The 57671-nt window shown below is 34.9% G+C and carries 63 protein-coding genes, 1 tRNA gene and 1 pseudogene; 52 read left to right on the top strand and 13 right to left on the bottom strand.

Translation table 11 applies throughout. From position 1 onward, the window contains the following. The first annotated feature begins 22 nt into the window (after positions 1-22). Positions 23-1177, top strand: a complete 1155-nt coding sequence (thiI, locus tag IJI93_RS04125) for a tRNA uracil 4-sulfurtransferase ThiI (protein WP_292820314.1) — start codon at positions 23-25, stop codon at positions 1175-1177. Between the two features lie 68 nt (positions 1178-1245). On the opposite strand, the gene IJI93_RS04120 is transcribed toward thiI, so the two are convergent. Then, positions 1246-2094, bottom strand: a complete 849-nt coding sequence (locus IJI93_RS04120) for a methanogenesis marker 8 protein (RefSeq protein ID WP_292820311.1) — start codon at positions 2092-2094, stop codon at positions 1246-1248. A 410-nt stretch (positions 2095-2504) separates the two neighbouring features. Here IJI93_RS04120 and IJI93_RS04115 point away from each other — a divergent pair, with 410 nt between their 5' ends. Next, positions 2505-2642 carry a hypothetical protein gene (locus tag IJI93_RS04115; RefSeq protein ID WP_292820308.1) on the top strand — a complete coding sequence of 46 codons (138 nt, stop codon included), beginning with the start codon at positions 2505-2507 and terminating at the stop codon, positions 2640-2642. A 245-nt stretch (positions 2643-2887) separates the two neighbouring features. Here the strand turns inward: IJI93_RS04115 and IJI93_RS04110 are convergent, their stop codons facing one another. Next, positions 2888-3304, bottom strand: a complete 417-nt coding sequence (locus IJI93_RS04110; protein WP_292820305.1) for a hypothetical protein — start codon at positions 3302-3304, stop codon at positions 2888-2890. A 167-nt stretch (positions 3305-3471) separates the two neighbouring features. Beyond that, positions 3472-3714, bottom strand: coding sequence for a hypothetical protein (locus tag IJI93_RS04105; protein WP_292820303.1), 243 nt, complete (start codon positions 3712-3714; stop codon positions 3472-3474). 92 nt (positions 3715-3806) lie between these two features. Here IJI93_RS04105 and IJI93_RS04100 point away from each other — a divergent pair, with 92 nt between their 5' ends. Next, the gene (locus IJI93_RS04100; protein WP_292820301.1) at positions 3807-4847 is read left to right on the top strand and encodes an aldo/keto reductase; all 1041 of its coding nucleotides are present in this window, start codon (positions 3807-3809) and stop codon (positions 4845-4847) included. Here IJI93_RS04100 and IJI93_RS04095 read toward each other — a convergent pair. Together IJI93_RS04095 and cobQ are read right to left on the bottom strand one after the other, a co-directional pair. Continuing rightward, positions 4844-5410 (bottom strand): DUF6434 domain-containing protein, encoded by a 567-nt coding sequence (locus IJI93_RS04095; protein WP_292820299.1) that lies wholly within the window; start codon positions 5408-5410, stop codon positions 4844-4846. The genes IJI93_RS04100 and IJI93_RS04095 overlap by 4 nt on opposite strands. A 1-nt stretch (position 5411) precedes the next feature. Continuing rightward, positions 5412-6938, bottom strand: coding sequence for a cobyric acid synthase CobQ (gene cobQ / locus IJI93_RS04090; RefSeq protein WP_292820297.1), 1527 nt, complete (start codon positions 6936-6938; stop codon positions 5412-5414). 330 nt (positions 6939-7268) lie between these two features. On the opposite strand from cobQ, the gene lonB reads away from it, so the two are divergent. Next, positions 7269-9149 carry an ATP-dependent protease LonB gene (gene lonB / locus IJI93_RS04085; RefSeq protein WP_292820661.1) on the top strand — a complete coding sequence of 627 codons (1881 nt, stop codon included), beginning with the start codon at positions 7269-7271 and terminating at the stop codon, positions 9147-9149. Between the two features lie 75 nt (positions 9150-9224). Beyond that, positions 9225-10643, top strand: a complete 1419-nt coding sequence (locus IJI93_RS04080) for a Mur ligase family protein (RefSeq protein ID WP_292820294.1) — start codon at positions 9225-9227, stop codon at positions 10641-10643. On the opposite strand, the gene IJI93_RS04075 is transcribed toward IJI93_RS04080, so the two are convergent. Both IJI93_RS04075 and IJI93_RS04070 read right to left on the bottom strand, forming a co-directional pair. Continuing rightward, positions 10629-11111, bottom strand: coding sequence for a hypothetical protein (locus IJI93_RS04075; protein WP_292820291.1), 483 nt, complete (start codon positions 11109-11111; stop codon positions 10629-10631). The genes IJI93_RS04080 and IJI93_RS04075 overlap by 15 nt on opposite strands. After that, a complete protein-coding gene (locus tag IJI93_RS04070) occupies positions 11101-12012 on the bottom strand; it encodes an ADP-ribosylglycohydrolase family protein (protein ID WP_292820288.1) in 912 nt (303 codons plus the stop codon). Before IJI93_RS04070 ends, IJI93_RS04075 begins: the two co-directional genes overlap by 11 nt. A gap of 107 nt (positions 12013-12119) precedes the next feature. Between IJI93_RS04070 and IJI93_RS04065 the strand changes: the two genes are divergently transcribed. From IJI93_RS04065 to IJI93_RS04050, 4 genes are read left to right on the top strand one after another with little or no spacing between them, the layout of a single operon-like run. Further along, the gene (locus tag IJI93_RS04065) at positions 12120-12812 is read left to right on the top strand and encodes an iron-sulfur cluster assembly scaffold protein (protein ID WP_292820285.1); all 693 of its coding nucleotides are present in this window, start codon (positions 12120-12122) and stop codon (positions 12810-12812) included. Between the two features lie 4 nt (positions 12813-12816). Further along, positions 12817-13818 carry a GGGtGRT protein gene (locus IJI93_RS04060; RefSeq protein ID WP_292820282.1) on the top strand — a complete coding sequence of 334 codons (1002 nt, stop codon included), beginning with the start codon at positions 12817-12819 and terminating at the stop codon, positions 13816-13818. 29 nt (positions 13819-13847) lie between these two features. Further along, the gene (locus tag IJI93_RS04055) at positions 13848-14357 is read left to right on the top strand and encodes a GNAT family N-acetyltransferase (RefSeq protein ID WP_292820279.1); all 510 of its coding nucleotides are present in this window, start codon (positions 13848-13850) and stop codon (positions 14355-14357) included. Positions 14358-14389: 32 nt separating this feature from the next. Beyond that, positions 14390-14755, top strand: coding sequence for a zinc ribbon domain-containing protein (locus tag IJI93_RS04050; RefSeq protein WP_292820276.1), 366 nt, complete (start codon positions 14390-14392; stop codon positions 14753-14755). 17 nt (positions 14756-14772) lie between these two features. Here the strand turns inward: IJI93_RS04050 and IJI93_RS04045 are convergent, their stop codons facing one another. Continuing rightward, complete coding sequence (locus IJI93_RS04045; RefSeq protein ID WP_292820273.1) at positions 14773-15279, bottom strand: hypothetical protein; 507 nt, start codon at positions 15277-15279, stop codon at positions 14773-14775. Between the two features lie 90 nt (positions 15280-15369). On the opposite strand from IJI93_RS04045, the gene IJI93_RS04040 reads away from it, so the two are divergent. The 10 genes from IJI93_RS04040 to IJI93_RS03995 all read left to right on the top strand — a co-directional run bounded on the left by IJI93_RS04040 (position 15370) and on the right by IJI93_RS03995 (position 29790). Further along, entirely contained in the window at positions 15370-16284 is a 915-nt protein-coding gene (locus tag IJI93_RS04040; protein ID WP_292820270.1) for a ribose-phosphate diphosphokinase, read from the top strand. A gap of 1 nt (position 16285) precedes the next feature. Beyond that, entirely contained in the window at positions 16286-16576 is a 291-nt protein-coding gene (locus IJI93_RS04035; RefSeq protein ID WP_292820267.1) for a hypothetical protein, read from the top strand. Positions 16577-16581: 5 nt separating this feature from the next. Next, positions 16582-18546 (top strand): excinuclease ABC subunit UvrB, encoded by a 1965-nt coding sequence (gene uvrB / locus IJI93_RS04030; protein ID WP_292820264.1) that lies wholly within the window; start codon positions 16582-16584, stop codon positions 18544-18546. 88 nt (positions 18547-18634) lie between these two features. Beyond that, positions 18635-21523 carry an excinuclease ABC subunit UvrA gene (gene uvrA, locus IJI93_RS04025; protein WP_292820261.1) on the top strand — a complete coding sequence of 963 codons (2889 nt, stop codon included), beginning with the start codon at positions 18635-18637 and terminating at the stop codon, positions 21521-21523. Positions 21524-21768: 245 nt separating this feature from the next. After that, complete coding sequence (locus IJI93_RS04020) at positions 21769-23268, top strand: DUF2193 domain-containing protein (RefSeq protein WP_292820258.1); 1500 nt, start codon at positions 21769-21771, stop codon at positions 23266-23268. Between the two features lie 10 nt (positions 23269-23278). Beyond that, the gene (locus IJI93_RS04015) at positions 23279-24046 is read left to right on the top strand and encodes an MIP/aquaporin family protein (protein WP_292820255.1); all 768 of its coding nucleotides are present in this window, start codon (positions 23279-23281) and stop codon (positions 24044-24046) included. Between the two features lie 143 nt (positions 24047-24189). Beyond that, on the top strand, positions 24190-25008 hold the full coding sequence (locus IJI93_RS04010; RefSeq protein ID WP_292820659.1) for a DUF368 domain-containing protein: 819 nt from the start codon (positions 24190-24192) through the stop codon (positions 25006-25008). A 68-nt stretch (positions 25009-25076) separates the two neighbouring features. Continuing rightward, positions 25077-27668 carry a DEAD/DEAH box helicase gene (locus tag IJI93_RS04005; RefSeq protein ID WP_292820252.1) on the top strand — a complete coding sequence of 864 codons (2592 nt, stop codon included), beginning with the start codon at positions 25077-25079 and terminating at the stop codon, positions 27666-27668. Positions 27669-27673: 5 nt separating this feature from the next. Beyond that, a complete protein-coding gene (locus tag IJI93_RS04000; RefSeq protein WP_292820249.1) occupies positions 27674-29278 on the top strand; it encodes a helicase HerA-like domain-containing protein in 1605 nt (534 codons plus the stop codon). A gap of 8 nt (positions 29279-29286) precedes the next feature. Next, positions 29287-29790 carry a hypothetical protein gene (locus tag IJI93_RS03995; RefSeq protein ID WP_292820246.1) on the top strand — a complete coding sequence of 168 codons (504 nt, stop codon included), beginning with the start codon at positions 29287-29289 and terminating at the stop codon, positions 29788-29790. On the opposite strand, the gene IJI93_RS03990 is transcribed toward IJI93_RS03995, so the two are convergent. After that, positions 29769-30194, bottom strand: a complete 426-nt coding sequence (locus tag IJI93_RS03990; protein WP_292820243.1) for a DUF123 domain-containing protein — start codon at positions 30192-30194, stop codon at positions 29769-29771. The genes IJI93_RS03995 and IJI93_RS03990 overlap by 22 nt on opposite strands. Positions 30195-30346: 152 nt before the next feature. On the opposite strand from IJI93_RS03990, the gene IJI93_RS03985 reads away from it, so the two are divergent. The 11 genes from IJI93_RS03985 to IJI93_RS03935 all read left to right on the top strand — a co-directional run bounded on the left by IJI93_RS03985 (position 30347) and on the right by IJI93_RS03935 (position 39891). Continuing rightward, positions 30347-30760 carry a DUF371 domain-containing protein gene (locus IJI93_RS03985; RefSeq protein ID WP_292820240.1) on the top strand — a complete coding sequence of 138 codons (414 nt, stop codon included), beginning with the start codon at positions 30347-30349 and terminating at the stop codon, positions 30758-30760. Positions 30761-30819: 59 nt separating this feature from the next. After that, positions 30820-30906, top strand: a tRNA-Leu gene (locus IJI93_RS03980). 98 nt (positions 30907-31004) lie between these two features. After that, entirely contained in the window at positions 31005-31856 is an 852-nt protein-coding gene (gene galU / locus IJI93_RS03975; RefSeq protein ID WP_292820238.1) for a UTP--glucose-1-phosphate uridylyltransferase GalU, read from the top strand. Position 31857: 1 nt separating this feature from the next. Further along, complete coding sequence (locus IJI93_RS03970; RefSeq protein ID WP_292820235.1) at positions 31858-32826, top strand: NAD(P)-dependent oxidoreductase; 969 nt, start codon at positions 31858-31860, stop codon at positions 32824-32826. A 2-nt stretch (positions 32827-32828) separates the two neighbouring features. Then, positions 32829-33509, top strand: coding sequence for a glycosyltransferase family 2 protein (locus IJI93_RS03965; RefSeq protein ID WP_292820232.1), 681 nt, complete (start codon positions 32829-32831; stop codon positions 33507-33509). A gap of 1 nt (position 33510) precedes the next feature. Beyond that, a complete protein-coding gene (locus IJI93_RS03960; RefSeq protein ID WP_292820229.1) occupies positions 33511-34734 on the top strand; it encodes an aldo/keto reductase in 1224 nt (407 codons plus the stop codon). Positions 34735-35058: 324 nt separating this feature from the next. Continuing rightward, on the top strand, positions 35059-35268 hold the full coding sequence (locus tag IJI93_RS03955) for a TIGR04165 family Cys-rich peptide (protein WP_292820226.1): 210 nt from the start codon (positions 35059-35061) through the stop codon (positions 35266-35268). Between the two features lies 1 nt (position 35269). Continuing rightward, positions 35270-36397, top strand: a complete 1128-nt coding sequence (locus IJI93_RS03950) for a TIGR04083 family peptide-modifying radical SAM enzyme (RefSeq protein WP_366513277.1) — start codon at positions 35270-35272, stop codon at positions 36395-36397. Positions 36398-36409: 12 nt separating this feature from the next. Next, positions 36410-36535 carry a hypothetical protein gene (locus IJI93_RS03945; RefSeq protein ID WP_292820220.1) on the top strand — a complete coding sequence of 42 codons (126 nt, stop codon included), beginning with the start codon at positions 36410-36412 and terminating at the stop codon, positions 36533-36535. Between the two features lie 255 nt (positions 36536-36790). Continuing rightward, positions 36791-38836, top strand: a complete 2046-nt coding sequence (locus IJI93_RS03940) for a cation-translocating P-type ATPase (RefSeq protein ID WP_292820217.1) — start codon at positions 36791-36793, stop codon at positions 38834-38836. A gap of 65 nt (positions 38837-38901) precedes the next feature. Further along, positions 38902-39891: an ATP phosphoribosyltransferase gene (locus IJI93_RS03935; RefSeq protein WP_292820214.1), complete on the top strand. Its 990-nt coding sequence runs from the start codon at positions 38902-38904 to the stop codon at positions 39889-39891. 97 nt (positions 39892-39988) lie between these two features. Here IJI93_RS03935 and IJI93_RS03930 read toward each other — a convergent pair whose 3' ends face one another. Then, positions 39989-41224 (bottom strand): RNA-guided endonuclease TnpB family protein, encoded by a 1236-nt coding sequence (locus tag IJI93_RS03930; RefSeq protein ID WP_292820211.1) that lies wholly within the window; start codon positions 41222-41224, stop codon positions 39989-39991. A 213-nt stretch (positions 41225-41437) separates the two neighbouring features. Here IJI93_RS03930 and IJI93_RS03925 point away from each other — a divergent pair, with 213 nt between their 5' ends. Genes IJI93_RS03925 through IJI93_RS03915 form a run of 3 tightly spaced genes read left to right on the top strand, consistent with a single transcriptional unit; the run spans position 41438 to position 43811 of the window. Further along, positions 41438-42340, top strand: coding sequence for a CBS domain-containing protein (locus IJI93_RS03925; protein WP_292820208.1), 903 nt, complete (start codon positions 41438-41440; stop codon positions 42338-42340). A gap of 19 nt (positions 42341-42359) precedes the next feature. Beyond that, positions 42360-43283, top strand: coding sequence for a deoxyhypusine synthase (locus tag IJI93_RS03920; protein WP_292820205.1), 924 nt, complete (start codon positions 42360-42362; stop codon positions 43281-43283). Beyond that, positions 43284-43811, top strand: coding sequence for a hypothetical protein (locus IJI93_RS03915; RefSeq protein ID WP_292820202.1), 528 nt, complete (start codon positions 43284-43286; stop codon positions 43809-43811). It begins immediately after the preceding gene. A gap of 39 nt (positions 43812-43850) precedes the next feature. Here IJI93_RS03915 and IJI93_RS03910 read toward each other — a convergent pair whose 3' ends face one another. Continuing rightward, positions 43851-44093, bottom strand: a complete 243-nt coding sequence (locus tag IJI93_RS03910; protein WP_292820199.1) for a DUF5654 family protein — start codon at positions 44091-44093, stop codon at positions 43851-43853. Between the two features lie 87 nt (positions 44094-44180). Further along, a complete protein-coding gene (pyrF, locus tag IJI93_RS03905) occupies positions 44181-44828 on the bottom strand; it encodes an orotidine-5'-phosphate decarboxylase (protein ID WP_292820196.1) in 648 nt (215 codons plus the stop codon). 197 nt (positions 44829-45025) lie between these two features. Between pyrF and cbiM the strand changes: the two genes are divergently transcribed. From cbiM to IJI93_RS03815, 18 genes are all read left to right on the top strand, one after another. Continuing rightward, positions 45026-45691: a cobalt ECF transporter S component CbiM gene (gene cbiM / locus IJI93_RS03900; protein WP_292820193.1), complete on the top strand. Its 666-nt coding sequence runs from the start codon at positions 45026-45028 to the stop codon at positions 45689-45691. 10 nt (positions 45692-45701) lie between these two features. Next, entirely contained in the window at positions 45702-45986 is a 285-nt protein-coding gene (locus tag IJI93_RS03895) for an energy-coupling factor ABC transporter substrate-binding protein (RefSeq protein ID WP_394355673.1), read from the top strand. Positions 45987-46038: 52 nt separating this feature from the next. Further along, positions 46039-46734 (top strand): cobalt ECF transporter T component CbiQ, encoded by a 696-nt coding sequence (gene cbiQ, locus IJI93_RS03890; RefSeq protein WP_292820189.1) that lies wholly within the window; start codon positions 46039-46041, stop codon positions 46732-46734. Next, the gene (locus IJI93_RS03885; protein WP_292820186.1) at positions 46734-47567 is read left to right on the top strand and encodes an ATP-binding cassette domain-containing protein; all 834 of its coding nucleotides are present in this window, start codon (positions 46734-46736) and stop codon (positions 47565-47567) included. Before cbiQ ends, IJI93_RS03885 begins: the two co-directional genes overlap by 1 nt. A gap of 133 nt (positions 47568-47700) precedes the next feature. Continuing rightward, positions 47701-48159, top strand: coding sequence for a riboflavin synthase (ribC, locus tag IJI93_RS03880; RefSeq protein ID WP_067041664.1), 459 nt, complete (start codon positions 47701-47703; stop codon positions 48157-48159). Positions 48160-48174: 15 nt separating this feature from the next. After that, positions 48175-48870, top strand: a complete 696-nt coding sequence (locus IJI93_RS03875) for a glycosyltransferase family 2 protein (protein WP_292820183.1) — start codon at positions 48175-48177, stop codon at positions 48868-48870. 12 nt (positions 48871-48882) lie between these two features. Next, positions 48883-49248, top strand: a complete 366-nt coding sequence (locus tag IJI93_RS03870; RefSeq protein WP_292820180.1) for a DUF2304 domain-containing protein — start codon at positions 48883-48885, stop codon at positions 49246-49248. Positions 49249-49253: 5 nt separating this feature from the next. Beyond that, positions 49254-49925, top strand: a complete 672-nt coding sequence (locus tag IJI93_RS03865) for a (Fe-S)-binding protein (RefSeq protein ID WP_292820177.1) — start codon at positions 49254-49256, stop codon at positions 49923-49925. Then, positions 49912-51114, top strand: a complete 1203-nt coding sequence (locus tag IJI93_RS03860) for an LUD domain-containing protein (protein ID WP_292820174.1) — start codon at positions 49912-49914, stop codon at positions 51112-51114. Before IJI93_RS03865 ends, IJI93_RS03860 begins: the two co-directional genes overlap by 14 nt. A gap of 91 nt (positions 51115-51205) precedes the next feature. Next, complete coding sequence (locus IJI93_RS03855) at positions 51206-51919, top strand: (5-formylfuran-3-yl)methyl phosphate synthase (protein WP_292820171.1); 714 nt, start codon at positions 51206-51208, stop codon at positions 51917-51919. A 12-nt stretch (positions 51920-51931) separates the two neighbouring features. Continuing rightward, the gene (gene guaB / locus IJI93_RS03850) at positions 51932-53416 is read left to right on the top strand and encodes an IMP dehydrogenase (RefSeq protein WP_292820168.1); all 1485 of its coding nucleotides are present in this window, start codon (positions 51932-51934) and stop codon (positions 53414-53416) included. Between the two features lie 231 nt (positions 53417-53647). Then, on the top strand, positions 53648-53917 hold the full coding sequence (gene rpl37A / locus IJI93_RS03845; protein WP_292820165.1) for a 50S ribosomal protein L37Ae: 270 nt from the start codon (positions 53648-53650) through the stop codon (positions 53915-53917). A 3-nt stretch (positions 53918-53920) separates the two neighbouring features. Further along, positions 53921-54052 (top strand): DNA-directed RNA polymerase subunit P, encoded by a 132-nt coding sequence (locus IJI93_RS03840; RefSeq protein WP_292608962.1) that lies wholly within the window; start codon positions 53921-53923, stop codon positions 54050-54052. Positions 54053-54094: 42 nt separating this feature from the next. Next, positions 54095-54580 carry a Brix domain-containing protein gene (locus IJI93_RS03835; protein WP_292820162.1) on the top strand — a complete coding sequence of 162 codons (486 nt, stop codon included), beginning with the start codon at positions 54095-54097 and terminating at the stop codon, positions 54578-54580. Further along, positions 54573-54839, top strand: coding sequence for a KEOPS complex subunit Pcc1 (locus IJI93_RS03830; RefSeq protein ID WP_292820159.1), 267 nt, complete (start codon positions 54573-54575; stop codon positions 54837-54839). Before IJI93_RS03835 ends, IJI93_RS03830 begins: the two co-directional genes overlap by 8 nt. A gap of 41 nt (positions 54840-54880) precedes the next feature. Then, positions 54881-55228, top strand: coding sequence for a prefoldin subunit beta (locus tag IJI93_RS03825; RefSeq protein ID WP_292820156.1), 348 nt, complete (start codon positions 54881-54883; stop codon positions 55226-55228). 36 nt (positions 55229-55264) lie between these two features. After that, positions 55265-55549 (top strand): DUF3194 domain-containing protein, encoded by a 285-nt coding sequence (locus IJI93_RS03820; RefSeq protein WP_292820153.1) that lies wholly within the window; start codon positions 55265-55267, stop codon positions 55547-55549. Positions 55550-55959: 410 nt separating this feature from the next. After that, positions 55960-56649 carry a HisA/HisF family protein gene (locus IJI93_RS03815; protein ID WP_292820151.1) on the top strand — a complete coding sequence of 230 codons (690 nt, stop codon included), beginning with the start codon at positions 55960-55962 and terminating at the stop codon, positions 56647-56649. A 332-nt stretch (positions 56650-56981) separates the two neighbouring features. Here the strand turns inward: IJI93_RS03815 and IJI93_RS03810 are convergent, their stop codons facing one another. After that, complete coding sequence (locus IJI93_RS03810; RefSeq protein ID WP_292820148.1) at positions 56982-57161, bottom strand: hypothetical protein; 180 nt, start codon at positions 57159-57161, stop codon at positions 56982-56984. A gap of 270 nt (positions 57162-57431) precedes the next feature. Here IJI93_RS03810 and IJI93_RS03805 point away from each other — a divergent pair. Continuing rightward, positions 57432-57671 (top strand): annotated as a pseudogene (locus tag IJI93_RS03805) (site-specific integrase); the annotation flags it as partial.

Raw genomic sequence — 57671 nt, 5'->3', positions numbered from 1 at the left:
TTAAAATAAAGAGAGTGTTTGAATGAATTATGATTTAATACTAGCAAGATATGGTGAAATAGGAGTAAAAAGTTCTAAAATAAGAGCACGTTTTGAAAGAAGACTTGTTAAAAACATTAAAGCAACTATTGACTGTAAAGTTGAAAGAAACCAGGGTAGAATATATATTCGTCCAAAAGATTACACTCAGGCAATAGAAAAATTAAATCATGTGTTTGGTGTAGTTTCATATTCTCCTGCAGTATCAACTAAAACAACTTACGAAGATATTGAAAAAACTTTAGCTGAATATGTCAAGGATTTAATTAAAGAAAATCTCATTGATGAGAACACCAAATTTGCAATTAAATGCAGGCGTGTTGGAAAACATGACTTTAGTTCACAGGAAATGGCAGCATTTTGTGGAAATGTTGTAAGAAATGTCGTATCAGCACCGGTTGATTTGACAAATCCTGAATTGACTATTTTTGTTGAAGTCAGGGAAGATGATACATATATTTTTCATGAAAAAATCAGGGGTCCGGGAGGTTTGCCTCTTGGAACACAGGGAAAGGTTGTTGCATTAATTTCAAGCGGAATTGACTCACCAGTGGCTGCATATCTGATGATGAAAAGAGGCTGTGAGGTCATAGCGCTTCACTTTAACAATGATCCGTTTTCAGGTCCAAAAGTAACTGAAAATTTTAATCTGTTGGTCAATCAATTGAACACATATGCAAAAGGATCACCTATCAAAAAAAGAGTTGTAGACTATGGTGAATATCTTCAAAATGCCAAAACTAAAGCTCCTGAGAGAATGACTTGTGTGTTATGCAAATCTGGAATGTATAAAATAGCAGAAAAGCTAGCAACAGAATTGGGCGCCAATGCTATAGTTGACGGAAGCAGTGTTGGTCAGGTTGCATCACAAACATTGCCAAATATTCTAGTAACAAGATATGGTGTGGACATGCCAATATTGTCACCGTTAATTGGTTTGGATAAAGAAGAAATCACAGCTATTGCAAAGGATATTGGAACATTTAAAATATCTGAAATTGATGATGGAGGGTGCAGTGCAGTTCCAAGATATCCGCAAACACATGCTGACTTGGATTTATCAAAAAAAGCATGTGAAGACATGAACCAGGAGGAATATATTCAAAAAGCATATGTAAATATTAGGAGACTCGATTGAATATCCAAAATATTTATTTTGAAAATATTAAATAGAGAATATTCAATCAATTCCTCTTTCACTTTTTTCTATATTAATGGTTTTGAATGTTTATCCTTATTCATAGGATAATCATTTGTTGTCAGTGGTTTGCCTATCTTTTTAAGCCTATTATCTAAAAATTCCCTTCCTTTTTCACTAATTGCAATAATTGGAACCTTGGATCCTGAATAGTAGGACTTTTCTTTTTCAGCGTAATCTCTAACATTTTTGGAGGAACATGCAGTAATGACTTCACAGTATTTAAATGCAGTTTCAACTTCTTTGAGACTTGCATTAGTGGTGTGGGCTACAAACATATATGTATTAACGCCATCAGGTAGTGGATATTGGCCGATTTCTTCAATTGATTTTGAGGGTAGAATTATAATAGCGATATTCTTATAGCCTCTTTCAATTGCCATTTCCAATCCTTTAATCGGGTCTAAGTCTGCAGTTTCGGGATTTAGCACGTTTTCAATTCCAACTTGTTCAATAACTTCAGGTATGGGGGTTGTGCTAATAAGTGCGGATACCCGACCGCCTACGCCCTGAATAATTTCCGGATCGGTCATCAGTAATGTTCCAACACCTTCGCACACGCCAACAACACAGTCAATCAATCCCAATTCGATGTTTGTTCTTAGAATTTCAGATATTCCAAAGCTCATGAAATCCTTCATTTTCACTACTCTTTGAGGTGTGCACATTCCAAATTCCCGAATCCTTTTTTCCATATTCCATTTTATGAAATCTTTAGTTAGATGTTCAGCACCGTCAATTTTATAAAAGATAGGACAGAAATCAACAAGGGGTTCTCCAACTGAGGTTACTTCTCCATTTTCTATTACTACTTCTGTTTTACCTAAAGCTTCGATTACATGATAGTCTTTTGCCATAGTTTCACCTTGAACAACATTACATTTTTTCTGATTTTGAGTTTACTTTTTTGTGATAGATTTTCCCATTAAAGTTAATTATTGTTATATTTATATGGGGGAAGTTAAAAACATAACGATTGTGATATTTTTAAGAATTTGTCCCAAAAATTTAATTTAATGGATAGTTTATTAATGAAGTTTTAAATAAAATTAATTAAAAAGGGTTCTTATGGAATAACATTGCATTAAGGATTAATTCTCATTTTTAAATGTATTTGGTAAGTAATGTTAATTAGTTAACCACAAAACGGATTTCACTAAAAAGTAATGGGTAATTCTTATACTTTTAAGTGTTGTTTGTTCGTACTATATTAAATAAGATTTGAAATTGTGGCAGATAATTTCTATACTATTATGCAAATAGTAACATGAAGTTAGTCAAAAAGAATCAGAAATTGCATAATCCGGGGTCACCACTTTTAATTGGGGATGTTAATGATACTGATGTTGTAAAGGAAATAACAGAACCTAGTTATATTGATGCACAAACTAGATTATTAATATGATATTTTATAATAAAAATATTCATGCAATTAAATTATAACCTCATATAAATATAATTGAATGTTTCGATTGAAACATACATTTCAAACAAGATTGGCCTAACTAATTACTCCACTTTCCGGACAATGTGTCATCACTGAGCACTGTTTTTTCTTGGCATTCAGTTACTTCACTTATATTTTCTTTGAAAAATTTCATAGTCCTGCAACCAATACTGATAAAATAATTAATGCAGTTTCCATTTGTACTAATCAACCAGATTGTCTATTTTATCAAAAAGTTCTCCATAGTTTTTAAAGAGATTTTTGATTTCATCATCATTTCTAGACATTAAAACCATCTTCAGCTGTTCATCACTTTCAGAGATTTTCACCTGGTCGGATTCATGTTGGTTATCGGTTATTAATGATTTGATTTTGTTATATGGGTCTTCAGTTAAATTATGTCTTCTGACATGGTTTAATACGTCCATTGCGTGAATAACTCCATTTTCCGGTTTGTCAAGACATGAAGACAGTCTGATTTTGGTAATCATATAATAAGGAGCTTCTATTTTGTCTCGGCGAAGCACTATTGTAATCTTTGACATCACATGGTCGTCACTGCAATTTTCATTTATGAATTTAATCAGTTGGAACTGTTTTATATTTGCATCATTATTCATGAAAGTCATGGTAATATATTATTTTTATAAACTTTTAAGTTTTATATCCGCTGAAGTTCAATCTGATGCATGGGCTACAGTAAAAAAATAGTTTATACCATACTGTTTCAGTTATTTGTGGGCATTTAATTTAAATTAGTTAAAAAATAAAAAAAGAGAGAGCAGAATTATTCTGCTGTAACTTCAGTAACAAAGGTCATGTTTTCAATGGTTTCGGTTTCACCAGCTTTAATGGTGTAGATTGGGGAACCGAGTAAAATTAAACCATTACAGACTTCTCTGATTTTGTTGTCAGCTACTTCTTGCATGTGTGTTCCTTCATAGGTGAAACCTGCATCTGAGTCACCTTCTAATGCGAATGAAATTACTTCACCGGATTTTTTATTTGTTGCGTTTACATTTAAAATCATAAATATAATCTCCAATTTTTTGATATTATTAATTATGTTCGTCAATGTTTTTAAATAATGCGGTTTAATTTTATATATAACTGGTGATTTTAATGAATTTTATTAAATTAGGTAACTCAGATTTAAAAGTGAGTAGGATTTGTATGGGGTGTATGGGATTCGGTGACCCGACAAATGGAATGCACACTTGGACACTACCTGAAGAGGAGTCTATTGAAATAATTAAAAACGGGTTGGATAATGGAATAAACTTTTTCGACACTGCAATAGGTTATCAAAATGGAACTTCAGAGCAATATCTTGGAAAAGCAATAAGAGAAAATGCGTCCCGTGAAGATGTTGTTGTTGCAACCAAGTTTTTGCCAAGATCTGAAGAAGACATCAAAAACAATGTCACAGGCCAGCAGCATATTCGTAATATGGTTGAAAAAAGCCTTTCAAATCTTGGACTTGACTATATTGATTTGTACATATATCATATCTGGGATTACAATACTCCGTTATATGATATTCTGGAAGGTTTAAACGAAGCTGTTGAAGATGGTAAGGTAAAATATATAGGTATATCTAACTGCTTTGCCTGGCAGCTTGCTAAGGCCAATGCTCTGGCTGAAGCGGAAGGATTTAACAAATTCATTTCAATTCAAGGTCATTACAACTTAATATTTAGAGAGGAAGAACGTGAAATGATTCCTCTTTGCAAAACAGACAATATTGCAACAACTCCTTACAGTTCTCTTGCTTCCGGTAGGCTTTCAAGGCTTCCTGGAGGACAATCCAAAAGAATGAAAGAAGATTTCTATGCTGATTTGAAATACAAATCAAGTGAAATGCATGATATGGAGATTATTAAAAGGGTTGATGAAATAGCCGGAAATTATGATGTATCGATGACAGAGGTGTCTCTTGCATGGCTTCTTGCAAAGGTCACATCTCCAATTGTTGGTGCGACTAAAATTCATCATGTTGAAGGTGCGGTCAATTCAGTGGATTTAAAATTAACTTCTGATGATATTGGCTATCTGGAGGAGCCTTATGTCGCACATGAACTTGTCGGAGTGATGGCGGATAACAGAGTTTCAGCCAGTGACAATGAAAAGGTATGGCAAAAGCATACAAAAAATAAGATTTAATTTAGAATTTCCAAATCGCTTTTTTCATATTTGTGATGGCCCTTCAGGCCTTTTTTATATTTCCAGCATTTAATTGCGTCTTCTAGTCCCAATTTTTCATTATCCTTAAAGAAATCCCTTATGTATTGGTTGTATTGGAATTGTTTGTCGATTTGAGTTTTCTCTTTTGAGTTTTGAATTTCATGATATGCTGCAATAGCATCCTTGTAGGTTTTATTCGGATTGGATTTCAGCCATTTTTGAAATCTAACCTTAAATCTAAATCCTTTTCCAATATTGTTTTCAAAAAATTCTCTTTTATCTTCACTGCATTTGAAGTTTTCACCGATTTTTGTATCTAAGCTGATAGTATTAAAATTTTCAACTTTTGCTTTTGTTGGTTTGGTTTCATTCAGAGATTTTCCAGTATCTAAAAAATAGATAATTCTTTTTTCCAAATCATTCTTGCTGCCGCTAATCCTTAATCCGTTAGATCTGCAAAAGTCTTTCAATTCTTCTTTTAAAAAATAGTATTGCTCGAATTCTTCACTTGTCAGATTGGTGGTTAATGGTGGTCTGGTCATTTTAATCAAATATCAATTTATCGATAATGTCCATATCCAGGTTCTCTTCAACTATTTCGGCCAATCTGTTTAGTGAATAGTCTTTTTGAGTTTCATATGGGTCTTCACCTGATTTGGCTTCAAGGCCTTTTTTGACTCTTAAATAGTTTAGGAATTCTCTTCTTAGGTTATAATTGTGGAATATTCCATGGAAATATGTTGCAAAGATGTTGTCCTGCACAGCTCCGTCGATTTTGCCATCTTCATTATTTCCTTGTCCCTCTTTAATGTTTAAAAATCCTGAAGCGGAATTCAGTTCAGTTGTACCCTCATGGATTTCATAACCTGTAACCTCTTCGCCGGTGATGCTTTTAAATATTTCACCTGCAAGGCCTTCTAAGTTTTTAGGAATTGTTGCTGTTGACTGTGTCACGATTTTTTCAGCTCTTGAGAAACTTGATTCAATATCCAATAGGCCCAGTCCATTAATTGTACCATGTTTTGATTCGCGCTTGTCTTCATCATGGATTACATTACCCAATATCTGCAGACCGCCACAGATGCCGACAATTGGAATTTCCTTTGATTTTTCAATTATCTTGTCTGCAAGGCCGCTTTCACGCAGTGCAAACATGTCCTCTGTGGAGTTACGTGTTCCGGGTATGATTATTGCATCGACATCGCCGATATCGTCATTAACTCCAATCATCTTTAAAGCCACATCCTCTTCATACTCGAATGGGTCAATGTCTGTAAAATTGGCTATTTTGGGCAAACGTATAACGCCTATTGTTATGTCCTTATCCTCTGCAAAAACATGTGTTGTAAGTGATGCGGAGTCTTCTTCGGGAAGTCTTAAGGTTTCATCATATGGCAAAACACCCAAAACAGGCTCGCCGGTTATCTCTTCAATCCTGTCAAGACCAGGTTTTAAAATATCCAGATTTCCTCTGAACTTGTTGATTACAGTTGCTTTCAGGCGGGACCTGTCATAATCGTCAAGCAGAACGTATGTTCCTGCAATGGCTGCAAAAACTCCGCCCATTTCGATATCTGCAATTAGAATTACATTAGCATCTGCCATGTGGGCTATTTCCATATTTGCGATATCCTGGTCACGCATATTGATTTCGGCAGGTGAACCTGCTCCTTCAATGATTATGATGTCATATTCATCAGACAATATTTTAAAGCTTTCTTTCATTGCATTGAAAGCGGTATCATGGTATTTGTGCTGGTAATCATAGAAATTCATATCTCCAATGGATTTTCCTTGAATGATGACGTTGGATGTGAAATCCCCTTTCGGTTTAAGCAAAACAGGGTTCATGTGTATGCTTGGTTCAATCATTGCCGCTTCGGCCTGAAGCATCTGAGCAATTCCTATTTCTCCATTTTCCTTTGTGGTGTATGAGTTTAAAGACATATTCTGGGATTTGAAGGGAGCTACTTTATATCCCCTATTTTTATAAATTCTGCAGAGTGCTGCTACAAGCATGCTTTTTCCAGCATTGGAGGAGGTTCCTTGAACCATGATACATTTTGTCATGTAAAAATATATTAATTTAATATTATAAATAATTTTTAATTTAAAAAAATGAAAGTATAACTGATATTTTTTCAACATGATTATATCAGAGCCATATTCTGGAAATTATTTTTCTAACTTTTATTTACTAAAATACAAAACTTTTTATATAACTATGAAACTAATATTTAAATAGTATATTAAACTTAATTGTGTAATGATGAATTTATTAATAGAAGTGAGGTTTGTTTAATGAAATTTGAAGAACAAGAATCAATTGAAGATTCTTCTAATGAAATAGTAGTTGAAGCGGAAGTAGATGAATCAGCTTCCAGTGAAGAAACTAAACCTATGTTAGATTATAATAATATTAAAAGCTCACAAGATATTGAAGTTCCACCTTTATTAATTGACCAGGTCATTGGACATGAAGAGTCCATTGAAACAATTAAAAAAGCGGCAAAACAAAGAAGGAATGTTTTGCTGATTGGTGATCCGGGTGTTGGAAAATCCATGCTTGCTAAAGGAATGGCACAAATCTTACCTCATGAAACCTTGCAGGATATTTTGGTATATCCTAATATGGAAGACAGCAATCATCCGTTGATAAGGACAGTCCCTGCAGGTGAGGGTAAAAAAATAGTAAAGGCAACAAAAGGATCAGCCAAAGGTCATGAAGAGAGAAAAACAATTATTACAATGTTTGCAATTGGTGGAATCTTGGTCATTGGATTTATGTATGGAAGATTATTGGAATCCATTATTGCTGCTGCTTTAATATTGCTTATTTCAATACAAATTAAGCCTAAAACTAATAATATGTCTCCAAAATTATTGGTTAATAACCAGGAATCAAGATTTGCTCCATTCATGGATGCAACCGGTGCTCATGCAGGAGCATTATTAGGTGATGTAAGGCACGACCCATACCAGTCAGGAGGTCTTGGAACTCCAGCACACGAACGTGTGGAGGCCGGAATGATTCACAAGGCAAATAGGGGAGTTTTATACATTGACGAAATAGGTACAATGAGCATGAAAACTCAACAGGAGCTTTTATCCGCAATGCAGGAAAAGCAATATGCCATTACCGGTCAAAGCGAAAACTCAAGTGGGGCTATGGTAAGGTCTCAGGCTGTACCGTGTGACTTTGTGCTTGTGGCATCAGGAAACCTTCAGGTTCTTGAAGGAATGCACATCGCAATGAGATCAAGAATCAGGGGATACGGTTATGAGGTATTTATGAAAGACTACATGGATGACACCACTGAAAACAGAGAAAAACTGGTCCAGTTCGTAGCTCAGGAAGTTAAAAACGACGGAAGAATTCCACACTTTGCTCCGGATGCATTGGATGAGATTATCATGGAAGCAAAAAGAAGGTCCGGAAAACAAAATGCTTTAACTTTAAGATTAAGAGATTTAGGTGGATTAGTAAGATCTGCTGGAGATGTAGCTATTGAAAAAGGAGCTGAAATTGTAACTGCAGCTCATGTGGTCGAAGCTAAGAAATTCGCAAGAACCTTAGAGCAGCAAATAGCTGACAGATCCATCATGCAAAGAAAAGATTACAGTATGGTTTCTGCTGAAGGCGGAAGAGTCGGTCTTGTTAACGGGCTTGCCGTAATAGGTGATAGAAGCGGAATAGTCTCACCAATCGCTGCTGAAGCGGCACCTACCCAATCCAAAAACGGTGGTCAAATCATTGCAACAGGTAAATTGGGTGAAATAGCTCAGGAATCTGTACAGAATGTCAGTGCACTCATTAAAAAGTACACTAACAAGGACATTTCAGATTATGACATTCACGTTCAGTTTATCCAGACTTATGATGGTGTGGAAGGTGACTCAGCCAGTGTAAGTATTGCAACAGCTGTAATATCTGCAGTGGAAGAGATTCCAATCGACCAGACTGTAGCGCTGACAGGTTCACTTAACGTACGTGGAGATGTTATGCCTATTGGTGGAGCAACAGCTAAAATCGAGGCTGCTGCTGAAGCGGGAATGAAAAAAGTATTGATTCCAAAATCCAACTTGAAGGATGTCATGATTGAGAAGAAATATGAAGACATGATTGAAATCATTCCAACTGAAACTTTAAGTGATGTTTTAGAAAACATTTTAATCAGCGGTTCTAAAAAAGATTCATTGATTGAAAAGATGAAAAACATCGGATCTAAAGTCGCTGAAAAAGTACCGCAAACAAATATTAAAAATCCAACTACAAATTAAGTTGGATTATTTTTTAACTTTTTTTTTAAAGATTTAACCAAATTTTTATATATTTTCATATTCTAATCATTAACTATGAGTATTAAGATTAATATCGCAAAATTTATAGCTAAAGTAGGAGGACCATTTTCCAGATTTGGACCGGGAAGTGGTAAAAGTTTTGCTGGAATTTTATTTACAAAAATTGCTGGTGTTGATGGAGTTTTAGAATTATCTAAAGATTTGGATATCGGTTCTGTTATTCTTACTGGAACTAATGGAAAGACAACAACTACAACACTTTTAATTAAATTATTATCAAATGATACTCAGATTAGAAGTAGTTATGAGAGTAACACTATTAATGCAATAGCTTCTGCTTTTATTCAACAAAATGGTGAATTAGGTGTTTTTGAGTATGGTATTCGTAATATAAAGTATGGAGTTCCGGATACTGTTCAAAGGGTTGTTGACCCTATCGGTGTTGTTTATACAACCATTTCTCAAGAGCATACTCAGGTTGCAGGAATTAAAAATCCTTTTGAGGATTATTATAAGGCTAAAAGATTATTGTCCCAGGCAATGACAAGGGGTGTTATTGTAACTAATGCCGATGACCCAAGAACTGCATTAATAGGAATTGATAAAGAAAAGGATGTCAGGGTAAATTATTACGGTATTGAAAGTGAAGGCATTGAAGACATTAACGGTGAAGATATTGCATGCCCTAATTGTGGTGAAAAACTAACATATTCAAAACATTTCCTAAACCATAGGGGAATTTACACATGCAGTTGCGGATTCAAACGCCCGGATTTGAATGTAAAATTAACTGACATTGAATTCGGCCAGGACACATGGAAATTGACAATTGAAGGTGATTTATTCAATTACACAGTTTCCAAAAATGTCAAATTTGATTTGGATATAACTGTACCTCCGTTCGGTTTCCATAACATCTACAATGCATTGGCTTCAATAACAGCATATGCCACTTTCACTCCAAAGGTCGAAAACATTGAAACTACAGTTAAAAAAATATTTAACAACTTGGACATGTCCTTTATTCCGCCAGGAAGATTTGAAGTTGTTGACATTGGCGGAAAATATGTCGGGCTTGGTCAGGGAGACAATGGGGATGCAATTAAAATCAATGCAATGTTCATGAATCAGTATGTGGACGGGCCTCTTGAATTTATTTACACAACTCCTGATGAGGATGAAGAGGAAATCTTTGAAGACCACTTTGAAGTTGTCAAAAGCATGAATCCTGAACATGTTATTGTTGTTCCTGGAAGAAAATCCATCGATAAGGCTCGTGAGTACTATGAAATAATCAAAAAAGAGTATCCTGATGCTGAGTTTTATCCGCTAAGTTATGATGAAATGGAGGTCAGAATTGAAAAATTAACAGAGCTTGCTCGCAATTCCAACTATGACTATGTAATAATGACCGGTTGCGGTGAGGAACAGGCGATGTGGGAGAGAATAAAAAGAAAGTTAATAGATGATTAGTTCATCTATAATCTTTTCTAATCTTTTGTAGAATTCAAAATCACTTTTTTCGATTTCTTTAAAGGAAGCATCAATGCTGCAGCCACATAGGTCTGTGCTTCCAATAATAAAATCATCTGATTCTTTTTTTATCAGTATGCCAAAGATTCTTTCTTTTTCATTGGCATATTTTTCAAATTCTTCATCTGAAAGCCTCAGATTGTAATCATCAACTGAATAGATATCGCATTCATTAATGACCGGTATGAAAGTATACATTCCAATTGCTAAAAAGACATTTTCGTGCTTTAGGATTTTTAAGATTCTTTCTTCATAGGAATCTCCATTTTTTATGTCATAATCACTGAATTCTAAAATGTTATTTGTGCCCATGTAGTAATTGTCATGAATGACGGTTGCAACCAAATCTGAGTCTATGTAATTATCACATTTAGACCTAATATTTTTGATAGTTTCACTAACTTTCATCACAAAACGCCTCGAACTTTTCACATAATGAAAGCACCCTATCAATTTGGTCAACTGTACTAATCCAATCTATAGGGATTTCATCATATCCATAATAAATTCCGGCAAGCCCTCCGCAAATAGCTGCTGTTGTGTCTGTATCTTCGCCTAAATTAACGGCTTTTAGAACTGCATCCTTATAATTGTCGGTGTTTTTCAGACAGTATATGACGCTCTCAAAAGTGAAGATTACATAACCTTTGCTGCTTATGCTGTCAATATCATTTAAATCATCATCGAATATCCTTTGGAAATGTTTTAATTCTTCAGAATCCGCATAATAATCTTTGATTTTATCACATGCCAGTTTGATGTGCTCATCAATGGACAAATCTTCATTTTCAATCATTGATTTGGCAATTTCCACATATAATACGCAAGCTATTTTAGACCTTTTATGGGCATGGGTTAAAGCGGAAACATTTTCAATTGTTTCATAGTTAATATCTGGAATGTACGCCAGCGGAAGGATTCTCATCAATGAACCGTTTCCGTTGTCAAGTTCACCGTCAAGTCCGCATTCCAAAGCGGGAATTCCATCAAGGTAATTGTCTAAAGCAAGACGTGTGGTAATTCCAATATCGAAGCGTGGGGTCTGCCAATATGTTTCTTTTTTATACCATTTACAGAAGTTTTCCATTATGTTATCATAATCGATGGCTTTTTTGTTAACAATGCTGTCCATGGTGGCTATTGTCATGGATGTGTCATCAGACCATGTTCCTGCTGGCTTGCCATATCCTCCGCCTCCTTTCATTCCTGTAACAGGGTTTTCTTCCAATAGTTCTCTGCTATCAAACTCAACTGGAACGCCTAGGGTATCGCCAATCAATAAACCGATTATTCCATCTTTAACTTTCATAATTTATAGTATGTTCTTTAAAGTAATTATTTTTTTTTAAATCCTAAAATCTTAATTAATATTAATTGAATATATAATAATTAGTAAAAATTATTGAGGAATGAAATATGATTTATTCAACTGAAGTAGAGAATATGTGTCCTGTCAGGAAAGGGGCGAACCATGGTCCTGCACCTATTCCTGAAGAAGGAAAATGGGTTAAGTCAAAGGAAATATCTGATATTTCAGGTTTCACTCATGGTATTGGATGGTGCGCTCCACAGCAAGGATGTTGCAAATTAACTTTGAATGTTAAGGATGGTATTATTGAAGAGGCGCTAGTTGAAACTTTGGGATGTTCCGGAATGACACATTCCGCAGCTATGGCTGGTGAAATTCTAATTGGAAAAACCATTTTGGAAGCTTTAAACACAGACCTTGTTTGTGATGCAATTAACACTGCAATGCGTGAATTATTCTTGCAAATTGTTTACGGAAGAACTCAATCTGCATTTTCAGAAGGGGGTCTTCAAATTGGTGCTGGCCTTGAGGATTTAGGTAAAGGTCACAGAAGCCAAGTCGGAACAATTTATTCCACCAAAGAAAAAGGTCCAAGATATTTGGAGCTAACTGAGGGCTACATTACAGAAATCGGCCTTGACGGGGATGATGAAATCATTGGTTACAAGTACATCAATTTGGGTGTGATGTTAGACCAAATCAAAGATGGCGTTGATCCGCTTGAAGCAATCGAAAAGGCAACAGGTCAATACGGAAGATTTGATGATGCTGTTAAAAAAATAGATCCGAGGAAGGAGTGATATTATGAGTTTATTTGAAAGTTATGAAAGAAGAATCGATCAAATCATTCCTGTTTTAGAAAAATATGGCATTAAAGACCTTGAAGAAGCAAAACAAATTTGTCTTGACAAAGGTTTTGACCCATATGAAATTGTTAAAGGCGTTCAGCCGATTTGTTTTGAAAATGCCTGTTGGGCATATACTCTTGGAGCGGCAATAGCTGTAAAGCAAGGATGCACAAAAGCATCAGATGCTGCTAAGGCTATTGGTGAGGGACTTCAGGCATTCTGTATTCCTGGAAGCGTAGCAGATGATAGAAAAGTGGGTCTTGGACATGGAAATTTAGCTTCAATGCTTTTAAGTGATGAAAGTGAATGTTTCGCATTCCTTGCAGGTCATGAAAGTTTTGCAGCTGCTGAAGGAGCTATTGGAATTGCAAATTCCGCTAATGAAGTGAGGGAAAAACCTTTAAGGGTTATCTTAAACGGACTTGGTAAGGATGCTGCATTAATCATTTCAAGAATCAATGGATTTACTTATGTTCAGACTGAATTTGACTATTTCACAGGTGAAGTGAAAGTGGTAAGGGAAAAAGCATACTCCGATGGTGAAATGGCTAAGGTCAGATGCTACGGTGCTGATGATGTAAGGGAAGGCGTAGCCATTATGCATTTGGAAGCTGTTGACGTATCAATTACCGGTAACTCAACAAATCCGACACGTTTCCAACATCCTGTAGCTGGAACATACAAAAAGGAATGTATTGAACAAGGCAAGAAATATTTCTCAGTTGCCTCTGGAGGAGGTACCGGAAGAACCCTGCACCCAGATAATATGGCGGCAGGTCCTGCATCTTATGGTATGACTGACACTATGGGAAGAATGCACTCCGATGCCCAATTTGCAGGTTCATCATCCGTACCGGCTCATGTGGAGATGATGGGATTAATCGGTATGGGAAATAACCCTATGGTTGGTGCAAGTGTTGCAGTGGCTGTGGCTGTTGAAAAAGCAATGAAAAAATAAGGGGATTTTCCCTTTTTACTCTTTTTTTTATGATTTTTAAAACTAAACGTTTGATTTTAAGGCCCTGGGAAGAAGGCGACGCAGAATGTTTATATCATTTTGCAAAGAATCCTAAAATCGGACCTATTGCAGGATGGCCTCCCCATAAAAGTGTTGAAGATAGCTTATATATTATCAAAACGGTTTTTGCTAAAAAAGAAACTTATGCCATTACTTTGGATGAAATTCCAATTGGCTGTGTCGGACTCTTAATCCATCCTGATGGAAACCATTATTGGGGTGAAGGATCAGCTGAACTTGGTTACTGGATAGCTGAGAAATATTGGGGTAGGGGCTTAGTTGTTGAAGCTTCTAAAACAATAATTAAGCATGCCTTTGATGATTTGGATATCAAACAGATTTATGCATCTTATAGGCTTGAAAATTCCCAATCGAAAAGAGTTTTAGAAAAATTGGGATTTAAGTATTATACAGAACTTGAAAATACAAATTATCTAGGCGAACGCTTTAGAGAAATCGCGATGATTAAAGAAAAATAGTTTTATATATTTAAAGATATTAATTAATTCTAATGACTAGATTTTGTAAAAACTGCGGATATGAAAATAAGGATGAATATGATTACTGTGCTAAATGCGGTAATCCATTGGTTGAAGGCCTAAAACCTAAACAGGTATTTGTTTATCAAAAGGAACCTCAACTTAATAAAAAAGCTGTTTTGGCAGCTTATATTATTACTATTTTTTTATCATGGTCAGGTGTCGTTTCAACACTATTTTTCAAAAATAATTCCATGGCCACTTTTGCGTTCTTTGGATTTTTCATGCCATTTTATTTGTTGCAGGCTCCAGTTCGCAAACTTAAAATGCATGCGATAATTCTATTGGTCATCTCTTTTGTAGGTGTAGGATTATCATTTTATTTAATGTTGCATTAAAAAAAGAAAAATAATGGCTAAGCGAAGTGGAATCTGATGTTTCCAAGCAACAATTGTAGTGGAATTTCAAATACATTCATGCCATCATTTGCCATAGCTGTTCCGACTGCATCTCCTCTGGACATGGTTCCGGCGACATTTTCACTACCAGCATAACCATTATATGCATCATTTGCGCGGATATCATCAACTATATTAACGCCAAATATCGCTTCGGCAGCGTCATTGTTGATGCTGACAATTATATGGGGAGATACATGATAAGTATATTCCATGATATCACGGGCAGCTCCGTAAGGGTTTTCAGGGTCAATTAAGTGAATGTTATGTAATGTTTCACCATTGGCATTATAGGAACTTCCTGGATAAATCCAGTTAAAGCCACCTAAACCTACTGTAGCGGCCATATCTATGCCCGGTGTTCCTTCATCTGCATCCTCTGCAATTATTAAAATTGGGCTTACGATTGTTGAAGCCAACAATAGAACAATTATAACGATTATTGCAATAAGAATTTTTTTCATGATTATTTTTTAATAACCTTTAAATATTAATACTTAACTTTTTTATTCTATTAAGATTAATATTATATCATATAATACTTTGGTGATATTGTGATTATTGGAGGTTCAGCTTCACAAGATTTGGCAGCTCATGTTGCAAAAGAACTTGACGAAGAATTATGTTATGTTGAAACTAAAAAGTTTCCGGACGGAGAAAGATATTTAAGAATTGCAGGTGAAATTGAAGAGGAAGTAACTGTTATCCAATCAACTGGTTATCCTCAGGATGAAAATTTGATGGAATTGATATTTATAATTTCAACTCTTAAGGATATGGGTGCAAAAAAAGTGAGGGTTGTTGTTCCATATATGGGTTATGCAAGACAAGAAAAGCGTTTTAATCCTGGTGAATCTATTTCAGCTAAGATTATTTGCGGATTGATTGAATCAGCAGGTGCTGATGAATTCATCACTTTTAATATTCATGAAGAATGTGTTCTTAACTTCTTCAATATCGAAGCTAGAAATATTTCAGCGATGCCTGCATTGGCGGAATATTTAAACAAAAAATTATTCAAAAAGTCCGATGAAAAACCATTAATCGTTGCCCCTGATAAGGGCGCTTATGGTTTTGCGCAGGAAATTTCAGAAATCATTGGATGCGATTGCACTTACTTGACTAAAGTCCGTTTAGGACCTGATAAAGTTGAAACCAGAATTGTTGATGTTAGATGTGACAGTGAAAGTGAAAACACCGTTAATATTGACTCCGTAAAGGGCATGCACGCTGTTATTGTTGATGACATCATTGCAACCGGTGGAACCATTGTAAATGCTATTAATATCTTGAAACAATATGGCGCATCTTCCGTTGATGTATGTTGCGTACATCCTATTTTAACCAATAACGGTGCAACTAGAATTTATGAAGCGGGTGCAAATAAAATTATTGGTACTAACAGTTTATCTTCAGATACATCACGTGTATCCCTTGCAAAAAGTATTGCAGATGCATTGAGGCAGTAGTATGGATAAAGAACAAATCAAACAGGAATTGGTTGATAAATCAAATAATATTCTGGTAAAATATTCAGAACCTGACACTGTCGAAAGTGTTTCAGTAATGAATTTTGCCGATAAGACAGTATATTTGGGTTCTTTAAAGGTTTTTCGTTATGAAATTGTTCCAAATATAATGAAAGATTTGGAAAAAGAATTGAAAGGTTATGGAAAGCTTATAGTTAGGGATCAAAGAGTCACTCCGTGCTGTTCTCCACCATATACACATATTAGCTTCAATATTACAATTTTAAACTAGATATTATGAAAGAATTCAAGCTTAAATCACCTTATAAACCATTAGGTGACCAACCAAAAGCCATTGACTCACTAGCGGAAGGCATTAAAAACGGAATTAAGGAACAAACTCTTTTGGGAGTGACAGGTTCAGGAAAGACTTTTACGATGGCTAATGTCATTGAAAAAGTTCAAAAGCCGACTCTTGTCATTTCACACAACAAAACATTGGCTGCACAGTTATATGAAGAGTTTAAGGAATTCTTCCCGGATAATGCAGTGGAATATTTTGTTAGTTATTATGATTATTACCAGCCTGAAGCGTATGTTCCAAGAACAGACACATTTATTGATAAGGAAGCTTCAATAAATGATGATATTGACATAATGAGGCACTCGGCTACACAATCTCTTCTTTCAAGGGATGATGTAATTGTGGTAAGCAGTGTAAGTTGCATTTACGGTATAGGTTCGCCTGAAGATTATGGCGAATTTGCCTTCGGAATATCTGTTGGGGATATTTATGACAGGTCCGAAATAATATCTAAACTTATTTTCATGCAGTATGAAAGAAATGACATTGAGTTTGACAGAGGACAGTTCCGGGTCAGAGGGGATGTCATAGAAATAAATCCAGTTCATGGAACACCACCTATCAGAATTGAACTGTTCGGCGATGAAATCGATGCAATCAGTCTGATTGACAGGGTAACTGGCAAAAAACAGGAAAGCCTTCAAAGATACATGATTTTCCCTGCAAAGCACTTTGTCGTCGGTCAGGATAAAATGGAAACTGCTATTTCAAAAATCTCTCAGGAATTGGATGAAAGGCTTCAGGAACTTAATTTGACAGGAAAGCTATTGGAAGCTCAGAGACTGGAGCAAAGGACCCGTTTTGATATTGAAATGCTTCAGGAAATGGGATACTGTCCGGGTGTAGAGAACTATTCTATGCATCTGTCCGGCCGTAGCTGGGGTGAAAAGCCATATTCCCTTTTAAAGTATTTCCCGGATGATTTTTTAACAATCATTGATGAATCCCATGTAACAGTTCCGCAAATTAGGGGGATGTATAATGGGGATAGGGCTCGTAAGGAAACCTTGGTTGAATATGGATTCAGATTGCCTTCAGCCAAAGAAAACAGACCTCTAAGATTTGATGAATTCGAATCCTCCGTTAATCAGGTTATTTATGTTTCTGCAACTCCTGCCCAATATGAGCTTGCAAAATCAAGAAATGTTGTAGAACAGATTATCAGGCCAACAGGATTGGTGGACCCTGAAGTTTTAATCAGGCCGGTTACAGGCCAAGTCGAGGATCTGCTTAAGGAAGTTCAGCTAACTGCCGAAAAAGATGAAAGGGTGCTTGTCACTACTTTAACCAAAAGGATGGCTGAGGACTTGACTGATTATTACGCAAGAATCGGCGTTAAGGTAAGATATATGCACTCGGAAATCGATACATTGGAGAGAATTGATATTGTAAACGACTTGAGAAGAGGAAAATTCGATGTATTGGTCGGGGTAAACCTTTTAAGGGAAGGTTTGGATTTGCCTGAAGTGTCTTTGGTAGCTATTTTGGATGCAGATAAGGAAGGATTTTTAAGAAATGAGACTTCTCTGATACAGACAATTGGTCGTGCAGCAAGAAACGTCAACGGTCGTGTGATAATGTATGTTGACAATATGACTGATTCTGTTCAGAATGCATATGACATTACTATGAAAAGGCGTAAATTGCAGATGGCATACAACGAAAAGCATGGCATAGTTCCAAAATCAACAACAAGAACATTGAAAGAGAAGCTTGCTGAGGAAGATGAAAAATACAAAGGTATTGGAGCTGACCTTGAAAAAATGCCTAAAGATGAACTTCGTTTGTTAATTAAGGATTTGGAAAGAGATATGAAGGATGCTGCTGCAAGACTTGACTTTGAAAGGGCAGCTGATTTAAGGAATAAATTATATGCCTTAAAGGGTATGGACAAATAACTTTTAAATTTACTTTTCAAATGCTCTCTAAAATACTTTATAAATGAGTTTGTTCTAATATTATATAACTAATTTTTAGGAGAATATTATGGCTGAAAATTCTAAAAAACAAATTGTCATCAAGGGTGCACGTGAGCACAATTTACAGGATATTGATGTTAGTGTCCCTCGTGATGAATTTATTGTAATTACAGGTCTTAGTGGGTCTGGAAAATCTTCACTTGCTTTTGATACTATTTATGCTGAAGGACAGCGTAGATATGTCGAGTCCCTATCAGCATATGCAAGGCAATTTTTGGGACAAATGAAAAAACCGGAAATGGAATCAATTGAGGGTTTGTCTCCAGCCATTTCCATTGACCAAAAAACAACAAGGGAAAATCCAAGGTCTACTGTAGGAACAATTACAGAAATTTACGATTATTTGAGGTTATTGTTTGCAAGAATTGGAATTCCGCATTGTCCGAATTGTGGAAAGGAAGTGTCACAACAGACTATCGGACAAATTGCAGAATCAATTATGGAAGAAGGGGAAGGAATAAAAATCCAAATATTGTCACCTGTCGTCAGAGATAAAAAAGGTCAACACAAAGATGTTTTAGATGATTTGAGAAACAAGGGATTTGTAAGAGTTCGTGTTGATGGTGAGATAAGGGATTTGGAAGAGGATATTGACCTTGCTAAAACATATCGCCATAGTATTGATGTTGTTGTAGACAGACTTAAAATCAGAAAAGATGTAGACTTTAAAAGAAGATTGGTTGATTCATTGGAAACAGCAGCAGAATTCGCTGAAGGATTAATAAATGTATTATATACAACTGACGATGAAGAATATGAGAAAAAATATTCAGAGCACTTCGCATGTGTCGATTGTGGAATAAACTTTGAGGAGCTGACTCCTAGGATGTTTTCATTCAATGCGCCTCAGGGTGCATGTCCGGAATGTAACGGTATCGGTTCCAAAATGGAGATTGATCCTGACTTGATTGTCCCTGACAATACATTAACTTTAAATGAGGGTGCTATCGCTCCATGGTCAAAATCATCCAAAAGGGAAAATTATTACTATCAAATGCTTGAATCTGTTTCAAAACATTTTAATTTCAGTATGGACGTTCCATTCAATGAATTGGATAAGGAACATCAGAATACTATTTTATACGGTTGTAAGGATAAAATACCTTTCACATTTAAAAGAAGAAACAAATCTTATATGGTTAACCGTAAATTTGAAGGTGTCATTCCCAGAATGGAGAGATTGTACATTGAAACAAAGTCAAATTATTCAAGAAAATACCTTTCCAAATTCATGAGCGACAGGAAATGTCATGTTTGTGGCGGCAAACGCTTAAGACCGGAAGTATTGGCAGTAACTGTCGGAGGAAAATCCATCATTGATGTATGTGATTTGGCAATAAAGGATTCTTATCAATTTTTCCAGGATTTGGAATTAACCGAAAGAGAAAATTTCATTGCAAAAGAAGTTTTAAAGGAAATTAAAGAGCGCTTAAGCTTTTTAGTTGAAGTCGGTTTGGATTATTTATCAATGTCAAGGTCATCTGGTACCCTTTCCGGTGGGGAAGCACAAAGGATTAGACTAGCTACTCAAATAGGTTCTGGTCTTGTTGGTGTTTTATATATTTTGGATGAACCGAGTATCGGCCTTCATCAAAGAGACAATATAAAACTCATCGAAGCTTTAAAAAGGCTAAAAGATCTTGGAAATACTTTAGTTGTTGTTGAGCATGATGAAGAAACCATCTTATCAGCAGACCACGTTGTCGACATAGGTCCTGGAGCCGGTGAGCATGGTGGGAAAGTCGTGGCTCAGGGAACTCCATTAGACATTATGAACAATCCTAATTCAATTACAGGCCAGTATATCTCAAGAGTTAAGAAAATTGACATTCCTAAAGAAAGAAGGCCCGGAAACGGCAAATCTATTAAGATAAAAGGTGCAGCCCAAAATAACTTGAAGGGCATTGATGTTGAAATTCCATTGGGTAAGTTCACTTGCGTTACTGGAGTTAGCGGTTCTGGTAAAAGTAGTCTAATCAATGAAATTCTATACAAAGGCGCTCATGGCAAGTTATCTAAAAAATTCATGTTTGCAGGGAAATATGATGAAATTGAGGGATTGAAGAATATTGATAAAGTAATTGCAATTGATCAAAAACCTATAGGAAGAACTCCAAGGTCAAATCCTGCAACTTATACAGGCGTATTTACTGATATTCGTGAACTGTTTGCAAATACTCCAGAATCAAAAGCAAGAGGATATAAACCTGGAAGATTTTCATTCAATGTCAAGGGAGGAAGGTGCGAAGCCTGTTCAGGAGATGGAATTGTGCAAATTGAAATGCACTTTTTAGCGGATGTATTTGTTCCTTGTGAAGTATGCGGAGGTAAAAGATACAATGAAGAGACTTTGGATATCAGATACAAGGGTAAAAATATCTATGAAGTCTTGGAAATGACAGTTGAAGAAGCATTGGAATTCTTTGAAAACATTCCAAAAATCACTAAAAAGCTTAAAACTTTATATGATGTGGGACTGGGCTATATGAAGATAGGCCAGCCTGCAACAACACTTTCAGGTGGTGAAGCTCAAAGGATTAAACTGGCTAAAGAGCTATCTAGAACCAGCACTGGAAAAACGTTATATATCCTAGATGAACCAACTACTGGTCTTCATTTTGCAGATATTAAAAGACTTTTAGAAGTATTGTCTAGATTGACTGATGCCGGCAATTCCGTTGTTGTTATTGAGCATAATCTGGATGTTATCAAAACTGCAGATCATATAATTGACCTAGGTCCTGAAGGCGGTGACGGTGGAGGCGAAGTGATTGCTACCGGAACTCCTGAGGAAGTTGCCGAGGCAGGTACATATACCGGTCAGTTTTTAGAAAGGATGCTTAATGAAAACATCACTCCTTATGCAAAGGAACTTGTTGAAGATATTGGAAAATAGCCGTATCTTCATTTTTTATTATTTTTTATACAAATTTTTAATAATTTTATTAAACTTTACTATTTTTTTAATTAAAGTATATTTAGCTTTTTAATCTTTTTTTATAAAATTAATGCTATGAAATAGGGTTTTGTAAAAAATTTTAAATAAATTTAAATATTTCACTGAATAAACATTTAATTAACACTATTAATGGCTACAATTATTTAGCTATTGGTAGTACACTTATCATTTAAGGTGATAATATGAGAGAGTTATATGAAAAGATGATTAACGAATCAATGGCTGCTCAAAAGGCAGACGTTGCAGTTATATCAGAAAATAGATACAACGACTTTAAAATAACTGATGCAAAACCGTACGCTGATGCAGTAGCAGAAATGACTGCATTAGACAACCAAGCGGAATCTGTAATAAACTTACACAAGGATTCTGTCAAAAACCACTTTGAAATATTATCTTCCATTACAGACACTTTAAAATGTGAAGATGACCCATTCATTGAACATTTCCAAACTCCTCCAGTTTTAGAAATTTTATGTGAAGAAGATGGTGAATTTGCAGACAGTTTAGATAAATTCATCCAAGCTATCGCTGATAATGAAGCACTTGTTGCAAAAGAATCTATCAGAAGATATGGTGGATTTTATGGACCTACTTGTGTTGTGGACTTTGCATTAATGCCAGGTAGTACCAGTAATGTTGTAAATCAAATATTACAAAAAACTGACATTCCTGTAGCTCACAAACAAGCAATACTTTCAGCCAAATCATGGGGTATGAACACTTCATATGGTATTGGAGATGCATTTGCTAATGCAATAGAAGCAGGTGCTACTGCAGCTGAAGCAACTGAAAAGGAAATTGCAGCATTACAAATGATTTATAAAACTCCTATTGAAGGACAAGGCACTTTAATGGATGATGCTGACCACTCTTCATTTGATGTAAGAGACTACATGAACAAATATAAAAAGGCAATGACCTCAACTGTTAAAGCAGCAATGGATGATGGAGTACATTATGGTAACATTGTAACAGTTCCTGCTTACTGTGTTGGAGATATTGGGCACCACATTGGTCAATCCACTTACAATATGTGTAAAGATGATGTAACACTAGCTATCGTTCAAGCAACAGCTGAAGTTATCGGATCAACTTTAACTTCCAACTTAGACAATTATAAATCTGAATTTGATGTATTAAAATTAGCTACTGGTTCATCAGCATGTGCAACTGAATTTATATTAGAATTAGATGGATTTAATGCACCAATGGTTGTAGATTTATTCTCAAAAAGATTCCACAACTTCGTACAGCAATATCCTACTAGAGGTGCAGCTGCTGAATTGCACAACTGTGACTTCATGGACATGATTTACAGAGGATTCAATGCAATCAGCGGAGCTAGAAAGTTCAGAGCAGGTACTGGTGGAGAATTAGCACCTAAAATCAATGGAATGGCTGTTGACTTAAGCCCTATTTTAGCTAATGAAACAGTAATGAACCCACAAAGATACACTTACCCAGCATGCGCAATAACAGTAAGATTCTCATCACTTATGAGATTAGCAGACTACCCATGTCTTTTAACTTCAGAACCTATTACAGCAACCATGATGACAAACATTATTGCACTTAACAAAGAAGCACCAGGTTCTCCTGTAAGGGGATGTAAAAACTGTGCTGCTGCTTCATTAGTTGACAACAAACACGAATACTGTCAATGGAGAGAATCTGTATAGGTGAGAAAATATGACTTGTAACATTAGAAAAAAATTTTTTGCTGAACTTTTAGGAACATTTTTCCTAGTATTTTTCGGTACAGGATCTGCTGTTGTAACTCTATTGATTTCAGAGGCTGCTGGAGTTACTGGAATCGGACCTTTAGGAGGACTTGGGGATTGGATTGCTATTGCGTTGGTATTTGGTCTAACTGTAATGATATGTATTTATGTATTCGGTAAGATATCCGGCGCACACTTAAATCCAGCTGTAACCATTGGGCTACTTGTAACCAAAAACATAGCTTTAGTTGACAGTATTTATTATATTGTTGCACAAGTTATTGGTGCATGTTTAGGAAGTATTTGTCTATTCTTATGCTTAGGCGCTCCTGCTGTTACTATAGGCGGACTTGGTGCTACTGCTCCGGGATTGGGTGTAAGTTACTTCCAAGCAATGTTTGCAGAATTCTTAGGAACTTTCTTCTTGATGATGGTAGTAATGGGTGTTGCAGTAGATAAGAAAGCGGAACCTGGCTTTGCTGGAATATCAATCGGTATGACAGTTGCTGCAGTAATTGCAGTTTTAGGCGCATTTACAGGTGCTTCAATCAACCCTGCACGTACATTCGGACCATACTTGATGGACACTCTACTTGGCGGTGCTAACCTTTGGGCATTCTTCCCAATATATTTAGTTGGACCTATCCTCGGTGCAATTTGTGCAGCATTTGCATATGCATATCTTGCTAAAGACAGTGGAGTTTGTGAACTTCCACAACCGTTTAAAGATGAATAATTCTCTGAATTATTCTTTTTTTTCCTTTTTTTTAGATAACTTATTTAACATAAGATTGACTAATATTATAGTAATTACTTTTAGGTGATAGTGTGAATTTTAATTTTAAGGAAGCTATTTTAATATTTATTCGTGGAGTCCTGATGGGTTCTGCTGATATTGTTCCGGGTGTTTCAGGAGGAACAATAGCATTGATTACAGGAATCTATGGTCATTTGGTAGAAGCAATCAGTAAAATCAAATTTGGATTTGTAAAACCATTATTAAAAGGAGATTTCAATGGTTTTTTAACAGAATTATTTGAAGAAATAGATTTCGAATTCTTCATACCTCTTGTTTTAGGTATTGGAATTGCTTTTTTAACATTGGCTAAAGTGGTAACTTACTGTATGGATGTCTATACTGCATGGACATATTCATTTTTCTTAGGATTAATTTTAGCTTCAGCAGTGATTCTATTCAAAAAGATTGATAGGATTAATGCTAAACATTTCCTATTTGCAATTATAGGAGCCATTTTGACATTTATTTTTGTAAGTTTAAATCCAATTGCTGCTAATCATTCATTGCCTATTTTATTCGTTTCCGGTATGATAGCTATTTGTGCTATGATATTGCCGGGTATTTCAGGTTCATTCTTATTGCTATTGCTTGGTCAGTACAAATATATGTTGAATGCCCTTCACCAATTGCATTTCACTGAAATAATCGTTTTTGTTGTTGGTGCAGTAATAGGAATTCTAGGGTTTTCAAAAATATTGAATTATTTACTTAAAAACTATGAGGAATTCACCATGGCATTTCTTATAGGAGTAATGCTTGGATCTCTAAAAGTTCCGGGAGTTGAAATAATTAATTCTGCAAGTTTAAGCTTTGCAGGTTTATTCCCTTGTCTTATTGTTGCCGTAATTGGATTTGGATTAATTATTATTTTAGAGACTAGATTCGATTACATTGATTAAAATGTGACATTTTGTCACCCTTCTTTTTTTTAAAAATATATTAACAATTAACAATATAATTAAAGATAATGCTAGTATTAAAAAAGATTAAAAAACAATGGAGATTATATCCGATTGGTTCTCCAAAAGGAGCGCTAAATCATAAAAGAGAACCGGAATTTGTTGGAAACATCAAATTCAATGATGATGGAGACTCCCTATCTATTAATCGTTTTGTGGCAGATTATAACTTTAAAGACAATTCCACTTTAAATGAAAAATTGCTTCCCCCAAGTGAAGTGAATAAACTATTGCGCTCTCAAGCTGTTTTTCTGGCGACACCCGATGAAAAGGTTGAAAAATTTTTAAAGTCCTTAAATATTAAAGTAAGGCACACTAAAGTCTGTGACTACTGTGCTTATGAAGGAAATATCACTGTTGTAAATTCATCTTATTCTTATAAATACAATAATCAGCTAATCTGTAAAGATTGTGCTCTGGATACAATTAAACAGGAAATTAAACTTCAGGGATTTGACAAAAAGATATTTAGAAATCTTAAGGCAACTTTAGAAAAAACAGATGATTTGGAAAAAACGTTATCTGTTCTGTCCCCTCATTTTGATCCTTTAAAAAATAGAAAGTTGACCTTGTTTGATAAAACCAGAAAGCCGAGGCATATCGTCCCTTCGGTTGATATGAAACGCCTTAAGATACCTAAAAACTTTAGAAAGATATTAATTGATTCAGGAAATGACAAACTGCTTCCTGTTCAGTATTTGGCCATTAAGGAAGGACTCCTTAAAGGTGAGGATTTGCTGGTAGTAAGCGCTACGGGTTCCGGAAAGACTCTGGTTGGTGAGCTTGCCGGAATAACTAAAGCTCTTGAGGGAAAAAAATTCATTTTCTTAACTCCATTGGTTGCTTTGGCAAATCAAAAATACAGGGATTTTAAAAAGAAATATTCAAAATTAGGTTTAAAAGTAGCCATTAAAGTTGGAAGAAATCGTGTTAAAGCAAAAGGTGAGTTAAATCTTCCGGATAGCGATGTATCCAAATCGGACATTGTTGTAGCTACCTATGAAGGAATCGATTATCTTTTGCGCAACGGCAATTCCAGTTCCTTATCTAACTTGGGTGTTGTATTGATAGATGAAATCCACATGATTGATGATGAAGACCGTGGAACACGCTTAAACGGATTAATCAAACGTGTAAAGCACTTATATCCTAAAACCCAAATTATTGGACTTTCCGCAACTGTTAAAAATCCGGAATTTTTGGCCAGTGAATTTAACATGAAACTTGTTAAGTATGATGAAAGGCCGGTTCCCCTTGAAAGGCATCTGGTCTATACAAGAAATGAGTCCCAAAAACGTCATTTGATGATGAAATTGGTTAAAAGGGAGTTCAATACAAAATCCAAAAAAGGCTTTAGAGGCCAGACTATCATATTTACAAATTCAAGGCGAAAAACCCATCAGATTGCAAACTATTTGACTAATAAAAAAGTTAGCGCAGCAGCTTATCATGCAGGTTTATCATATTATAAAAAAGAAAAGATAGAAAAGGACTTTGATAAAGGTAAAATTTCATGTGTTGTTACGACAGCCGCTTTGGCAGCGGGTGTTGACTTCCCGGCTTCGCAGGTAATTTTCGATTCATTGGTTATGGGAAACAAATGGATTAATCCGAATGAATTTTCACAGATGCTGGGTCGTGCAGGTAGGCCAACCTATCATGACAGGGGAATTGTATATTTGCTTCCTGAAATTGGAAATGACTTTGCCGGTGAAAGTGAAGAGGCAATGGCATTGGATTTGCTTGAAAGCAATAGCGAAGATGTGTATATTGAATATGATGAGGATTCTGCATATGAGCAAATCCTTGCGGATGTTTCATCAACTTCGATAAAATCAATTGATGGGCTGAATAAATTTTATAAAAATATTGATGTAGGAATAAGTACAAAAATAGCTATTGAAGAAATGGAAAATTTGGGCATGATTGATATCACCCCATCCAATGGGCTTGAAATTACCAAATATGGAAGGGCAACTTCAGTGTCATTTTTGTCAATTGAGGATGCAGAGTTCATTAAGAATACATTAAATGATATGCAGTACTTAAAAAGGTATGTGGCATTATCTCCAATGTATAAGAAAAAGGAAAAATATGATAAACTTAAAGTTTTGATTTTGGCTCTAGCATTGGATTTGGAAATGTTTGAAAATGCATATCTGTCTAGTGTCATCCACAATCAGATTGCAAATGCACTCAAGATTAAGTTTTCAACAAGGCTCTTTGCAGAATCGACTTTGGATATCATTTCCAGTGGCGAAGCTATCCAGAAGGTTGATAAAAAATTCCAGGATGCATTGATTGCACTTCAAGTTGATTTCATGCAATGCAAGTGCCAGGACAGGCCATTTTGCAGTTGCATGCAGAGGGGAATATCTGAAATAATCGTTCATGAAAGACTGAAAGGTAAGGATCCTCAAGATATCTCAAATAAATTATTTAGAAAATATCAAATTCAAGTCTATCCGGGAGATATATTCTCATGGTTGGACAATTATGTAAAAAACCTTGATGCTATTAAAAGAATAGCAAAAGCACATAATAGAGGAAATATTGTAAAAAAGACTAATTATTTAATTAAAAAAATAGAAAATGGGTGAATACGATGTATGCGGAAGATAAAATATTGATTGGGTGTAATGACAACACAAATGTGTTTTTATCCCCAAAGTTAGCTAACCGTCATGGTTTAATAGCTGGTGCAACAGGAACAGGTAAAACAGTGACTTTAAAAGTATTGGCAGAATCCTTCTCAGATTTGGGAGTTCCAGTATTTATGGCAGATATGAAAGGGGACGTTTCAGGGCTTGCCAAAATAGGTTCTGGAAATGATTTCATAACCAAAAACAGAGAAAGGTATGGCCTTGACGAGAAAGGATTTAAGTTTAAGGAATATCCTGTGGAATTTTGGGATTTATTTGGTCAAAAGGGTCTTCCTGTAAGAGTAACTTTATCTGAAATGGGTCCGGTTTTACTTTCAAAAATCCTAAACTTGTCTGAAGCACAAGCAGGTGTATTGAATATAGTGTTTAAAGTGGCTGATGAAAAATCATTGCCGATTATTGATTTAAAAGATTTAAAATCAATGATTAATCATGTTGTTGAAAACAAAGATGCTTATGAAGGCGAATATGGTGCCATTGCTGCAAAGTCTGCAAATACTATTTTGAGAAGCTTGATTACTCTGGAAGACCAAGGCGGAAATGATTTCTTTGGAGAACCTGCTTTGGAACTTGAAGATTTTATTCAGGTTGATGATAACGGATGTGGTGTAATCAATATTTTGGATGCTCAAAAATTGTCACTTTCACCGGAAATCTATTCAACATTCCTTCTTTGGATGTTATCTAACCTATTTGAAAAATTGCCAGAAGTGGGGGATATGGATAAGCCTAAATTCGTATTCTTCTTTGATGAAGCGCATTTATTGTTTGATGACATGTCACCAGAATTCGGCAAGAAAATTGAACAGATTGTAAGGTTAATAAGGTCAAAAGGTGTTGGAGTATACTTTATTTCACAGTCTCCTGCAGATATCCCTGATGACATTTTAGCTCAGTTGGGTAATCGTGTTCAACATGCACTTCATGCATACACTCCTAAAGACCAAAAAGCTGTTAAAGTTGCTGCAGAAACATTTAGGGCTAACCCAGACTTTGATACTGCTGAGGTTATTTCCAACTTGGGAATAGGTCAGGCTTTAGTGTCTGTTTTGGATGAAAAAGGTGTTCCAACAGTGGTTGAACAAGTTGATATTGTGCCTCCGCAAAGCCATATCGGAGCAATTGAAGATGACCTGAGATCTGAATTGATTAACATCTCAACATTAAAATCCAAATATTGGGATGCGCTGGACAGCGAGTCCGCTTATGAATTGTTGTTGAATAAGATTGATTCAAACCCTGAAATTGAAAGTGAAGTGCCGGCTGAAACCATGGAAGTTATTGAAGAGGTTAAAGCGCAACAGCAGGAAGTTCCTCAAGCTCCTCAACAACAAGAAGTTCCACAGGAGGCTCCTCAACAACAGGAATCTGTCTTGGAAGGTATTTTGGGAACAGTTTTAGGTGGAGGACAACCTGCCGGAGGCAAGAAAGCTAAAAAATCAGAAGCTCAAAAGATGGCTGAAAAAGCGGCAACACAAGCAATGAATACTGCAGCCCGTGAAGTCACAAAAGGTATTATGAGAGGAATATTCGGACAAATGAAATAGGTGTTAAAATGGCTCATCCGCATAAGAATGCAATTTCCAATATGAGTGCATCTTCTTTGATTGGCATAATTGAAGAGTCAAAAATGACTTATGTGCGGGAAAATCTAAGTATTTTCCTTCATGAAAGTCAAATTAATCTTCTAAAGCAAGTTAAAAAGCATGAAAAATCTCATCATAAACGTGTTAGGGTTAAACAATATGAAAAAGCAAATAAGGACGATTTATTTGTCCTTCATTTGGATTTGTATTTGAAAAAATATGAAAAGTTGGCTAAAAAAGGACTAATTGAAATTGATAATTCTCCTGAAAACGGTCTTGCCTATGACTGTTTGCTGACCGAGAAAGGCAAAGCCATTTTGGATGAAATCGCTTCTTTGGAAAGTGAATGGGAAGGTGTTGTAGGCATTGGTGGAAATGATTTGGAAGTTTTACAGAAATTAGCACTTAATTCCTTTGAAATTTCATATAAGCACAAGAAAAAAAAGAAATTTCATATTTTAAAAAATTCATAATCCATAGCTATTGAATCATATGCATTTTTTACACATTTAATAGCTTCATTTCTATTTTTAAAGAAATATAGGTGACTTTCACATTCACAATCTGAACAGCCAAAGTCTTTGATGCCATTGCTTTTTTGGGAAATTTCTTGTGATAACTCACATTCTATTTTTTTCCCGGAAACGTTGTATATTACTTCACTAATTCCAGCATTCTCATTTTTCAATAGATAGTCAATATGCCAATGAAGCTTTTTCTCTTCACTCAAATGTCTGTTGATTCTTGCGGTTAATGAATTCATTGCCGAGCCTACATAGACATAATGTCCTCTATTGAAATTGATTTTTCCAAGTTTACCAATTTTAATTTTTGAAGTTTTATCTAGATTTATTATTAAACAGTAACATCCTTTCATTCAAATCTTTGATTCTTTTCCTAGTCTTATTTTTATTTGATTTTTCAATTTAAATATTGCCTTTAATTATCAAAAGCTATTATATTACTGATGTTCATTTCATTTATTTTGCTATCAAAAATTTTATTAATTTTTTAAACTAACTTATAATCATGATTTTTAAAATTAAAACCAAAGGCCATAAGAATGTCTCATCTCTTCACAAATCAACATTTGAAATTACAAGGGATGCTGAAATTGGCCCAACTGCCGATTGTATAATTGGAGTTGACATGAACCAGTCCATGTTAAACTTTCCTAGTGAGTTTAAAGATAAAATAGCTGATTCAAATACAAAAATTAAGGTTATTCTCGACACTGAAAACGGTCATGATGAAATAACTGGTTTTGGTCATGAAGATTTGACTTTAACCCATCCGACAGATATAGTTTGCAGAACAAGTGATTATACCTGCTCAAGAACATTGATGATTAGAGCTGATAAGGCTGCTCGCGATCTTGATAAAAATTTAATTGAAGATTTAAAAAATGAAAAAATTATGGAAGTTACTATAAAATTATGCTAAAAATAGATAACTTTATATAACTTAAAAAAGATATTTTTTTATAACTACTTTTGTTTTATGCGGGGGTGGTCGAGCGGTCAAAGGCGCTAGGTTGAGGGCCTAGTGGGTCAGTCCCTTCGCGGGTTCAAGTCCCGTCTCCCGCACCATTTATTAAAATTTCTAAACTTTTTTTTTGATTAATAAGTTATTTATAATAATTAAACTAAAATTATATATAAATTAAAAACTTATATGGTGATAAATTATGAAAGCGGTTATTCCTGCAGCAGGTTTTGGTACTAGATTTTTGCCTGCTACTAAAGCGCAACCTAAGGAAATGTTGCCTGTTTATGACAAGCCTACCATTCAATATGTAATTGAAGAGGCTGTGGCTTCAGGTATTGATGATATTTTAATTGTTACCGGTAGAAATAAAAGATCAATTGAAGATCATTTCGATAAATCTTTTGAACTTGAACAGACTTTACAGAGTGCCGGTAAGGATGAACGTTTAAAGCAAGTTCGTGCAATCACTGATTTGGCCGATATTTGTTATGTTAGACAAAAAGAGCAAAAGGGATTGGGCGATGCAATTTACTGCGCTAAAAAACATATAGGCGGAGAACCATTTGCAGTTCTTTTGGGGGATTCAATAACCAAAGGCTCTGTTCCATGCACTAAACAGTTGATTGATGTTTCTGAAAAGTATGATGCTTCTGCAATTTCCATTGAGCCAGTTCCAAAAGAAAAAGTGGAAAGATATGGTATTATTAAGGGAAATGAAGTTGAAAATGATGTTTATAAAATAGATAAACTTGTTGAAAAACCACTGGCTCATCAGGCACCTTCCAATTTGGCCATTATGGGACGCTATGTGTTGACACCGGATATTTTTGATAAAATCGATGAAACCGAACCTGGTGTCGGCGGTGAAATTCAGCTTACCGATGCACTTCAGAAACTGGATGCGATTTATGGAGTGGCCTTTGAAGGAAAAACATATGATATAGGTAATCGTTTTGAATGGCTAAAAACTTCAATTGAATTTGCAATGGATGATGTTGAATTCAGTAATGATTTGATTGAATATATGAAAAAGATGATTGAGGATTATTAGCATGGAAACTCAAAGAATTTTAGTTACTGGCGGCAGCGGATTTATTGGAACAAACCTTGTAAATGAACTTAGAAGCCGTGGACATGAAGTTTTAGCTTGTGATTTACTTCACCATGAAGGTGAAGCTGACCTTTACTCTGATTCTTATTCCGATTATGTAAGGGGGGACGTTAGGAATTACCGTCAGATGGAGAGGATTTTTGACGATAATGACAAATTTGATTATGTTTATCATTTGGCTGCCGAATATGGCAGATGGAATGGTGAAGGTTATTATGAAAACCTTTGGGAAACTAATGTTATTGGTTTGAAAAACATGATTCGCCTTCAGGAAAAACTTGACTTCAGGATGATTTCATTTTCATCAGCTGAGGTTTATGGGGATTATGAAGGAATTATGAGTGAGGACGTTATGGAAAAAAGACCAATTTCCGAAACTTATCAGATGAATGATTATGCCATTTCAAAATGGGCCGGAGAGCTCATGTGCATGAATTCCGCAACAATGTTTGGAACTGAAACAGTCCGTGTAAGACCTGTAAACTGTTATGGTCCTCATGAAGCTTATTCACCATATAAGGGATTTATTCCAATTTTTATTTATAAAGCGCTTCATGGACTTCCATATTCCGTTCATATGGGTCATAAAAGAATCATCGATTATGTTGAGGATACTGCAAGAACTTTTGCAAATATTGTTGACAATTTCATTCCTGGAGAGGTTTACAATGTTGGAAGTAAACAGGAATGGGAAAGGGACATTAAGCAATACTCTGACATGGTTCTGGATGCCGTTGGAATTGACGACAGCTTGGTAACATATACTCCTGCCGAAGAGTTTACAACAAAAGTGAAAACAATTGATTTTTCTAAAGCGATTCGTGATTTGAAGCATGATCCAAAAGTTCCTCCTGAAGAAGGTATTAAAAGGACTGTTGAATGGATGAAAGATTACTATAGAATTGAATAAGTATGAAATCAATCGTAATTATTCCTGCATTTAATGAAGAAGTTGCTATCAGTTCTATTGTAAAGCGGTCAATGAAATATGCCGATGAAGTTTTGGTTGTTGACGATGGAAGCACTGACAGAACTTTTCAAATTGCCAAAGATGCAGGTGCACGCGTAATAAAGCATTACAATAATTTGGGCAAAGGAATTTCCCTGAAGGATGCATTTGCTGAAGTTAATGGATATGATATTGTTGTCACTATTGATGGTGACGGACAGCACAATCCCGATGAAATACCTAATCTTGTCAGGCCTATCCTTGAAGACCGTGCTGATTTGGTAAACGGCAGCAGATATTTGGATGGTTTTGATGATGAGACTCCCGCTTACAGGCGTGTTGGCCAAAGGGTTTTGGATATTGCTACAAATGTCACTTCGGGAACTCATGTAACTGATTCTCAAAGCGGTTTTAGGGCTTTTTCTGGTAAAACCATTCCTTATTTCAGATTTAGGGATACCGGTTTTGGAATCGAAAGTGAAATGTTGGCTGATGCGGCCGAAAATAATTTTAGAATAGTTGAAGTTCCTATCACTGTTCGCTATGATGTTGAAAATTCATCAACTAAAGGTCCTGTAACCCATGGGGTGGGTGTTTTAATAAAAATAATTATTGATAAGATAATCAGAACGTTTAGACGATAATATGCAATACAGATTGATTAAGAAAAATGGGGATGAAATTTCTCCATTGGGCTTTGGAGCTATGAGATTGCCTCTTAAGAATGGTAAAATTGACAGAATCAAAGCTCGAAAACTTATTTTTAAAGCAATTGATAATGGTGTTAATTTTATAGATACTGCCTATCTTTATGGGGATAGCGAAACTTTTTTAGGCGAAATTTTAACCCCTGAAGTGAGGTCAAAGGTTAATATATGCACCAAATTGCCATCAATTAACGTCAGAAAATATGATGATATGGAAAATTTTCTGAATGAACAGCTAAAGAGGCTTAATATTGATTGCATTGATTATTATCTTATCCATGCCGTTGACTTAAAAACCATTAACCGTCTGCTTAAAAGGGATTTGATTAAATTCATTAATAAGGCAAAATCAGATGGCAAGATAAAGAATATCGGGTTTTCATATCATGGGCCTAAAGAAGAGTTTGAAATTGTTGTGGACCGCTATGACTGGGATGTTGTGATGGTTCAGTATAATTATTTTGACGAAAATGTTCAGGCGAGCATGGAAGGCATTGAATATGCCGCCTCTAAGGGATTGGGCATTTTTGTAATGGAACCTCTTAAGGGAGGAATCCTTGCAGGCAAGATGCCAAAGGATGCCGAAGACATATTTAAAAAGGCTAATCCGGATAAAAGCAATGCCCAATGGGCAATGCAGTGGGTTTTAAACAATAGGAATGTCACTTGTGTTTTATCCGGAATGAATAGTTTCGAACAGCTTGAAGAGAATTTGGCCATTGCAAATGAAACAACTCCTTTATCAATGAGCTTTGAAGAAATGGAAACTGTTGAGCTTGTAAAAAGGGTCATGAGAAATTCCCTAAAAATCAATTGCTCAACTTGTGGATACTGCATGCCATGCCCTCAAGGGGTCAATATTCCGGAATGCATTAAAATATACAATGAAAAATACTTGTTTGATCATAAAGGATTGTTCAATCAGTCTTTTGTTGATTATTATCAGTACGTTGGAGGCATTATGGGAAATTCTGGCAATGCAGGAAAATGTAATGCATGCGGCAAATGCTTAAGGAAATGTCCTCAGAAATTAGACATCATCTTGGAGCTTGAAAAAGTAAAAAAAGAATTTGAATTTCCGGGAGTCAATTATGCTCTGTCATTCGTCAGGCATGTCGGTTTTCCTATTTACAAATATTTTGTAAAGATTTTAAACTGTTAATTTCTTTTGACTTTATCGGTTATCTCTTCCCATTTTTGGGATTCAACTACATCAAATGTTTCCCGTCAAAATTTTTGCCTTACGATGTTTGTTGTTTCGGTAAAATTTTCATTGTTTCTCTTTTTTAAGAAATAATCATACAGGTCATATGGCATCATAATCACTTTATTTTATAAATTAATATTTAATATTGTCTTATTTGATATTTAAAGATCGTTTAAGTTATTTTGAAAAATTGCAGTCATTTAACCATCTTATTTAAACTTTTCCATCACTGATAACATTAATATATTTTGAAAACTAACTTTAATTATAGGTGAAAATATGAAACTTGAAGAATTATTAGCACCATGTCCAAAATGTGGTTCAAAAGATAAAATTGCTCACAGAAGATTATTAGACAATCACCGCGCACACGCAGAAATGAATGCGGTTAAATGTGAAGAATGCGGTTACATATTCTTTGTCAATGAAGATATGGAAGAAGACGAGAAGAAAAAATTATTAAATGAACTAAATAAGATACACGGTTAAAATGACATTTCATGTAATGATTATTCCCACACTCAATTGTCCATCAAACTGTAAATACTGTTGGGGTTCCGAAAACAAAAAAGAGATGATGGATACAGAAATTATTGACCAAATTATTGCTTGGTTAGATGATTTTAGGGATGATAAAGTCCATTTTACTTTCCACGGTGGCGAGCCGCTTTTAGCGGGTTATGACTTTTATGAATATTCATTAGAAAAACTATCGAAACTTGATAATTTCGAAGGATTTTCCCTTCAAAGCAACATTTGGCTTTTAACAGAAGAACTCATTGACTTATTTGTCAAATACAATGTTGTTGTAAGTACAAGTATTGACGGGCCAAAGGAAATTAATGATTATCAAAGGGGAGACGGTTACTTTGATAAAACAATGTCAAAATATGAGCTTGCCAAAAGCAAGGGATTGATTATTAACTTTGTTTTAACAGTCACTGAATATTCAAAAGATTTCTCAGATGAATTGTATGAATTCTTTAAAGGAGAAAAGATGAGCCTCAAGATTCATGCGGCCCTTCCATCTCTTAGGGGAGACAATGCAGATCCATGGGCACTCAACCAGGAAGAGCATGGAAAACTCTTGGTTGACTGGCTTGATAAATACCTTTATGATTTGGATAAGTTTTCGATAATGGATTTGGACCATATTTGTAAAAGTGCGTTAAGGCGTAGAGGAACCCTTTGTACATTTGCAGATTGCATTGGAACTACATTGGCTGTTGGAGCGGACGGTTCAATATATCCATGTTACAGATTTGTGGGAATGCCTGAATATGTATTGGGAAACGTTTCTGATAATCCAAGTTTTGATGATTTAAAAGCATCCGATGCATGGGCAAAGCTTCAGGAATTTAGGGATTACGTTGATGAAAACTGTAAAAAATGTAGATATGTGAAATATTGTGAAGGGGGATGCCCTTATAATGCAATTGTTGCACATAAAACCCCTCAAGCAGTTGATCCGCAATGTGATGCATATAAGATAATTTTTGGAGAAGTTTCAAAAAGGATGAATAAGGAATTCGCCAAATCAGCTTTTGGAATGGGTGTGCCTGCTGAGAGAAAAGAAGGAGAACCATTCAGTATAATGGATTTGGCAATGAAACCTTAATGTGTTGATAATATGATTTGTGATGACTGCAAACACATGGAATTTAGAGACAAATATAAAATTGTCTGCAAGATTAATGAACATCTGCTACTGGATGTCAAACAGTGCATGAATTTTGAAAAGAAAGAGGAAGACTAGATTTTCCTCAAATCTATTTTTTTTTGATTTAATTTTGAAAGTTATTATAGCTGCTGATTTATCGTGCTTTTTTTAATTTTGGATTTTTCATGAAAATTTTTTGAGTAATATTGAGTATATAAATGAACTCAAAAAAAGTAATACTTTTATATAACATGAAGTCAATACTATGTAACAGTAATACTGCATATATAAATGAACTTGAAAAAAGTAATACTTTTTTCTTTCGAATAACTATCAAAAGAAGGTGAAAATATGATTGATGAGATTATTGATTTTTTATTTGGCTTGAAAATGACTATCGTCTCCGCAATATTTCTCGTTATTGCAATTATTTTCATGATATTTGGAATTGACACTCCGATTTACTTGAATCCCGCATGGGGGGCAGTAATAATCAGTGGTATTCCAATGTTGCTTCTTGCTATGACTAGATTAATCCGTGAAAAATGGATTTCATCTGCACTTCTAATCGCAATTGCTATGGTAGCATCACTTTTGATTGGCGAGATTTTTGCAGCAGGTGAAGTTGCATGGATTATGGCACTAGGTGCCCTTTTAGAAGACTGGACAGTTGAGAGAGCTAAAAAAGGATTAAGGAATCTTATCAATCTAACTCCTCAAACTGGAAGAAGAATTGTAAACGGTCAGGAAGAAGTCATATCAGTAGATGAAATTAAGATTGGTGATACATTAAGAATACTTCCTGGCGAAAGCGTACCTGTAGACGGTGAAATCATTAGCGGTACTTCATCTCTTGACCAGTCAATCATGACTGGAGAATCACTGCCAATTGATAAGGAGGTGGGCGATGAGGTATTCTGCGGAACCATGAACATGTATGGTGCAATTGACATTAAGGCAACTAGTTTGGGTGAAAATTCATCACTTCAAAAGTTGATTGACCTTGTAAAGGCAGCCGATGAAAAGCAGGCTCCAACTCAAAGGATTGCCGATAAGTGGGCAACCTGGTTGGTTCCAATTGCATTATTAATAGCTATTGCCGCATGGTTACTAACAGGAGACATTGAAAGAGGAGTAACTGTTTTAGTGGTATTCTGCCCATGTGCATTGATACTTGCAACACCAACAGCTATTATGGCCGCCATTGGTCAGGCAACAAAATATGGAGTATTGATCAAATCCGGTGAAGCGCTGGAAACCTTAGGTGCTCTCAACACACTGGTATTTGATAAGACAGGTACATTGACATATGGTAACCTTCAGGTGTCAGACGTAATTCCTGCAGATGATGGCTTGTCTGAAAACGATTTGCTTAAAATGGTTGCATCCTGTGAAACTTTAAGTGAACATCCATTAGCTAAAGCTATTGTAAATAAAGCAAAAGAATTGGAAATGGATATTGAAGAACCTCAAGACTTCAAAATGTATCCTGGTAAAGGTGTTAGCTGTAATAACTCATATGGTACTGTTTATGCTGGAAACTCTAAATTTTTAGAAGAAAATAATATAAGTGTTGATGAAAGTTACTTGGACAAACTTAGAAGTGAGGGAAAAGCTTCAATCATCGTTGCATTAAATGATAAGGTTGCAGGTTTCATTGGATTATCTGATGTCATTCGTGAAGATTCTGCAAGCATGATTCAAAGTTTACATGATTTGGACACTGAGACTATATTACTTACAGGAGACAATACTGAAACTGCAAATTACTTTGCTTCTCAAGTTGGTATAGGTAAAGTTTATGGTAATCTTCTTCCTGAAGAAAAACTTTCTTGGATTGAAAAGCTTAAAAGTGAAGGTAAAAAGGTCTGTATGATTGGTGATGGTGTCAATGACGCCCCTGCCCTTAAAACAGCAGATGTAAGTGTGGCAATGGGGTCTGTTGGAAGTGATGTGGCTATTGAAGCTGCCGACATTGCACTTTTAGGAGATGACATTGGCAAAATTCCATATCTTAAGAAATTGTCCAACTCTACACTGTTTACTATTAAGGCAAACATTATAATTTCAATGGCAATTAATGCAGCAGCAATTGTCTGTTCTGTTTTAGGTTTGTTAAACCCAGTAACAGGAGCTATTGTTCACAATGCTGGATCATGTCTTGTTGTATTGAATGCTGCTTTGCTTTATGACAGAAAATTTGATGATTCAATTAAAAAAATCGACTCAGAAAATGTAGAGCACTCACATTATCATTTCCACAATGATGGGGAGCACACCCACTCCCATGATGGCATTGAAATCATTGATGAAATCGAAACTGATAGTGGTGTTAAACATATGCATGTTCACAAGCATGCTTTAAACAGACAAAGTTGTGAAGCTTATCACAACTAATTTTTTTCTTTTTTTTTCAAAACTAATATATAGTTTAATGAATAACCTTTATTGTAGGTATTATTATGAACGATAAAATAATTTTAGGACTTCCAAAGGGAAGTTTGAATAATGTTAAAAGAGGAAATACTTATCAACTTTTTGTTGATGCAGGTTATGAAGTTAAGGGATATGAACCTGGCGATGAATCTTATGAAATTGAAATTTTAAATGACAATGATATTATAGCTTTTTTAACCCGTCCGCAATCCACTCCTGTGGAGTTGAACAGGGGAATTATTGATATAGCTATTGTTGGTGAGGACTGGATTAAAGAGGAATCCGTTTTAAGAAAAACTGAAACTGTTAAGATTGGAGATTTGGATTATGGAAAGACCCGTTTGATTGTTGCAGTTCCTAAAGATTCTCCTTATGAAAACTTGTCTGATTTGTTCAGAGCAAACAAGGACAGGAAAACTCCTATTTTATGCTTTACTGAATATCCTAACTTGACTAGAAAGTTCATGATGGAAAATGAGGCATATCAGGAAATCTACGGTGATGCAGTACCGTTTGTTCAGGTTAGAGGTTTGACCCATGGTGACAATGAGATGGTGCAGGTCATCAACTCCGATGGGGCTACTGAAGTATACATTGCCAAAGGTGCGGATTTGATTGTTGACAATACTCAAACCGGAAGCAGTTTAAGAAAAGCAGGTCTAAAGGAAATAGAAACAATCCTTCATTCATCAGCGGGTCTTTATGCTGGCGTAAGCTGTACAGGCGAGAAACTTGAAAAGGCTCAAATGATTTATGAGCAGCTATTGGGGGCCATTACAGCTAAAAAATATTTTGATGTAAAGTTCAACATTGCAAACAACAAAATCGAGGAAGTTTCCAATTATCTTGTTGACAATAAGCTCTGTGCTGATGAGCCTACAATCACTCCTGGATCTGATTTCTCACAGATTAACGTGCTGATTCCTAAGGCAAAATTCCCTGAAATGGTGGATGCCATCAAAGGATTTGATGCGACTTCAATTATCAGAAATGATTTGAAACAATTGGTTGAATAATCATTTCATTTTCTTTATTTTTTTTAAAAATTTTTAATCTTCCTATTTTTCGAATTTCAAATTATCATTATAAATCGTTAACATTTTTGAACTACCTTTACATATGGATGTTAAGGATTCTTACTTCACGGGCTGTAGATGCTATTGCCTCTAGGATTACCGTGCTATCCCCCCAGTCCCTGAGGTTCATTAAATTCTCCATGTGGATTCTAAATCCTTCATGAAGTATGTTTTTTGCAGCATTTATGTCTCGGTCATGATGTTTTTTGCATTTTGGGCAAGTCCATTCTCTTTCTTCTAGTTTTAAGTTTTTGTTGTAGTATCCGCAGTTGTTGCAATTTTTGCTTGATGGAAACCATCGGTTGATTTGTATGAAATTTTTACCATACCAGTTGGATTTATACTTGATCTTTTCCACTAATGATGCCAATCCTATGCGATGTAGTTTGACGCTTTGATTTGTGTCTTGAAGCATGTCTTTGATGGATAGGTTTTCCATGCAGATTATGTCATATTTTTGCGTTATATAACGGCTTAGTTTGTGATATGCATCACGTATTTTATTATTTTTTTTATTTTGCCATTTCCAATAGGTTCTTTGGAGTTTCTGGTATCTTTTGCTACCATATTTTTTTCTTGAGAGTCTTTTTTGGCATTTTTTTATCATTTTTTCTTCATAAGTTAGTTCTAAATTGGTTATCTTTAGTCCGTTACTTAGAGTTGCTAATGATTTTAATCCCAAATCAATTCCAACTACATTTAATGTTTTTTCAAGGTATGTAACTGTTGTTTCGATGCTGAATACTGCATAATATTTGCCGTTTGATTTTTTAATAGTGACATTGTTTATTTTGATATTGCTGCTATTTAGTAATCGTTTGTATTCTTTACTGGTTCGATAATATACTGGCCCTATTTTAGGTAAAACGAGCATATTATCTTGTAATCGTATATTGTTATTGATGTTTTGTATTCTGAAAGATTGTTTGGGGTGTTTAGATTTAAAACGTGGGTAACCCGCATTTTTGTTAAAGAATTTTTTATATGCATTAATAAGATTACGAAACACCTGTTGCAAACTACTGGATTCACTTAAATAAAGAAAATCATGCTCCTTTTTAAGCATTGTCAACATAGCATTGAATGTAGTCATATTACACTTTAAACGAGTATATCCATGTTGTTTAAATAAAATATAGGTCTTTTGATATTCAGCTAATAAATGATTCCATGTAAAACGTGCATTACCAATATTTTGATTAATTTTACAAATCATATCCTCATCAGGATACAACCTCACAACCAAACCTTTATTAACCCATTTACAAACCATAAAATACAAACTCCAAATTATAATTGATGCAACAATAGTACATACAATAATTATATTAAGTTAATATGCATATATTAAAAATTAGAAAGAGCATTTGAAAAGTAACTCATGCTTTAATATTAGTGCAATTAATCTTTGACTTAAAGAAGTTGAGGTATTCTAGCATTATTAATTAATAAATAAGATTATATATTATTGAGATGGGGATATGATATGTTAACATCTGTACAAAAGGAAATTTTACAAACACTAATTAATTTATACCAATCCTCTGACGGTAAATCCATAAAGGGAGAAGATATTGCTGAGGTCATGGCAAGAAATCCGGGAACAATTCGTAACCAGATGCAATCTCTAAGAAGTCTTGGTTTAGTTAAGGGAGTGCCGGGTCCAAGAGGAGGATATAAGCCAACTATCGAAGCTTACCATTCTTTAAATATTACAGTTTCAGATCAGGATTCCAAAGTACCTATTTATAAAAATGGGGAAAGAATGGAAGATATTTCCGTTGCACGAATTGAATTTACAAGTGTTCCGCAACCAACCGAGTGTGAAGCTGCAATCAAGGTTTTAGGAAGCATCAAGGATTTAAATTTAGGCGACATTGTCAGGATTGGCCCGACTCCGGTTAACAATTTAGGAGTAATGGGTGAAATTGTAGGAAGGGATGATTTAGACAATATTCTTCTGGTCGATACAACCACAATCAGAAGCATTCCTAAAAAAACCGTAGGGGACATTGCAAGCAAGGATGTAATTTCACTTTCTGTCGACTGCACAATCAAGAATGCTGCGAAAAAATTTGCTGAAAATGAAATTGATGGTGCTCCTGTAATGGAAAAAGGAAAAGTGGTAGGTGTATTTACTGTAACAGATCTTGTGAAGGCAATAGCTGAAGATAAGGATGAGTTAACAGTTGCTGATTTGATGTCACCTAATGTAGTCATTGTAAATGAGGATTTGAAAATTGCCAATGCAATTGAGGTAATGCTTAAAAAATCTATTTCAAGATTAATTGTCGCTGACAATGACCAGAACTTACTTGGAATTGTAACAAGAACAGATTTGATAAATATTATCACTAATTTAGAACAATTCCCAATTATTACAAACTAATTTTAATTCAAGTGATTTAATGAAGGTAAATCCAATTAATGTAGACAATGGTATGAAGGTCTCTGATTTGCTAGACCAATTTGACAAATCAGGCGTTTTAGGTGCCGGAAGGGTTTCAAGAGCCTGCAATATCTTAACTGAAATGATTAAAGATGAAGATATGAATGTATTCATGAGTCTTGGAGGTCCTTTAATTCCCGGCGGAATGAGAAATATAGTAACCAAGATGATTAATGAAGGCCATGTGGGATTAATAGTTTCCAGCGGGGCAAACATTACCCATGATTTGGTGGAAGCTTTCGGAGGAGCTCATTATCAGCATGAAGGAAGGGATGATGAGGATTTAAACGCCGACGGAATCGGAAGAATTGCAGATATTAATGTGGGGTCCGATGACTTTACGATTTTTGAAAGTGAAATAATTAAGATATTTGAAGAAATTTCCTCAAAAAAGAATGTCATCTCCATTCAGGAGCTTCTTTTTGAAATTGGACTTCTGATTGATGATGAAAACTCATTTGTAGGTGCCGCAGCAAGAAACAACGTTCCTATTTTTGCTCCGGGTCTGATTGACTCCATGATGGGTCTGCAGCTTTGGATTTTCAACCAGGACCATGACTTTGTTGTTGATGCAGTTGCGGATATGCATTATTTGTCAGATATAGTATTCGAATCAGAAAAGGTAGGTGCAATCCTTCTTGGAGGAGGCCTGACAAAACATTATACTCTGGCTTCCAATGTGATTAAAGGAGGTCTTGATTCAGCCATTCAGATTACCATGGACAGACCTGAAGCCGGAAGTTTGGGTGGAGCACCTCTTGAAGAGGCAAAATCTTGGGCAAAAGCCAAATGCGGATCTAATCTGGCTAGTGTTGTCGGGGATGTTACCGTCATTTTCCCATTGATTTATGCGGCAGCTTTAGATAAGATTAACAGTGATTAGATGAGTTACATTAGTTTGGCCATATTATTCATGCTGTCCGGATTTTTCATGAAGTATTCGGATGATCTTTTTGATGTTAGGCATGAAATCAGATTGGCTTCATTGATTGGAGTTTTATGCGGTGTTGCATCAGGATTTGCAACAGTTTACAGCATTGATGCAGCATATATATTCATTGCCATTTTAATAGGCAATCTGCTTGCATTGAAGGTTGATGGAATTCACCATGTTATTACATTGATCGTTTTTGTTTTGATTTGTCTTATATTTGGAATTCCGGAGTTAAGTCTGGTTATCCTGTTGATATGTATTTTGGCTGCGCTTTCAGATGAAGTTGGCCATGAATTAATTTCTAAAGCAACCGAAAACAAGTTCTTGAATCTGTTTTTTGAATATAGGTTTGTGATGAAGGTTGTTATTTTACTGTTGGCAATTTCAGGAATATTCAATATCTGGATATTCGTATGCTTCATATTATTTGAGATATCTTATGAAGTTGCCGGAATTGTTTTTGAAAAGTTGAATTAAAAAAAAGAAGTTAAAAAGGAATTAAAAATTCCTTTAATTTTATTCGTTTTCGATACCCATTCTACCTGCTACTCTAGCAATGAGTACGGTTACGACTACAGCAATTATAGTAACAGCAATAGCGTAAGTGAATAGACTTGGGAGTGCATCTCCTGCACCTATGATGGATTCAATCAATTTTTGAATTGCACTGTTCCATGCTTCACCTGCTACAAATGCGAATGCAGTTGTAATTAATGCTAAAATTGTTTCCATAATTAATTTTGTTACTTCGTTTGCCATTTTTTATCACCTCATTTAACTTATTTTAATGTTCACTTTATAAGAACAATTATATTTTTATTTTTTTTTATTAAAATAGTTTGGCTTTTATTTGAGGGATTTTATCAAATCTTCGCATGACTGTTTTGGATTTTCGGATTCGTAAATACTTCTTCCAACGATTATTGCATTTGAATATTGGAGTGTTTTTTTACCATCGCCGCCCTGTTTTCCAACACCGGGGGATATAATAAATGCATCTTCACCGACGATATCCCGTATATCGCTCAATCTGTCGAGCCTTGTGGCCGGTGCTACGAAGTTAGTTATTTTCATATCGACTCCCATCTTGGCTATGGCATCTGCATTTTCCTGCAAAAACATTTTAGCGCCGGGATGTGACATTTCAGTAAGCAGAAACAGTTCTTTTTCGTGTTTGTCTGCCATGTCAAGACATGCCTGAACGCTATCTGATCCCACGAATCCGTGACAAATTATCGCATCTGCGCCTGCTTTGAATGTTTCATCACATATCTTTGAGTTTGTGGCGTCAATGTCTGCAACCTTGAAGTCACAGATTACCTTAAAGCCGAATTGATCTTTCAGGGTTTTTATTATCTCAAGACCTTCAGCCAATGCAAGCGGGTAACCTATTTTTATGGTGTCAATATAATCTTTTACATCACTGCAAATTTTGACGGCTTCACTTTCGCTCATCACATCAAGTGCCAAAATCAAGTCATTTTTAATTTCCATCTTATCATCTTTGCCTATTTTTTCTAATATTTTGTTAATTAACTCATTTTGTTTAAATTGTTACTAATAATATTTATATATAATAAACTATATAATTATCTTTATCAATAAAACTTTAATTTAAATTAATTATAATTTAAATTTTTATTGAATGTTTTGTCAATTAATATTGATAGGTTATTCGGAGGAAATTATTTATGCATATTATGGAAGGGTTCTTACCACCATTTTGGTGTGCTGTTTGGTATGTAATAGCAATCATTGTTGTGGCATACGGACTCTATGAAATTAAAAAGGTAGTAGATGAAACCCCTGAATCTAAAGCTTTACTTGCTGTAAGTGGAGCATTTATGTTCGTTATTTCATCTTTAAAGTTACCTTCTGTAACCGGAAGTTGTTCTCACCCAACTGGTAACGGTTTAGGTGCAGCTTTATTTGGACCTGCTGTAACTGGTGTTTTAGCAACTATTGTATTAATTTTCCAAGCTGTTTTACTCGCTCACGGAGGATTAACCACTTTAGGAGCAAACTGTGTATCAATGGGTATTGTAGGACCATTTGTCGGTTGGATTATATACAAACTATTGTTCAAAGCTGGAGTTCCATCTAAAATTAACATATTTTTAATTGCATTCATTGCAGATATTGTAACTTACATCGTAACTGCAATTCAATTAGGTTTAGCATTCCCTGAACCTACTACTATGGCTGCAATTACAAAATTCTTCTTAATCTTTGCTCCAACTCAGTTACCATTAGCAATCGCTGAAGGTTTATTAACTGTAATTATCTGGAACGGATTAATGAGTTACAAACCTAAATTATTAAACAAATTAGGTGCAATTTCAGATAATGAGTTATAAGGTGAATATTATGAAATATGAAAATATTATATTAGCAGTAATTGTTCTTATTATATTAATTGTGCCTTTAGCAATGTACTCTGGTCTTGGTGAAGATGAAGGGTACTTCGGTGGTTCTGACGATCAAGGATCAGATGGTGTTTCTGAAACTGGATACGAACCATGGTTTGAATCATTTTGGGAACCTCCAAGTGGTGAAATAGAAAGTTTATTATTTGCTGTCCAAGCAGCTATTGGAGCAATCATTATTGGTTACTTCTTTGGTTACTGGAGAGGACAAGGTAAAGAAGAATAATTAATTAATTATTCTTTTACTTTTTTTTATTTTTTTTAAGAGGGTTGTTTAATTGAAATTTGATATTGATTATATAGCACATAATAATAGATTATCTGATTTTAACATGTATGTTAAGGTAATTGTTGCAATTGGTTTGATGGTTGCCACATTAATTTTGGATAATTTAACACTCGATGTTATAGTATTTGTTTTAATGGCCATATTGGTATTGGGTGTGGCTAGAGTCTCTTTAAAATCATATCTTAAGTTTCTAACAATTCCAATAGTTTTTGCAGTTATTACATGTTTGTTTTTATTATTTTTCTTTGGACAGGGTGAATTAATTTATGATACTGGATTGTGGGGCATAGGAATAACTCAATCTTCCCTTGATTTGGCAATTACAACATTTTGCCGTTGTTTTGCATGTTTTTCATGTTTGGGTTTTTTAACATTAACAACACCTATTGCAGATATTCTTCAGTGTTTGCATATAGTTAAAGTTCCAGTAATTTTCATTGATATTGCGCTTTTGATGTATAACACAATATTCATATTTTTAGACCAATTAGACACAATGAGAAATGCTCAAGATACAAGGCTAGGTTATGTTGGTTCAAAAAGTACCTATAAATCATTAGGTATGTTATTCAGTAATTTGTTTTTCAGGTCATTAGATAAATCTGAAACATTACAATGTTCACTTGATTCTAGATGTTATCAAGGTTATTTGCCTGTTTATAAGCCGAAAAGGGGGAATAAATAATGTTAAAAGCAGAAAATATTTCTTATTCTTATGATGATGGAACACAAGCTTTAAAAAATATCAATTTAAATGTTGAAAAGGGGGAAATGGTTTCTCTTCTTGGAAAGAATGGTGCAGGCAAATCTACATTATTCTTGCATTTCAATGGAATTTATAAAGCTGACAGTGGTAAAATCTTCATAGATGGTGAAGAATTAAAACACGATAAAAAAAGTTTAGTATATTTTAGACAAAAAATTGGAATTGTTTTTCAAAATCCGGATGATCAACTTTTTGCACCTACTGTTGAAGAGGATGTGGCTTTCGGACCTTTGAATTTAGGGTTATCTCAAGAAGAAACTCAGAAAAGGGTCACTGAAGCTCTTGAAAGAGTTGATATGGCAGGTTTTGAAAGGAAGGCTCCTCATCATTTGAGTGGAGGTCAGAAAAAAAGAGTTGCTATTGCCGGAATATTGGCTATGCGGCCTGAAATAATGGTTTTAGATGAACCAACATCTGGTCTTGACCCTAAAGGAGCATCAGATATCTTGAAATTATTATATGAACTTAATGAAGAAGGTATGACTATTATTATTTCAACTCACGATGTTGATTTGGTGCCAATCTATTCAAGCAAAGTTTATGTAATAAGTTCTGGGGAGATAATCAAGTCAGGAACTCCAAAAGAAGTATTTGGGGATATTGAATTAGTCAGAAAAGCTAATTTAAGACTTCCGAGAGTTGCTCATTTATTTGAAATCTTGGATAAGAAAGACGGTTTCGATTTAAATGGTGATTATCCTTTAACTATTTCAGAAGCTAGAAGAAAAGCTAATGAGTTACACAGTAAATAATTTTTTTTTAACTCATTTTTATATAATATTTTTTACATCTAAAGTATTACTCTCAGTAATAATTAATAATACTTTCTTATTTTTAAATAAACATTTATATTAATAATTACATATTCTTTTATAAGGTGAATATATGAGAATTGGTATTTGTGATACAACATTTGCTCGTTTTGATATGGCGGCAGCCGCAATCGATGAGCTTAAAAACAATGCTTATGATTTAAAGATAATACGCCAAACAGTTCCGGGGGTTAAGGACTTGCCTGTAACCGCTAAAATTCTCATTGAAGAAGAAAATTGCGATATTGTAATGGCATTGGGAATGCCGGGACCTATGGAAAAGGATAAGATGTGTGCTCATGAAGCATCAACAGGCCTTATAAATGCACAGCTTATGACAAACACCCATATTCTGGAGGTATTTGTACATGAGGATGAAGAGGAAGACCCTGTTGAACTCGCCAAACTTGCAGAAAACAGGGCTCGTGAACATGCGCAGAACCTAATCAAAATGATGTATCACAGAAAGGCAATGAGAAAAGAGGCAGGCATGGGAATGCGCGAAGGAAAAGAGGACGCAGGTCCATTATAAAATTTATAGATTATTATGTCAGATTCAAAAGATGAAATTTTTGTTGTTGTTCCAGCATATAATGAAGAAAAAACAGTTTCCCAGATTATAGAGGGAATTGCTAATGAAGGCTATAATGTTGTGCTTGTAAATGATGGATCTAGTGATAACACTTTAAATTTGGCAATAGAATCCAAAACGAAATATCCTAATCAAATATTCATAGTTTCACATGTAATCAACAGAGGTCTGGGTGCTGCATTAAAGACAGGCATGGAAACTGCAATCAGAAAGGATGCTAAATATATCCTGACTTTTGATGCAGACGGCCAGCATGCCATTGAGGATATAGTTAAGGTAGCCAAACCTCTTCAGGAAGGCAAGGCTGATGCATGCATTGGTGCAAGGCCTCTGAAGGATATGCCAATTTCAAAGAGTTTTGCAAATTTTGTAATGAACTTTTTAACCTTGATATTTTATGGAAGAAATGTCAGAGACTCACAAAGCGGCCTGAGGGCATTCACTGCCGATGCGGCAAGCCAAATAAACATTGTTTCATCAGGTTATGCAGTATCTTCGGAATTCATAAAAGAAATTTCCGATAAGAATTTCAGATTGGAAGAGGTTACAATAACTACAATATACACTCCCGAAACACAGCATAAGGGAACAGATGCAATTGTAGGGTTAAAAATTTTATTTAAAATGATTTTAGACTTATTTAGAATTTAAAAATTTTAGAAGGTGTTTTTTATTATAGGTTCACTACATTTATACCAGATAATACTTGTATTAATCGCGATTTTCACAATAATTTTTGCATATCAGAGACTTAGAAATAAAAAAAGTACTCCTGCAGCTTTTGTTTTATGGATAATTATTTGGATTTTCCTATTGCTGTTTGCATTCAAACCGGATATCACTATTCCTCTTGCCGATTTGTTCGGTTTTGGTAGGGGTATAGATTTGCTGCTTATAGTGGGTGTTTTATTATCACTCTATTTAGGCTTCAGACTATATATCAAATTTGATGATATGAATCAGCAGATTAATGATTTGGTCCGTGAATTGGCTATCCGCAATGAAATTGAATTGGATGAGGATGAATAGATTACATGTTATATTTTAGAGGATGCACTGCACGCGAAAAGTTGACAGGAATTCAGGATGCAACTGAAAAATTGCTGAATTTGGCTCGTGTGGACTATCATATTTTGGATGATGAAAAGTGCTGTGGATCTGTTTTGCTTAGAACCGGTTTTGAGGATGAGGCTCAAAAACAGATTGATAAAAACACCGAAATTCTTAAAGGTGAGCAAATATTAACCTCATGTGCAGGTTGCTTTAAAACACTTAATCAGGATTATGAAGGATTGGACGTAATTCATATATCTCAACTTTTGGACAGTTTAATTAAAGAGGGCAAGCTTAATTTTTCCAGACAAGATTTGAAAGTAACTTATCATGATTCCTGTCATTTGGGACGTCATTTAAATGTTTTTGACGAACCCCGTGATGTAATAAGAAGCGTTGCCGATTTGGTGGAAATGGATAATGTCCGTGAAGACAGCATATGCTGCGGTGCAGGCGGTGGAGTTAAATCTGCTTATCCTGAAATTGCAGATGAAATGGCAAAGATAAGGATTAATCAGGCAAAGGATACTGAATGTGAAATTTTATTGACTCCATGTCCATTCTGCAAGCTTAATTTAGAAAACGATGATTTGGAAGTTTTGGATTTGACTGAATTTTTAGTAAAGTATGGTGATGCTTATGGAAGCCAGTGAACTTGAAACAATGAGAAAATCATTCAACACAGTTAAAAAAAGATCCAGCGAAATTAAGGATTCGCCTTCCGCTAAAAGATTACAGTCAAGAGTCCGTGAAATAAAAAAGGAATCTATTGACTGCAAGGATGAACTTTTAACTCAGGCCATCGATTCATTCAAACGCAATGACATTGAGGTCAGATTGGCCGAAAATGATGATGAGGCATTGGAAATCATTTATGAACTGCTTCAGGAATATGATTCTAAGGTCATTGCCAAAGCTAAATCAAATACCCTGGGCGAAATCAACCTTAAAATGGAGTTGCCGAAAAGGGGTTATGAAGTCGTTGAAACTGACTTGGGAGATAGGATACTTCAGCTGAAACGTAAAGACAACAAGCCGGTTCATCCGACAGGACCAGCTTCACATTTGAATATCTCAAAAATTACAGACATTGTCAACGAGTCTTTGGATGCAAATGTCAATCCCGAAGCTCATGAAATAATGGAACTTGTAAGGCAAGATGTACTAAATCGCCTAGAAAGTGCAAGAGTAGGTATAAGTGGAGCCAACGCAATAGCTGCCGAAGAGGGATCCATTGTAATGGTTCACAACGAGGGCAATATTTCGATAGTTTCCCTTAAAGATTTGCATATAATCGTAGCTGGAATCGATAAAATAGTGCCTACATTGGAAGATGCAATCTCTGTTGTCAAACTTGAAACAATTTTTGCAACTGGAAACTATGTAACCTCCTATATGAATGTTGTTTCAGGTCCTTCAAAAACCGCCGACATTGAAAAGAAACTTTTGAAAAACATGTATGGTGCTGAAAAGGTTGCAGTGATTCTTTTGGATAATGGAAGAAGCCAAGCGACTCCTGAATGCCTTTATTGTATAGGTTGTGGAAACTGTGTTGTCAACTGTCCTGTTTACAATGCTGTTGGAAATGAGTTCGGATTCAACAATTATTTGGGTGGCCGTGGTGTTGCAATGTCCAAATTCATTGAGGATGATGAAACATGCTTCAATTCAGGCCTTTACATGTGTACATTATGTGGATTGTGCACTCTCAACTGTCCTGTAGCTATTCCAACCAATGAAATAATAGAAAACATGAGGAAATTGTCTGCTGATGTTGGATTTTATCCTAAGGCTCATGGCAAAATCAAAGAGAATATTTCTAAAAATGATTCTCCATATTAACACTATTTTTTTTTAAAAAAACAATAATCTTATAAATAATAAAGAAGTAATATTATTATATTATAATATTATATTTTATTGGAGGAAATTTATGCTTCTATTAATAAGCCCTATAAATCATGAAGAAGCTCTAGAATCTATTAAAGGCGGAGCAGATATTGTCGATGTAAAAAATCCTAAAGAAGGTTCTTTAGGAGCTAATTTCCCGTGGGTTATTAAGGAAATTAGAGAGTTAACTCCTGAAGACAAGCTAGTAAGTGCCACTTTAGGTGATGTGCCATACAAACCGGGAACAGTTTCTCTTGCGGCAATGGGAGCTCACGTTTCTGGTGCTGATTATATTAAAGTTGGATTATACGGAACAAAAAATCATGACGAAGCGGTTGAAGTCATGGAAAATGTCGTAAAAACTGTAAAAGATATTAGTGAAGACACAATTATTGTAGCTGCAGGATATGCCGATGCACATCGTGTTGGTGCAGTGGATCCTATGGAAATTCCAAAAGTGGCTAAAGATGCAGGATGCGACCTGGCAATGCTTGACACTGCAGTTAAGGATGGCCATACATTATTTGATTATTTGGATATTGAAAAATTACAGGAATTTGTTGACGAAGCTCACAGCTATGGTCTGTTAACAGCACTCGCAGGATCCGTCAAAAAAGACCAATTAAAACCATTGCATGATATAGGATGTGATGTTGTTGGAATTAGGGGAGCTGCCTGCGTAGGCGGTGACAGGAATACTGGTAAAATCCACCACACTGCTGTAGCTGAATTGAAAGAGTTATGCGATTCATTTTAGATAGGTGTTAATATGTCATTTTCAAAAAAAGTTCAAGAAGCAAGAATGTCTTATACCTTTGACGATTTTCTTTTAACTCCAAATGCAAGTTATGTTGAACCTAAAGACATTGATACTACAATTGAATTGGGTAAAGGAATCAAATTAAATATCCCTGTTTTAAGTGCGGCAATGGATACCGTAACTGAAGCGGATCTTGCAATTGCAATGGCACAGCAAGGGGGTATAGGAGTACTTCACAGAAACATCTCACAGGAAAGACAGGTTGAAGAAGTTAAAAAGGTAAAGAATGCTGAAGATTTAACAATTAGGGATGTTATTACTATTTCTCCGGGTTCTACCGTTGCTGAAGCAGAGACTGTAATGCAAAATGAACTCATTAGTGGTTTGCCGGTCGTTGATGATGATAGAATAATGGGAATTATCTCAAAAAGAGACATCAGGCCGTTTTTAAAATCAGAACCAAATACCGAAATTAAGGATATCATGACATCTGATGTTGTGACTGTTGAAGAGGGAGTCACTGCTGAGGAAGCTTTAAACATCGCTTATGACAATAAAGTTGAAAGGCTGCCTGTTGTTCGTGACGGTAAATTGGTTGGAATCATTACTATTAAAGATATATTAAATCAAGCCCAATATCCTAATGCAGCTCGCGATAAAGACGGTAACTTTTTGGTTGCTGCAGCATGTGGTCCTTTTGATTTAGACAGGGCAATGGCACTTGACCAGGCAGGTGCGGACATTATTTCCATTGACTGTGCTCATGCTCATAACATGAATGTTGTCAAATTCACACAAACCATCAAAGACAATATTGATGCGGAATTATGTGTAGGTAACATTGCTACTGCTGAAGCTGCTGAAGATTTGATATCCATGGGTGTGGATGCACTTAAGGTTGGTATCGGTCCGGGTTCAATGTGTACCACTCGTATTGTAGCTGGTGTAGGTGTGCCTCAACTTACTGCTATTTCTGATGTTGCTGATGCTGCTCGTGATTCTGGAGTTCCAGTAATTGCGGATGGTGGTATAAGATACTCAGGTGATGTTGCAAAGGCGATTGGTGCAGGTGCAGATGCAGTAATGCTTGGAAACTTGCTTGCAGCATCTTTGGAAGCTCCTGGTGACATTGTTGTGATGAACGGTAAGCAATATAAAAAATACCGTGGAATGGGATCCATGGGTGCTATGACCAGTGAATTTGACGGTGGGGCTGACAGGTACTTCCAAGGCCAAAAAAGTAAAATGAACCACACCAAATATGTTCCTGAAGGAATTGAAGGTGCAGTACCATATAGGGGAACAATTGCAGAAATATTGTTCCAGTTAGTGGGCGGTTTAAAATCATCAATGGGTTACTGTGGAGCAAAGGATATTGCTGCAATGAAAGAAAATGCAAGATTTGTTAGAATCACAAGCAGCGGTATTAAGGAATCACATCCTCATGACTTGTTGATTACTAACGAAAGTCCTAATTATCCAACACTTGAATAAGTTGGATAATATTTTATTATTTTTTGATTGGGCATTATTTTCTTCAAAAGATAATATTTAATAATTTTTTTGATTTGTTTTTTCTTAAAATTCCTATTTTTAAGAAAACATTTAAATATTAGTTAATCTAATATTATTACATTAGATAATTTTATGATTATTTTTAGATAATCAATGTAAATTCTTTTAATTTACATTATTACAAATTTCATTATTATGGAGAGATATTAAATGGCAAGAACTAAAAAAGTAGGTATCACAGGAAGGTTTGGTCCAAGATACGGAAGAAAAGCAAAAAGATCTGTTAAAATCATCGAAGAAAACATGAAAAAGAATCATGTTTGTCCTAAATGTGATAGACCTTATGTAAAAAGACAAGCTGCTGGAATTTGGAAATGCAGAAAATGTGGTGCAGTATTCACCGGTGGAGCTTACGTTCCACAAACTCCAATGGCAAAATCTGCAGCACGCAGTATCAGAGACATTAAAGTGGAGGAATAGGCTTTGTATAGATGTCCACGTTGTGGAGCTGAAGTAGACCATAAGAGCTACATGGAAAATAAATGTCCTAAATGCAGATATAGGATTTTATTCAAAAATGTTCCCGAAACAACTAGAGTTATAAAAGCAAGATAATTTATCTGCTTTACTTTATTTTTTTACTATTTTTGATTTTATATGTTAATTTCAACTTCTAGAAAGCCTTCTCAAAAAACAAGGAAGTTCTGTAAGAATTTAGCACGCTGCACAGATTCCACTTCAGTGAATAGGGGAAAAATGAACATGCGTGAACTTCTCCTGAAGGCATTGGAATTGGATGAATTTAACTTGGCTATTGTAAATGAGATTAAGGGAAATCCAAGCAAAATAACGTTTTACTCCAATAGGGGTGAAGTTTTGCTTGTAATTCTTATAGGGGCTGCAATCGAAAATGAAAAGCTTAACATTGCTCCATCCAGATTGAAAATAGTTAGTGAAGTAGAAAAGCTTGATGTTTTAAGCGAAATATTGGATATAGATCTTGTCGATAAGGCTGATGACAATTATATATTAATCTCTAGCAGCGAGGACTTGGTGGCCAAAATTAACTTTGTCAATAAGTTTGGACAGGTTAACAAATTCCAAATTAACGTTAAAAAGGTTTTAGAGGTTTCACATGATTGAGGAAACTCCTCTTGAATCTGTCAAAAGTGATATAACTATTGAATTCGATAATAGTAAAGATGCTGAAATAATTTATGATTCTATAATTTTAGAGTTCGATACCGCTCCTGATTACCGGTCTTCGATGACCGTTGAACTGGATGGCAAAAATATTTTAATCAATATTGATGCGGAAGATTCCACTTCATTTAGAGCTTCCGTTAACTCTGCAATCAAATGGATTAAATTGGCATTGGAAATAAATAATTTAATAAATTAATACTCATATAAAATAATTTAAATAAAAAATAAGGTGATATTATGGAGATTCCTGAAAATATTCAACATCAATTAAATCAGTTTCAACAATTACAACAACAAGCTCAAGCTGTAACCATGCAGGTTCAAAATGTTGAAGTTCAAATTCAAGAAACTGAAAAAGCATTAGAAGAACTCAAAAAGACTGATGAAAATACCGAAGTATTCAAACAAGCAGGCACTTTACTCATTAAAGTGGAATATGCTGACGCTTTAGCTGAAATGGAAGATAAATTAGAAACTCTTGAGTTAAGAAAACAAACCATGGCTCGCCAAGAGGAAAGAGTCATGAAAAAACTCGAAGAAATGCAAGCTACCATTCAGGCTGCTATGCAAGGTATGGGCCAATAGGCTAATACTTTTATTTTCTTTTTTTTACGGATTTTCATGTCAAAGTTAAAGATATTAACCCAGGATGATTTGTCTAAAATTTCCGATGATTTCGGCGAAATCCTTGAGAGGGAAATTTCAAAGACAATTTCCACCAAAGAATTGGAAGATTTGGATTTGGATATAACTCTCAGCTATGAAAATGAGCAACTGGATGTTGACGTTGATGTAGGGGTTTTGTTTGATGAGCTTTCCGAGATTACACAAGACCAGATTATGAAAGCTATAGATGAAGCTTACTTGAAGTTCGACTCATATATCGATGAAAATTTCAGGGTCTGATTTTTTCATTCTTTTTTCTATTTTCTACTTTAATTTTTTCAATTGAACTTTATCAAGCAAATTTTATTCTTTTTTTGTAATTTTAGCTTGCCAAAAAAGTTCTAGTTTATAATCTTTTTTATTTACATATATTTTGTATAAATATTAATAATTTTTTTAAATATTTTTTAATTTATTAAGATTTTTTTATAAATTATATATTCAATTATACTTTAATTTTTTTAAACTTTAGTAACATTTATATAGTATGTAATTTAATTAATTAAATAGAGGTTCATAAAAACATATTTTTTATTTACCTAAATTGATCATTATTTTTTATTATCGAATTAGGCTAATTTCATTAGCTTAATTCACCTCCTTGGATTTTTTTAAAATTGTTAAATACTTCTTTTGTCTAATTTATAATTATGATTAAAAAAATTCCAGTAATAGATTTAAAACAGCACCAGGCAGTAAGCGGAAAATCCGGTATGAGGGACACATATCAACCGTTAAGGACTGTTTTTGCACCATCTTCCAATCCTGTTGAAATAGCTCAAGGATTGAAGTTAAACGGTGCCAGTGAAATGTATATTGCCGATTTGGATTTGATTGAATCAAACGGCCACAATATAAACGACATCAAGATGGTCAATTCGATTCTGCCGGTAATCTTTGACGGCGGGGTAAAAAACTGCGAATCATTTGAATTTTTCCTCGATTATGCCTATAAGATAATCATTCCAACAGAAACACTTGAAAGCATTGAAGAGATGGAAAAGATATTTGAAAAGTATCCCAAAGAAAGGATTGTCATAAGCGTTGACGTTAAAAATGATGAGCTTTTGTCCAAACACATGGACTTGAACTTGCTGGAGTTTAAGGAAATTCTTGAAAGGCTTAATCCGAATGAAATAATTCTTCTAGACATTACAGGCGTAGGCACAGAGAAGGGCTATAACAAAAAGCTTCTGGACATGTTTGAAGACATGAAAGATAAGCTGATTATTGCAGGCGGTTTGAATAAGGAATCATTAGGGGAGCTGGAATCCTTGGGTATAAAGAAAGTGCTGATTGGAACCAGTCTGCATTCGGGTGAAGTAAAACTTATGGAATAAGTTTACTTCAAATATGTCCTTTTTAAGCGGATATGGTAATTTGTATTACCAATTTTATTTTTTTAAAAAATAATTTTCATGTAAATTTGCCTGGGATTTAAAAGGCCAAATAATCAAGGATACTATTTTTTTGAATTTTCAATTACCATGCGCTTTTTTAAATTACATATGTTGAAAACAAAGCAACAACAACTCTTTTCACAGTTTAGGACAATGAAACTTATCTGGAATTTTGAGGTAAACTTATCTTTTAAAAAAATTTTCAATAAATTCATTGAAAATAAATGAATATTTCTAAAAAATCCATAAAGGATAGTTATTTAATAAAATTTCTAGATTAGAACTTTTAAAATTAGATATGGGAATACGCAGGCTATAACAAATAATGCAATACCTAAACCCAGTTTAGACCTATCTTCTTCTAAGGAACCAGATATTATGAATAAAACTCCAAAAAATCCAATAATCACTGGTAGAATATGAGAAAATATTGTTGTTCCAACTATTGCCATTTTAAATCACTACTTTATTTATTATTTTTTAAATTATTTAAATCTATTCGAAATATTGACTAAAGCCTATTTTAATTTTACTTATTGATAGTTTAAGGAACTTTTTTATTTTATTGTTGTAAATAGTAATAATCATGAGAATTGATACTCATCATCTCATATGAATGATACGACTCTTGTATTTTTCTGTACATCAAAAAAAAGAGCCATTACTTTTCAAACGCTCTCTACCCATAATCAGAAATAGAAAGGAGAAATAGAAATATGAATATGAACGATGAAGAAATTCTCAACGACTTCGTAAAAACACGAAACCTCAAACCAATCAGTAAAAAAGCATACCGTGCAAGTATAAAACTATACACTAATTTTCAAGAAATGTCCTTAGCAGAATTAATCAAAGAAGCAGAAACAGAAGAGGACCAAGGTGTGAGGTGGAAACGAAGAACACTCAAAAGAAGATTAATAAACTTCAGAACTTTTCTCGCTGAAAAATATTTGAAAAATTAT

The sequence above is a fragment of the Methanobrevibacter sp. genome (assembly GCF_017431965.1).
Classification (GTDB): domain Archaea; phylum Methanobacteriota; class Methanobacteria; order Methanobacteriales; family Methanobacteriaceae; genus Methanocatella.
This window is presented reverse-complemented; position numbering and strand designations above follow the sequence as displayed.

What these genes read in the sequence shown, in the direction of transcription:
- thiI (WP_292820314.1), top strand. Translation starts at nt 23, where the DNA reads ATGAATTATGATTTAATACTAGCAAGATATGGTGAAATAGGAGTAAAA.
- IJI93_RS04120 (WP_292820311.1), bottom strand. Translation starts at nt 2,094, where the DNA reads ATGGCAAAAGACTATCATGTAATCGAAGCTTTAGGTAAAACAGAAGTA.
- IJI93_RS04115 (WP_292820308.1), top strand. Translation starts at nt 2,505, where the DNA reads ATGAAGTTAGTCAAAAAGAATCAGAAATTGCATAATCCGGGGTCACCA.
- IJI93_RS04110 (WP_292820305.1), bottom strand. Translation starts at nt 3,304, where the DNA reads ATGAATAATGATGCAAATATAAAACAGTTCCAACTGATTAAATTCATA.
- IJI93_RS04105 (WP_292820303.1), bottom strand. Translation starts at nt 3,714, where the DNA reads ATGATTTTAAATGTAAACGCAACAAATAAAAAATCCGGTGAAGTAATT.
- IJI93_RS04100 (WP_292820301.1), top strand. Translation starts at nt 3,807, where the DNA reads ATGAATTTTATTAAATTAGGTAACTCAGATTTAAAAGTGAGTAGGATT.
- IJI93_RS04095 (WP_292820299.1), bottom strand. Translation starts at nt 5,410, where the DNA reads ATGACCAGACCACCATTAACCACCAATCTGACAAGTGAAGAATTCGAG.
- cobQ (WP_292820297.1), bottom strand. Translation starts at nt 6,938, where the DNA reads ATGACAAAATGTATCATGGTTCAAGGAACCTCCTCCAATGCTGGAAAA.
- lonB (WP_292820661.1), top strand. Translation starts at nt 7,269, where the DNA reads ATGTTAGATTATAATAATATTAAAAGCTCACAAGATATTGAAGTTCCA.
- IJI93_RS04080 (WP_292820294.1), top strand. Translation starts at nt 9,225, where the DNA reads ATGAGTATTAAGATTAATATCGCAAAATTTATAGCTAAAGTAGGAGGA.
- IJI93_RS04075 (WP_292820291.1), bottom strand. Translation starts at nt 11,111, where the DNA reads ATGAAAGTTAGTGAAACTATCAAAAATATTAGGTCTAAATGTGATAAT.
- IJI93_RS04070 (WP_292820288.1), bottom strand. Translation starts at nt 12,012, where the DNA reads ATGAAAGTTAAAGATGGAATAATCGGTTTATTGATTGGCGATACCCTA.
- IJI93_RS04065 (WP_292820285.1), top strand. Translation starts at nt 12,120, where the DNA reads ATGATTTATTCAACTGAAGTAGAGAATATGTGTCCTGTCAGGAAAGGG.
- IJI93_RS04060 (WP_292820282.1), top strand. Translation starts at nt 12,817, where the DNA reads ATGAGTTTATTTGAAAGTTATGAAAGAAGAATCGATCAAATCATTCCT.
- IJI93_RS04055 (WP_292820279.1), top strand. Translation starts at nt 13,848, where the DNA reads ATGATTTTTAAAACTAAACGTTTGATTTTAAGGCCCTGGGAAGAAGGC.
- IJI93_RS04050 (WP_292820276.1), top strand. Translation starts at nt 14,390, where the DNA reads ATGACTAGATTTTGTAAAAACTGCGGATATGAAAATAAGGATGAATAT.
- IJI93_RS04045 (WP_292820273.1), bottom strand. Translation starts at nt 15,279, where the DNA reads ATGAAAAAAATTCTTATTGCAATAATCGTTATAATTGTTCTATTGTTG.
- IJI93_RS04035 (WP_292820267.1), top strand. Translation starts at nt 16,286, where the DNA reads ATGGATAAAGAACAAATCAAACAGGAATTGGTTGATAAATCAAATAAT.
- uvrB (WP_292820264.1), top strand. Translation starts at nt 16,582, where the DNA reads ATGAAAGAATTCAAGCTTAAATCACCTTATAAACCATTAGGTGACCAA.
- uvrA (WP_292820261.1), top strand. Translation starts at nt 18,635, where the DNA reads ATGGCTGAAAATTCTAAAAAACAAATTGTCATCAAGGGTGCACGTGAG.
- IJI93_RS04020 (WP_292820258.1), top strand. Translation starts at nt 21,769, where the DNA reads ATGAGAGAGTTATATGAAAAGATGATTAACGAATCAATGGCTGCTCAA.
- IJI93_RS04015 (WP_292820255.1), top strand. Translation starts at nt 23,279, where the DNA reads ATGACTTGTAACATTAGAAAAAAATTTTTTGCTGAACTTTTAGGAACA.
- IJI93_RS04010 (WP_292820659.1), top strand. Translation starts at nt 24,190, where the DNA reads ATGGGTTCTGCTGATATTGTTCCGGGTGTTTCAGGAGGAACAATAGCA.
- IJI93_RS04005 (WP_292820252.1), top strand. Translation starts at nt 25,077, where the DNA reads ATGCTAGTATTAAAAAAGATTAAAAAACAATGGAGATTATATCCGATT.
- IJI93_RS04000 (WP_292820249.1), top strand. Translation starts at nt 27,674, where the DNA reads ATGTATGCGGAAGATAAAATATTGATTGGGTGTAATGACAACACAAAT.
- IJI93_RS03995 (WP_292820246.1), top strand. Translation starts at nt 29,287, where the DNA reads ATGGCTCATCCGCATAAGAATGCAATTTCCAATATGAGTGCATCTTCT.
- IJI93_RS03990 (WP_292820243.1), bottom strand. Translation starts at nt 30,194, where the DNA reads ATGAAAGGATGTTACTGTTTAATAATAAATCTAGATAAAACTTCAAAA.
- IJI93_RS03985 (WP_292820240.1), top strand. Translation starts at nt 30,347, where the DNA reads ATGATTTTTAAAATTAAAACCAAAGGCCATAAGAATGTCTCATCTCTT.
- galU (WP_292820238.1), top strand. Translation starts at nt 31,005, where the DNA reads ATGAAAGCGGTTATTCCTGCAGCAGGTTTTGGTACTAGATTTTTGCCT.
- IJI93_RS03970 (WP_292820235.1), top strand. Translation starts at nt 31,858, where the DNA reads ATGGAAACTCAAAGAATTTTAGTTACTGGCGGCAGCGGATTTATTGGA.
- IJI93_RS03965 (WP_292820232.1), top strand. Translation starts at nt 32,829, where the DNA reads ATGAAATCAATCGTAATTATTCCTGCATTTAATGAAGAAGTTGCTATC.
- IJI93_RS03960 (WP_292820229.1), top strand. Translation starts at nt 33,511, where the DNA reads ATGCAATACAGATTGATTAAGAAAAATGGGGATGAAATTTCTCCATTG.
- IJI93_RS03955 (WP_292820226.1), top strand. Translation starts at nt 35,059, where the DNA reads ATGAAACTTGAAGAATTATTAGCACCATGTCCAAAATGTGGTTCAAAA.
- IJI93_RS03950 (WP_366513277.1), top strand. Translation starts at nt 35,270, where the DNA reads ATGACATTTCATGTAATGATTATTCCCACACTCAATTGTCCATCAAAC.
- IJI93_RS03945 (WP_292820220.1), top strand. Translation starts at nt 36,410, where the DNA reads ATGATTTGTGATGACTGCAAACACATGGAATTTAGAGACAAATATAAA.
- IJI93_RS03940 (WP_292820217.1), top strand. Translation starts at nt 36,791, where the DNA reads ATGATTGATGAGATTATTGATTTTTTATTTGGCTTGAAAATGACTATC.
- IJI93_RS03935 (WP_292820214.1), top strand. Translation starts at nt 38,902, where the DNA reads ATGAACGATAAAATAATTTTAGGACTTCCAAAGGGAAGTTTGAATAAT.
- IJI93_RS03930 (WP_292820211.1), bottom strand. Translation starts at nt 41,224, where the DNA reads ATGGTTTGTAAATGGGTTAATAAAGGTTTGGTTGTGAGGTTGTATCCT.
- IJI93_RS03925 (WP_292820208.1), top strand. Translation starts at nt 41,438, where the DNA reads ATGTTAACATCTGTACAAAAGGAAATTTTACAAACACTAATTAATTTA.
- IJI93_RS03920 (WP_292820205.1), top strand. Translation starts at nt 42,360, where the DNA reads ATGAAGGTAAATCCAATTAATGTAGACAATGGTATGAAGGTCTCTGAT.
- IJI93_RS03915 (WP_292820202.1), top strand. Translation starts at nt 43,284, where the DNA reads ATGAGTTACATTAGTTTGGCCATATTATTCATGCTGTCCGGATTTTTC.
- IJI93_RS03910 (WP_292820199.1), bottom strand. Translation starts at nt 44,093, where the DNA reads ATGGCAAACGAAGTAACAAAATTAATTATGGAAACAATTTTAGCATTA.
- pyrF (WP_292820196.1), bottom strand. Translation starts at nt 44,828, where the DNA reads ATGGAAATTAAAAATGACTTGATTTTGGCACTTGATGTGATGAGCGAA.
- cbiM (WP_292820193.1), top strand. Translation starts at nt 45,026, where the DNA reads ATGCATATTATGGAAGGGTTCTTACCACCATTTTGGTGTGCTGTTTGG.
- IJI93_RS03895 (WP_394355673.1), top strand. Translation starts at nt 45,702, where the DNA reads ATGAAATATGAAAATATTATATTAGCAGTAATTGTTCTTATTATATTA.
- IJI93_RS03885 (WP_292820186.1), top strand. Translation starts at nt 46,734, where the DNA reads ATGTTAAAAGCAGAAAATATTTCTTATTCTTATGATGATGGAACACAA.
- ribC (WP_067041664.1), top strand. Translation starts at nt 47,701, where the DNA reads ATGAGAATTGGTATTTGTGATACAACATTTGCTCGTTTTGATATGGCG.
- IJI93_RS03875 (WP_292820183.1), top strand. Translation starts at nt 48,175, where the DNA reads ATGTCAGATTCAAAAGATGAAATTTTTGTTGTTGTTCCAGCATATAAT.
- IJI93_RS03865 (WP_292820177.1), top strand. Translation starts at nt 49,254, where the DNA reads ATGTTATATTTTAGAGGATGCACTGCACGCGAAAAGTTGACAGGAATT.
- IJI93_RS03860 (WP_292820174.1), top strand. Translation starts at nt 49,912, where the DNA reads ATGGAAGCCAGTGAACTTGAAACAATGAGAAAATCATTCAACACAGTT.
- IJI93_RS03855 (WP_292820171.1), top strand. Translation starts at nt 51,206, where the DNA reads ATGCTTCTATTAATAAGCCCTATAAATCATGAAGAAGCTCTAGAATCT.
- guaB (WP_292820168.1), top strand. Translation starts at nt 51,932, where the DNA reads ATGTCATTTTCAAAAAAAGTTCAAGAAGCAAGAATGTCTTATACCTTT.
- rpl37A (WP_292820165.1), top strand. Translation starts at nt 53,648, where the DNA reads ATGGCAAGAACTAAAAAAGTAGGTATCACAGGAAGGTTTGGTCCAAGA.
- IJI93_RS03835 (WP_292820162.1), top strand. Translation starts at nt 54,095, where the DNA reads ATGTTAATTTCAACTTCTAGAAAGCCTTCTCAAAAAACAAGGAAGTTC.
- IJI93_RS03830 (WP_292820159.1), top strand. Translation starts at nt 54,573, where the DNA reads ATGATTGAGGAAACTCCTCTTGAATCTGTCAAAAGTGATATAACTATT.
- IJI93_RS03825 (WP_292820156.1), top strand. Translation starts at nt 54,881, where the DNA reads ATGGAGATTCCTGAAAATATTCAACATCAATTAAATCAGTTTCAACAA.
- IJI93_RS03820 (WP_292820153.1), top strand. Translation starts at nt 55,265, where the DNA reads ATGTCAAAGTTAAAGATATTAACCCAGGATGATTTGTCTAAAATTTCC.
- IJI93_RS03815 (WP_292820151.1), top strand. Translation starts at nt 55,960, where the DNA reads ATGATTAAAAAAATTCCAGTAATAGATTTAAAACAGCACCAGGCAGTA.
- IJI93_RS03810 (WP_292820148.1), bottom strand. Translation starts at nt 57,161, where the DNA reads ATGGCAATAGTTGGAACAACAATATTTTCTCATATTCTACCAGTGATT.